The sequence below is a fragment of the Rhizobium sp. H4 genome (genome assembly GCF_003013335.1).
Lineage (GTDB): Bacteria > Pseudomonadota > Alphaproteobacteria > Rhizobiales > Rhizobiaceae > Rhizobium > Rhizobium sophoriradicis.
Window position 1 is genome coordinate 113940 of the sequence record NZ_PSOW01000004.1, and the last position, 55734, is coordinate 169673.

Genomic DNA, 55734 nt, shown 5'->3' on the forward strand with positions numbered 1-55734 from the left:
GACGATCAGCGCCACCCAGGTCATGTTGTCCTTCAGCACGAAATAGAAAAGGATCAGCAGCGGAAATTGCGGGATGACCATGACGCTGTCGTTGATCGCCATCAGCACCCGGTCGACCGCCCCGCCGGCATAACCGGCGACCAGGCCGACAACGAGCGAGATGATGCGCGAGAGAAAGGCGACGCCGATGCCGAAATAGAGCGTGTTGCGCAGCCCCGTCGTCAGCTGCCAGAACACATCCTGGCCGCGGGATGTGGTCCCCAGCCAATATTCGCCGTCCGGCGGCATATCGGGCGGCAGCAGATAGATGTCGGTCGCGCCGTAGGGCGAGAAATAAGACAGGATCACCAGGCCGACGATGACGGCGAAGAGCAGCAGGCCACAGAGGAATTCCATGTTGTGGCGCGAGAGGTCACGGATGATGGTAAACATGGCTATTCCACCTTGATGCGCGGATCGATCAGCGGGCTCAGCACGTCGATGATGAAGACCGCGGCGGCGACGCCGACGATCGAGAGCGCGCTGAGGCCGAGCACCAGGCTGTAGTCGCCGGCATGCACCGCTTCGATCAGCAGGTTGCCGATGCCGGGATAGCCGAAGACGATTTCGGTGATGACGGTGCCGTTGAAAATCGCGCCGAGCGACATGGCAAGGCCGGTGAATTGCGGCACCATGGCGTTGCGGGCGATGTAGGAGCGCAGGATCTTGCCCTTCGGCACGCCGCCGAGCTCGGCGAAGACGACATAATCGTCGGTAATGATGTTGGAAACCAGCGCCCGCATGCCGATCAGCCAGCTGCCGGCGCCGACCAGGATCAGCGACAGGGCCGGCAGGATCGAATGTTTGAGGATATCGAGGACGAGCGCGAAGGAGAGGTCCAGATTGGCGTTCATCTCGTAGCCGCCATTGATCGGCAGCACCGGCCAGATGAAGCCGAAGACGATGAGAAGCACGAAGGCGAGGATATAATAGGGAATGGGAAGCAGCGCGATGAAGACGAGGCTGACGGCCTTCAGCACCATGTTCTTGCGGTAATAGCCGGCAAGGGCGCCGATCGCGTTGCCGAGCACGAAGGTGATCAGCGTCGAGACCGTCATCAGCCCGATCGTCCAGGGGAGCGAGCGCAGGATGATGGTCGAGACGGGGGTCGGAAAGGCCGAGAGCGAGGGGCCGAGATCGCCGGTTGCAAGCCGCAGCCAGAAATTCAGATATTGCTGCCAGATCGAACCCTGCATTCCATATAGCTCGCGCAGCGACTGGCGCATCAGCTCGATCGCGTTCGGGTCGGACTGACCCATCTGCGTGATGGCGCCTATGCTTTCTTCGACCGGATCGATCGGGGTCAGGTGGGTGACGAAGAAGGTGATCGTCACGCCGAGAAAGACGACGAGCAGGAACTGACCAAACCGCTTCAGCACAAAGATCAGATAGGGCGTCATAAGGCGGAGCTTCCTCTCTGCTTCCTTTCTTGAAAGGATCGACGAGCATGGCAGCTGGGGCGCATGCCCGCCGATGAGGGGGCCGGCGCGATGGCTTCCGCGCCGGCGTTGGGAGGGTTATTGCGATTGAGCCGGCTTCAGCTTGACCATCATCAGCCTCGAATTGGCCCAGTTCGGCACCGGATCCGTATAGGGGTCCTTGATCGTCGGATAGCCGGTCCAATAGGTCGTATCCATCGAGGTGAAGACGTTATAGGACATCAGCGGGATCGTCGGCATTTCCCGGGCGACCAGCTTCAGATAATCCTTGCCGAGCTCGATGCCCTTCGGATCGTCGGCGCTGATGCCGCGGATGCTCTCGATGATCTTGTCGAGCTCCGGATTGGACCAGCGCTGCCAGTTGCGCGGCGGCTGGACGTCACCCTTCTTCGCCACGAACTGCGAGTGCCAGCTGTCGAGGAAGAAGGAGAGGTCGGGATCGCCGCCCCAGGTTTCGACGCTCCAGGCGATCGCCACCTGGAAATCGCCGGGCTGCAGCGCCGTCTGCCAAAGTTTCGCGGCGGGCACGGCTTTGGCGTCGATGCCGAAGGCCGCCCATTGCTGGGCAATCAGCGTGCCGGCGCGGGTGAAGACCGAGCGTGTGTCGCCTTCGACCGTCATCCGGATCTTGAAGGGTTGTCCATCAGGGGTCAGCCATTTGCCGCCGGATTTCTTGAAGCCGGCCTTCTCGAGCAGCTCGCCAGCCGCTTTCGGATCCGGTTTCCACCAGCCGTAGCCGAAGGCACCGGTGATCGCCTCCGGATCGGTCGGGATCTGGTCCTTGAACTTAGGCTGCTTGCGCAGGAGATCGGCGATCTGCTGCCCGACCGTCGGGTCATAGGGCTTGATCTTGCTCTTGCCGGTATCGATCTCGAAATTCTTCAGCCAATCCTGCATCGGCGCCTGATAGTCTTTCATCGTGGCCGCCGTCGGCGGCACGCCGAGTGCCGAAAGCGTCGCCGCACCGCGGTAGCTCGCCATGTCGACGGCCTTGATGTCGATCAGGAGCGCCAGCGCCCAGCGCACGTCGGCATTGTCGAACGGCGCTTCCTGGGTGTTGAAGATGACAGCCGGCAACGTCGGATCCGGATGGGCGAAGGGGAAGCCCGGGAACCAGGTTTCGATGGTCTTCGACTTCTCCTTGAGGGTGAACATGCCCTCCGGCGTGTTGTCGTGAATGATATCGAGATTGTGCTCGAGCTGGGCGATCGTGCGTTTATCCGGCGGGCCCGGATCGGTGTAGGTCACGTATTTCGGAGCCGGCTCGCCGAAGCGGGCAAGCGAGGTCCGCTGCCAGTCGTCGCGCTTCTCCCAGGTGTACCATTTGCCCTGCGGGTCATAGGCCTTCAGCTTGTAGGCGCCGAGCGAGACGGGGTTGGCGAAATCATAGCGAAGCGGATCCTCCACCTTCTCGAACACATGCTTCGGCATGATCCAGGCGCCGTTCCAGCGCACGGTGAAGATGGCGTGGAAGCGCGAATTCGGCTTCTTCAGCTTGAACACCACCGTCTGGGGGTCGGTCGCCTCGACGCTTGCCACCTGCACCGAGAAGGCCGCACTCCAGACCATGCCGGGATGATCCATCTGCGTCTTGACGGTATAGACGACGTCATCGGCGGTGAATTCCACGCCGTCGCTCCAGAAGAGCCCCTTGCGCAGTTTCACGGTCATTTCGGTGAAGTCGGCATTATATTGCGGCTTGTCGGCGGCGAGCGAATTGTCCCAGGCCGCGCCGCCAAGCCCCTGTTCGGGGTCGATATACCAGAGCGTATCCATGGTCAGCTGCTGCAGGCCGGTCGAAACCCCGCCGCCGCCATTGACCCAGATGTTGAACCAGCCGGGATTCTTGATCGTCCCTTCCGGATTTTCGACGATGAGCGTCTCCTTGCGCGGCAAGGAGGTGTATTCCTGAGCTCCGGCCACCGCGGTCAGGCCGAGCGTGGCCAGCACGAAGCCGAATGCAAACCTCTTCCACTTTTGCATGAACTCCTCCCTTGAAAGCGACGATGCGGCGGCCGCGAAGGCACGCATGGGCAAGTCGCGGTTGTCGGTTCGCAGAAGCCGGGCTTGCGAGCCCTTGAGCTTCGGCGAACCATCCCTCCGGCCACCTGCCTCCTCGCAGGGAACCGAACTCTCTCGGCCGGGCCGATCTGCCCGGCGGCGGCTGTCACACCGACAGCCGGATCACATTATAGGACAGCGGCTTCAGCGGCGCCCGCACCCGTCCGTCCTCGATTTTCGCGCTCTCGACCTTGACGGGCACCACCGTCTCCGGCCGCCGCGCCGTGTTGACGGCTTCGAGATCGCCATGGGTCATTTCCACCTGCTCGATCAGCCGGGCGGCGCCGAAACCTTCCAGCCGCACGTCGAGATCGAGCGTCGTGTCCGGATGGCGGTTGACGGCAAAGAAGGTCAGCGTCCTGCCATCCTCGGAATGCACGGCCGAGACATCGAGATAGGGAACCTCGTTCTCCTCGTCGCTGTCATAGGTCGGGCCGTCGACGACGAGCTGCAGGGCCGCGCCGCGGCCATAGCGCGAGGCGTAATAAAAGGGATAATAGATCGTCTGGCGCCAGGCCGCACCGCCATCCTCGGTCATAATTGGGGCGATGACGTTGACGAGCTGGGCGATGCAGGCGATGCGCACCCGGTCGGAGCGGCGGATGAAGGTGTTGAGAATGCCGCCGACCTGCAGCACGTCCTCGAAATTGTAGATATCTTCCAGCAGATGCGGCGCATCCGGCCACTCGTCGCGCGCCAGGATCTCCTTGTCCTGCTGGTTGGAATGATACCAGACGTTCCATTCGTCGAAGGAAATGCCGATCGTCTTCTTCGAGCGCTTCTTCGCCTTGATGTAGTCGATCACGCCGCCGATCGTGGTGATGTAACGGTCGAGCTTCGTCGCCCGGGCGAGATAGTTCAGCGTGTTCTTCTCGCGGTTGGCGAAATACATATGCAGCGAGATGTAATCGGCGCTGTCATAGCACTGCTCGAGAACCTCGGCCTCCCACTGCGGATAGGTCTTCATGTCGGAATTGGAGGAGCCGCAGACGACGAGTTCGAGCGACTTGTCGAAGCCGCGCATCGCCTTCGCCGTCTCATCCGCCAGCCGGCCATATTCATAGGCCGATTTATGGCCGACCTGCCAGGGGCCGTCCATCTCGTTGCCGAGGCACCACAATTTCACGTCGTGCGGGTTTGACCAGCCATGCTTGCGGCGCAGGTCCGACCAGTAGGTGCCGCCCGGATGATTGCAATATTCGAGGAAATTGCGGGCGGCATCGAGGCCGCGCGAGCCGAGATTGACCGCGAGCATCGGCTTGGTATTGGCCTTCTTGCACCAGTCGACGAATTCGTTGACGCCGATCTGGTTGGCTTCGCGGGTGCGCCAGGCAAGATCGAGGCGAACCGGGCGTTCCGACCGCGGGCCGACGCCGTCTTCCCAATTATAGGCCGAGACGAAATTGCCGCCGGGATAGCGGCAGTAGGGCGTGTCGAGCTCGCGCACCAGCTCGAGCACGTCGCGGCGGAAGCCGTCTTCGTCGGCTGTCGGATGTCCGGGCTCGTAGATGCCGCCGTAGATCGCTCTGCCGAGGTGCTCGAGAAACGAGCTGTAGAGCCTGGCGTCAATGGTCGAGATGCGAAAATCGCGGTGGGCAACGACACTCGTCTTCAACGGATCCTCCCTTTATGTATCAAGAATTTTGTTTTCTTGCCCCTAACTTGATATCAGGAATGTCGTTCTGTCAACCGAGTCCCGTGTTTAATCATACTAATGAATCACTGCAGGAAAGTTGTGTGATAACAAAGCTTTGGATGAGATCGTTGATCGTCGAAATCGGAAATAAATGAGCTTTTCAAATCAAGATTTCCGATATCATTTATTCAGACATGCAGCCGCATGACGATGTCGCGGCCATGATTCCCGAAGCCTCGGCCGAAAATGTTGACGCCGCCGGTGTGGCCGGCATTCTCGGCGATGCCGACCCTCAGCCGAATGGACGAATGCTGGCCGAGCGCCAGATCGCTGAGCGTGACGTTCGATGCGGCGACGCCGTCGATGAAGGTGCCGCGCGTCGAGATCCGCCAGGTCTTCATCATCCCATATTGCGACCCCTCGAGCTTCCACCAGGCCGGCGTGAAGGCGCCGCGCTTGTCGCCGTAGTCACCCGGCGACGTCCAGGTGCCGATCGCCATGCCGTTGACCCAGAGCGTGATGTCCGAGGGCCAGTCGGGATTGGTGCCCGGCACCTCCGACGACAGCTCAAGCGAAAACTCGATGGCCCGAATGTCCTTGTTCAACACTTTGGCATTGTTGGGGAATTTATACTCCACATAGCCCCGGCCGAACCAGACGAGCCCGGCCTGCATGCGCTGCGGATCGAGGAAATAGTCGGGCACATCGAGCGGCCCGATGACGCTCTCGCTGGAACAAAGCCCGCAAGGCGCATGCACGTCGCAGCTCGTATAGAGCCCCACGGGCATCTCGACTTCGATGATATTATTGGCTCGCTGGGCCGCACTTTCCTCGAAGCTGATCAGGATTTCGCTGTAGATCGCCGAGCAGATCTTCTGGTTCCCCTTCCGCGCTTTTGCCAGCTGCGAGTCGACAAGCCGTGCGTCTTCCAAAATCTGAATGCCGGTTGCGACCGTGGACTGGGGGAGGGACAAAGCCCGCGCGATATCGTTGATATTCATCGGCCCCTTGGCGCAGAGCAGCTTGAGAATCTCGATCCGCGCCGGGGCAGAAAGTGCGCGGATCGCCTCACTGTTCTCGCCGGCGGCAATCGTCAAAAACGAACGTTCCATCATTTCCCCAATGATTCCGATGAAATGATGTATATCGGAAATTATGATACATCAAGAGGGGGCGCTGCAGGATTTGTGCGCTTTCGTAGCGTTATCCATCCGCTATCAACGATTAGCTCGCAAATCTCAGAGATATGTCGATATGGTAGAGCTACACCGGTCTCCGATCACAGGGCGGCTCAAATGACAGAAGATGAACGTGAACTGATCACGCGGCTCGTTGCGCTGCCTTACACCAAGTTCGCCGGGCAATGCATATCCAAACAGGAATTTTTAGAACAATTTATACGCCCTGACGGCGTAGTAGATCGGAGGGCAGATCGCTATGGATTCGATTTCAAGGCTGTGCGCCTGGTTCGAGCGCAAATCCGTAGGCCAATGGCATGAGGACCGTGGAATCAAAATCGATACCATCGACAATCCTGGTTGGTCGATGAAAGCCGATCTCGCGGGAACGGGCCTTCAGGACAAGGAATTTCCGGAGATCCGAGTTGAAAGATCGCAGCATGACTGGTTTGTTGCTCGCAGAAATGATCAAGCTTTCGAAGCATTCGGCGGGCCAATGAACCTCAATGAGATGATTGAATGTTTCCTCGCTTGGACGGAATAGTCGCCGCTGAGAGCATGAGGGCGGCTTTGCAAGGAATTGAATGTCAATGCCGACTGGAACAAAAATAACCCTCGTGCCGCGCAGCCTTACCTCGGCCGACTTGCCTGGTCCATTCTGGGAAATCGATCTTCTCAAGGAGCAGGGTTATGAAGCTCCGGATCCCGCCAGGGTGAAGTTTCAACTATCGTTAGAGATTGGACTAGCCGGCTCTGCGGCGGCAGATGCCTTTTAATGTATAGTTATTACAGAGGGGCTGAAGAACACTCTGGGGGGAAATACGAAGACGATTTTGATGGACACATATAAGCTACGGCAAATTCAAGGAGAATATTCTCTCAATAATTGCCAATTGCGACGCCGATACCTGGTATGGCTGCAAAATAAATCTTCGAAGATATTTCTCATGGGAATACGAAGGCATGTATAGCGAAGCAGAAATTCGAAGGCTTAACGATTGATCGTTTCATGTGCCAGGAGGTGTAATGGCAAGGACTGGGGCCAACGATGAACAGCGACGATTTGTCTCGGCGATCAACTCTCGAACTTCTGAGCCTCATCCAGCAGAGGAATTCCAGTCATGAAAATAAGTATGAGGCCACCCAATCTCTTCTCAAAAGGTGGCGGCAAGGAATTGACTTAGAGCCTCTCATCAACCTTCTTCTTTCAGAGAATTCGCATGACCGTCTCCGCGGCGCAAACTATATCAGTGAATTGGGGCGAGAGGTTGAGGGCTTGAATGTAGCTGCAACAATGCTCGCTGATGACGCCCTCCCAGCCTGTCGCCGGGCGTTCGTCGAATATGTCGAAAATTCAGCCTACTATGAACAAGCGGTGGCGAAGGCGCTAACCAAGTGCCTGTTAGACACAGATCTCTACGTGAGGTCGGCCGTCATTGGATGGGCCACCCGTACATCCGATGAGACGTTTGAGGACTTTTCCCGGATGGTCGCGACTGGAGCCGGTCGCCGCGAGCCTCGGTTCGCCAACCCCCTCAGCAATGATTTTTGGAACGAATCTAGCCTAAGACGTGCCGTTCGAGGCCTCGATATCATTCGTCGCCTCCGCGAAGGTAAGCAGATCCATCAGATCAGGACAGACTTTCCCGGAGAGGACAGCTTTATATTCGATATCGTTGAATTTTCGCTGACGCTGCGTGATCGCCTCGCCAGATGGCAAGAAAGATGAGCTTATCCTCTGATATTTCGGCAAATTTTCCGGTAACCTTGCCATTCAGCGATTGCTTCAATGCCCACTCACCTCCGGCTGCAGATCGGCATCGGTCAGCGTCCCAAGAAAGGCGACGATGTCGTCGATTTCGGGGTCGGTCAGCGCAGGCGCGTCGCCCGGTTTCCTGCCGAAGGGCGGATCCTGGTTGAGGTTGGCCCAATAGGCCTGCGGCAAGTCGTCATACTTGCGGATCGTGCCGCCGGCATTTTTGGGATACCAGCGGCCGGGGTCGCTGTCGCGGGTGGCGTAGAAGGAGACGACGTCGCGCAGTGTGTGAAAATAGCCGTTGTGGAAGAAGCTCTTCTTCAGCGCGACATTGCGCAGCGTCGGCGTGCGGAACAGGCCGCAATATTCGCTGTGTCCGGCAAGATCGGTACGCTGCGGGCCGCAGAGGCCGAGATCGTAATAGCTGGGGTCTGTATTGGCCGGGATCGCCATGTTGCGAGGGACGGCGAGGCCGAAAAATCCGAAGTCGGAAAATTGCGGCGGCTCGCCGTCATTGGCGGGTTCGCTGAGATGGCAGCTCGAACAGTTGCCCTTTGCAGGATCCTCGAACAGCTGGCGGCCGCGCAGTTCCTGCGCGCTCAACGTCGTCTTGCCGGCGAGAAAGGCGTCGTAGGGGCTGGAATAGGGATAGAAGTCCGGGCCGCTTTGCTCGAAGGTGGCTAGCGCCTCGGCGGCGGCGTCGAAAGTGTCATCGGGATTGTCGAACACCGTTTCGCCGAACGCCGCCCTGATGTCGCCGGCGTAGGGCGCCTTGCGCAGCTTGGCCGCCACATCGGCTGCATCCTTGTTGCCCATCTCGAAGGGCGAGAGCAGCGGGATCTTCGCTTGGTCAGCGCCGTGATCGACCCGGCCGTCCCAGGTCAGCCCGCCGGTCGGGCCGTTGTCGACGCTTTCGTCGCCCTCGTCCTCGGAATCGTAAAAGTGCTCGCTGAAGGACGGCACCGCCTGCAGATAACGCAGCGCCGGCACGGCGCGCAGCCCGGGCTGCTTCATATCCTTGCCGCCCGTTTGAACCGGCGCGGCCGATGCCGGGCCGAAGGCGTGCGCCGGGTCGTGGCAGGAGGAGCATGCCTGCGACCCTGAGGTCGACAGCGACGGGTCGAAGAATATCTTGCGGCCGAGCGCGGCCAGCGTTTCGGCTCGGGCAAAGGCTTCGGCGCGCGACATCGGGCCGGGATGCACACCGGCCGCCGCGCTGCTTTGCCGCAGCGGCAGAATGGCCAGACAGAGTGCTGCCGCACCGATGCCGATCGCCAGACCGGGGCGCAGGAGCCTGAACGTCTTTGTTGTCATGATGGGGATTCCAATAGCTTAGCGCTGGTTCCCACTATGATCGAACCTCGTTGCAACAAATTGATGACGGAGCCTCTCCTGCGACATCGCGGCAAGCCCGACGTCACAAAGTTGATAGACGGCGGGACTAGCGTCGATGCGCCCGAGCGGTCTCCGCTCCCTCTAGCCAACGCCCCCTAGCCATGAGGCCATAGCCGTGAAAAGACTGAAGCTCCTCAAATCAATCTGTCTCGCCGGATCGGCGATCGTGCCGCTCGCCATGGCGACGGCGGCCCTTGCGGCGCCTGCCGGTTACGACAAGATCGACAATATCGTCGTCATCTATGCCGAAAACCGCAGCTTCGATAATCTCTATGGCGGCTTTCCCGGCGCCGATGGTCTTACCAATGTCAGCGCCGAGCAGGCCCGCCAGCTCGATCGCGACGGCAAGCCGCTTGCCGAATTGCCGCCGGCCTGGGGCGGGCTGACCGCCAAGGGTGTAACGCCTGCCATCACCGAGGCGCAATCGGCCCATCTCGCAAATGCCGCTTTCGCGATCGACGATCCCCAGGGTTTCGCGCAGGCACCGTCGGTCATCACCCGCGATCTCTGGCACCGCTTCTATCAGGAGCAGATGCAGATCGACGGCGGCAAGAACGACAAGTTCGTCGCCTGGGCCGATGCCGGCAGCCTGGTCATGGGCCATTATGACGGGTCCATCTTGCCGATGTGGCAGGTAGCGAAGAAATACGTGCTTGCCGACAATTTCTTCCAAGGCGCCTTCGGCGGCTCCTTCTTCAACCACTTCGCCCTGGTCTGCGCCTGCGCGCCCTATTATCCGGATGCCGACAAGAGCCCGGCCAGGCCTGTGATCGCCAAGGTCGATGCCGATGGCGTTTCCTTGACCGTGGCGGAGAACGCTCCGAAATCGGCGCTGGACGGCGCCCCGAAATTCGTTTCCGATGGCACGCTGACGCCGGACTTCTACGCCGTCAACACCATGCAGCCGCCCTACCAGCCGAGCGCCAATCCGCCGGCCAAGGACGGTGACCCGGCCTATGCCGATCCGGCGGCGGCGACAACGCTGCCGCCGCAGCATGCGGTGACCATCGGCGACCTGCTGTCGCAGAAAGGCATCAGCTGGGCCTGGTATAGCGGCGCCTGGCAGGCAGCCCTTGACGGCAAGAACGCCACCCCGGTGCCGAATTTCCAGTTCCACCATCAGCCCTTCAACTATTTCGCCAATTTCGCGCCCGGCACGCCGGCACGCGCCGAGCATCTGAAGGATGGCGGCCTTGCCGGCGAGGCCTTCCTCAGGGATATCGACGCAGGCAAGCTGCCGGCGGTTTCCTTCTATAAGCCGCAAGGCAACCTCAATGAACATGGCGGTTACGCCGACGTCTCGAGCGGTGACCAGCATCTTGCCGATATCGTCTCGCATCTGGAGAAGAGCCCGCAATGGGGCCATATGCTCGTCATCGTCACCTATGACGAGAATGGCGGCTTCTGGGATCACGTCGCGCCGCCGAAGGCCGATCGCTGGGGGCCGGGCAACCGCATTCCGGCCTTCATCATCTCGCCCTTCGCCAAAGGCGGCACGGTCGATCATACCCAGTACGACACGACGTCGATCATCCGCCTGATCACCGCGCGCTACGATCTGCCGGTGCTGCCGGGCATCGTCGCTCGCGACAAGGCGCTGGCCGACAATGGCCGTCCCGCGATGGGGGACCTCACTGCCGCGCTCGACCTGACGCATTGACGACCGGAAGCGGCCCCCGGCGCCGAACGGGGCCGCTACCTCGCCCGCACCCTCACCGATGCAGGAGCAGCCGCAATGCGGCCTGCGTTTCCTTCAGCAATGGCAGATAGCGCGCCTTCATCTCCGCCGCCGGGACGAGGGCGGCCGGCGCGCCGATATTGATCGCCGCGACGGTTTCGCCGCGATCGTTTTCAACGGGAACGGCGATCGAGCAGAGACCGATTTCCAGCTCCTGATCGATGATGGCGTAACCTTCGGCGCGCACGCGGCGGAACTCGGCGATGAGCTCCTCTGGGTCGGTCTTGGTCTTCGCAGTGTTCTGCTTCAATTCGCTGCGGGCGAGAACGGCGCGAGCCTCGCTTTCGGGAAGGGCAGCCAGCAGCACCCGGCCCATCGAGGCGCAATATGCCGGCAGGCGGCTGCCCGGGGTGAGATTGATCGACATGACCCGGCGCTGCGAGGCCCGGGCGACATAAACGATTTCGATGCCGTCGAGCACGGAGGCCGAAGCGCTCTGGCCGGCGCGTTCCGAGAGATGATCGAGATGCGGCTGCAACAGCGCCGGCAACGGCGTCGCTGAGAGATAGGCATGGCCGAGCCGCAGGATCTTCGGCGTCAGCGTGAAGAACTTGCCGTCGTAATCGGCATAACCGAGTTCGGCGAGCGTCAGCAGCGAACGGCGCACGGTGGCGCGGTCGAGCGCCGTCAGCTTCGAGGCCTCGGCGATCGACAGCCGCTGCCGCGTCTCGCCGAAGGCTTCGATGACTTTCAGGCCGCGGGCAAAGCCGCTGACAAAATCCGTTTCGCGCATCCAATCTCCAATCCATCCTTCCATTATGTGCGATATATGAACAAATGTCAAATAGCGCACAAATGTTCTTGCGATATGACCCTGCTGCGCTTTATCTGAGCAAGAGGATCGGACAGGCAGGTGTCTGGGCGATCGAGCCAAGGAGATCCGGCATGGACAAGACAGTCGGGAGCACGGCGCAGGCCGTCTCCGAGATCGGTGACGGCGCGACGGTGATGATTGGTGGTTTCGGCGGCTCGGGCGCGCCGATCGAATTGATCCATGCCCTGATCGACAAGGGCTCCAAGAACCTTACCGTCATCAACAACAATGCCGGCAACGGCCGCATCGGCATCGCGGCGATGATCGATGCCGGTATGGTCAGGAAGATGATCTGCTCGTTCCCGCGTTCGTCGGATCCGCGCGCTTTCACCGACAAATATCTGGCCGGCGAAATTGAGCTCGAGCTGGTGCCGCAGGGGACGCTGGCCGAGCGCATCCGCGCTGGCGGGGCCGGCATTCCGGCTTTTTACACGCCGACGGCCTATGGCACTGAACTGGCGGACGGCAAGGTCATCGCCGAATTCGACGGCCGTCATTACGTGCAGGAACGCTGGCTGAAGGCGGATTTCGCCATCGTCAAAGGTGAGATCGGTGACGTCCACGGCAACCTCACCTACAAAAAGGCTGGCCGCAACTTCAATCCGCTGATGTGCATGGCGGCGCAAAAGACCATCGCCCAGGTCTCGTCGATCGTGCCGGCCGGCGGCATCGATCCCGAGCATGTGGTGACCCCCGGCATCTTCGTCGACCGCGTCGTCGCCGTTGCCAATCCGCAGCAGGAAGAAGAGCTCATTCGAGCCGGAGTGGCCTACGTATGACCGTCGATACCAGAGAAGACATCAAGCTTTCCAACGCGCAGATCGCCTGGCGCGCCGCCCAGGATATCGCCGACGGCGCCTATGTGAACCTCGGCATCGGGTTTCCCGAAATGGTCGCCCGCTATCAGCCGCCCGGCCGCCAGGCGATCTTTCATACCGAAAACGGCATCCTGAATTTCGGCGAGCCGCCGGCCGAGGGCGAGGAAGACTGGGACCTCATCAACGCCGGCAAGAAGGCGGTGACGCTGAAGCCGGGTGCTGCCTTCTTCCATCACGCCGACAGCTTCGCCATGGTGCGCGGCGGCCATCTCGACGTTGCCATCCTCGGCGCCTATCAGGTTGCCGAGAACGGCGACCTCGCCAACTGGCGGGTGGGCAGCAAGGGCGTGCCTGCGGTCGGCGGCGCCATGGATCTGGTGCACGGCGCCAAGCAGGTCTGCGTCATCACCGAGCACGTCACCAAGACGGGCGAGCCGAAGCTGGTGGAAAAGTGCAGCTTTCCACTGACCGGTGTGGCCTGCATCACCCGCGTTTACACCAGCCACGCCGTCATCGACATCGTCGACGGACGTTTCGTCCTGCGTGAGAAGCTGGCTGCGATGTCTGAGGAGGAATTGCAGGCGATGACCGGCGCGCGGCTGCATATCGAGGGGCCGGTTGCCGACCTCATCGTTCCGAAGCTCTGAAGGGAAAGCCATGACCGAAGCTTTTATCTGCGACTATGTCAGAACGCCGATCGGCCGTTTCGCCGGCGCGCTTTCGCAGGTGCGCGCCGATGATCTCGGCGCCGTCCCGCTGAAGGCGCTGATGGAGCGCAACGGCGCGGTCGACTGGGAAGCCGTCGACGACGTGATTTTCGGCTGCGCCAACCAGGCGGGCGAGGACAACCGCAATGTGTCGCGCATGTCGGCGCTGCTCGCTGGTCTGCCGATTGCCGTTCCGGGCACGACGATCAACCGGCTCTGCGGCTCCGGCATGGATGCGGTGATCACTGCGGCCCGCGCCATCCGCGCCGGCGAGGCGGAGCTGATGATAGCTGGCGGGGTCGAAAGCATGTCACGGGCGCCCTTCGTCATGCCGAAGGCCGAGACGGCCTTTTCCCGGGCCGCCGAGATCCACGACACCACGATCGGCTGGCGTTTCGTCAACCCGCTGATGAAGAAGCAATATGGCGTCGATTCCATGCCGGAGACCGGTGAGAACGTCGCCGAGGACTATCATGTCAGCCGCGAGGACCAGGATGCCTTTGCGGTGCGCAGCCAGGCGAAGGCAGCGGCGGCGCAGGCAAGCGGAAGGCTGGCGAAGGAGATCACCTCGGTGACCATCCCGCAACGCAAGGGCGATCCGGTTGTCGTCGACAAGGATGAGCATCCGCGCGCGACGACGATGGAAGCGCTGGCGAAACTCGCCACACCTTTCAAGAGGGAAGGCGGCACGGTGACGGCAGGCAATGCCTCCGGCGTCAACGATGGCGCGGCCGCACTGATCGTCGCTTCGGAAGCCGCGGCGCGAAAATACCGCCTGACGCCGATCGCCCGCATCCTCGGCGGCGCCTCGGCCGCCGTTCCGCCACGGGTGATGGGCGTCGGGCCGATTCCCGCCTCGCGCAAGCTGATGGCCCGGCTCGGCATGACCCAGGAAAAGTTCGATGTCATCGAGCTCAACGAGGCCTTTGCCAGCCAGGGGCTGGCGGTGCTGCGCGCGCTCGGCATTGCCGATGACGACGAGCGGGTCAACCGCAATGGCGGCGCCATCGCGCTCGGCCATCCCTTGGGCATGTCAGGCGCTCGCATCACCGGCACGGCGGCGCTCGAGCTTCAAGAGACCGGCGGTCGATATTCGCTGTCGACCATGTGCATCGGTGTCGGGCAAGGGATCGCGATCGCGCTCGAAAGGGTTTGAGCGCGCCGTTGCGCGCCGCGGCCAGCTTCGATAGAAACCTGGCATGCTGATCCGACCTGCAAACAGCGACGACCGAAGTGCCATCTGGAGGATCATCGGCCCGACGATCCGTGCCGGCGAGACCTATGCGCTCGACCGCGATCTCTCGGAAGCCGATGCGCTCGCCTACTGGATGGGGCCGGACCGCGAGACCTTCGTCGCGGAAGAGGGCGGCGGCATCCTCGGCACCTATTACATCAAGGCCAATCAGGCCGGCGGCGGGCGCCATGTCTGCAATTGCGGCTATATGACCGATCCCGCAGCCGGCGGCCGTGGCGTCGCCCGCCGCATGCATGAACATTCGCTGGAGCATGCCCGCACCAGGGGCTTCCGGGCTATGCAGTTCAACTTCGTCGTCAGCAGCAATCGCCGCGCCGTTGAGCTCTGGCAATCGCTCGGCTTCGACATCGTCGGCCGGCTTCCCGGCGTCTTCCTCCATCCCACGCAAGGTTATGTCGACGCACTGGTGATGTTTCGAACTCTGTAGGACCGTACGGAAAAAGATCTGAGGGCGGTGTCGAAATCGCAGCGCTCCAAACGTCATTGATCGTAGGCGAGATGCGGCAAGCCGGCCGCATCGTCGCGATCACTGTCGGCATGGAGGTTGGAAGCCATGAGAGTTCCCTATCGTTGGGTCATCGTCGCCGTCGGCGCTTTGATGTCCTGCGTGGCAATCGGCGCAATGTTCTCGCTGGCGATTTTCCAGGAGCCGATCGCGAGCGCCACCGGCTGGTCGCATGTCGGCATTGCCAGCGCGATGACGCTGAACTTCATCGTCATGGGTTTCGGCGGCTTCCTCTGGGGTGCAGCCAGCGACCGCTTTGGTCCGCGGATCGTGGTGATGATCGGATCCGTGCTGCTCGGTCTGGCGCTGGTGCTGGCGAGCCGTGCCGAGACGCTCACGCAGTTCCAGCTGACCTACGGCATGCTCGTCGGATTGGCCGCCAGCGCCTTTTTCGCGCCGATGATCGCGGCGACGACCGCCTGGTTCGACGTCAATCGCGGGCTTGCCGTGTCGCTCGTTTCCGCCGGCATGGGCGTCGCGCCGATGACGATCTCGCCATTCGCGCGCTGGCTGATTTCCGCCTATGAATGGCGGCCCGCGATGTTGATCATCGGCGTTGCCGTATGGGTGCTGCTGCTGCCGGCTGCCCTGCTGGTCCGGCGCGCGCCTGCCGAGACCGCCGATGCCGGCACCGAGTTTGCCGTGGAAGGCGCCCGGCCTCAGCTGTCGAAGGTCTTCCGATCGCCGCAATTCATCGTACTCGGCCTGACCTTCTTTGCCTGTTGTGCGGCCCATTCCGGGCCGATCTTCCACATGGTGAACTATGCGACGATCTGCGGCGTCGCTCCGATGGCCGCCGTCAGCATCTACAGCGTCGAGGGCCTGGCGGGGCTAGGCGGCCGGCTGCTTTATGGCAGCCTTGCCGACCGGATCGGCGTGAAGCCGGTGCTCGTCGCCGGCTTGCTGGTGCAGGCGGCGGCACTCGCGACCTACCTGTTCGTCAGCCAACTCGGCGAATTCTACGCACTCGCCATCATTTTCGGCAGTGCCTATGGCGGCGTGATGCCGCTCTATGCGGTCCTGGCGCGGGAATATTTCGGCCAGCGCATCATCGGCACCGTGCTCGGTGCGGCGACGATGCTCTCCAGCCTTGCCGCAGCCGGCGTTCGGAGTGTCTTCGTGAGTTGGCGAATCCTGGGAGCATAGGTCGCCCGAGGATCGATCATTAGGAGAAATCCGACACGAAGCCTTGCATCGTCGTGTTCAGCCGCCCGAGGATCGTCAGCAGGATCTGCTGCTTGCGGGCGCGCCGGGCGGCCGCGGACGTCATGTCGACGTCGAAGATCGCCGAGAACGTTGCGCGGTTTGAAACGTTGAAGAAGCAGAGGCCGCTCAGCGTCATATGGATTTCCATCGGCGTAACGACCTGATGGAAAAGTTCCTTCTGATATCCGAGACGCAGGCATTGATCGATGCGTTGCAGAATCGGCCGGTGCAGTTCGCCGACCAGCGAAGAAGCCGTCAGGTACTTTGCTTCGTTGAGATTTTCACTGACGATCAATTTGACATATGTGGGATGATCGAAGTGAAAATCGAAGCAGAAGTCCACGAGGTTCTTCAGCGACTGGCGGGGATCGTCCTCCCCGAGATTGACCTTCGCCTCGGCGACGCGGATGCGCGCATAGGCATTTTCGAGCACGGCGACATAGAGCTTCGCCTTCGAATTGAAATAGTAATAGATCATTCGCTTGCTGCGACGGGTCTTCTGCGCGATGCTGTCGATCGTCGTGCCGGCGAAACCGCGCCGGGCGAACTGGTCCTCCGCCGCCTCGAGAATATCGGCGCGGGTCTGATCGGGATCGTTGGAGCGCTGCTGCCGTTGATATTTTTGCGTCGCTTGCGACTTGGCGGATTTACCCCCACTTTCAGCCATGGTTCCTCACTGACCAGCCAAATGTAATCGCCCTTATCGCGACCTTTGGCCCGCTTTGCAAGTATGGTCGTCCCCGAACATTCCGAAAGCTCTCCTCCGATCCAATTCCTTTGAGTGCTGGATTCTCCTGCAGCATCTTTCGCAATTTTGAACCAGTTCGAACATTTTAGGAGTGACAAAACTATCGCTGCCGGTCCAAAAAAATGTACAAAACAAAACTCAAAATTAGCAAGACACGCGCATAAATCCCTGAATTAAATCGGATTATAGGGCAAGTCAGTTAACCTGGTCGAGGAGTTGACAGATATTCGATCATCTGACTATCTTTGTACCAAGATGAACATTTGGACGCAGGCGCCTGGGATGGAGAAGGCGCTTGCGGCTCGGGAGGGGCTCACGGTGAGCTATCAATTCGACTTCAGCGTCATTTTCGACGCGTGGCCTCGGCTTCTCTATGGATGCTGGCTGACGCTTGCGATCTCGACCAAGGCAATGGCGATGGGCTTTGCCATCGGCCTTCTCTGTGTTGCCCTGCGCCGGACCGGGTTCGGGCCGTTTGTCTGGCTCGTGAAAGGTTTCATCGAGATCATCCGCAATACCCCCTTTCCGGTTCAGGCCTTTTTCATCTATCTCGGCCTGCCGTCGATCGGCGTCAGACTGGCGCCCGATACGGCCGCTGTCGTGGCACTCGGTCTTAACGGCGGCGCTTATGCCGCCGAGATCATCCGCGGCGGGGTGGAATCGATCCACCAGGGCCAGGTCGAGGCAGGCCGCGCGCTCGGCCTGAACGGTTTCCAGGTGTTCCGCTACATCATCCTGCGCCCGGCGTTGCGCGTCAGCTTTCCCGCACTCGCAAGCCAGTTCATCCTGTTGATGCTGACCTCCAGCGTGGTCGCCTCGATATCGGCAATGGAGCTGGCCAGCATTGGTCAGGAGCTGGAATCGACGACCTTTCGCAGCTTTGAGGTCTACCTGACCCTGACCGGACTTTACCTCGGAATGTCCGCCATGCTGACGGGCCTCTTCGCCGCAATCGAGCGCGGCCTTCTCTCCTATCCGACACGGTGACGGCAATGGTTCAGACACTCGGCCTCAACCAGATCATCATCCTGCTCGAAGCTTTCCGCTGGACGATCCTGCTCGCAGCCATCGCCTTTGTCTGCGGCGCCGGCGGCGGGCTCTGCATCGCCCTGATCCGCACCGCGCCATTGCAGGCGCTGCGAGGCGCTGCGGCAGCCTTCATCATCGTCTTTCAGGGCACGCCGCTGCTGATGCAGCTCTTTGTGATTTATTACGGCCTGCCGCTGATCGGCATCACGGTCAATGCCTGGATCGCGGTGGCCGCCGGCCTGACGCTGCATGCGAGCGCCTATCTCGGCGAAATCTGGCGCAGCACCATCATGGCGCTGCCGAAGGGGCAGGATGAGGCGGCCAGGGCGCTCGGGCTCGGATACCGGAGCCGTATCGTCTACGTCATCCTGCCGCAGGCGCTGCGGATTTCGCTGCCGAGCACCGTCGGCTTCCTTGTGCAACTGGTCAAGGGCACGTCGCTTGCCGCAATCATCGGCTTCACCGAGCTGACGCGCGCAGGCCAGATCGTGTCCAACGCGACCTATCAACCGCTTATCGTCTTCGGCCTCGTCGGCGCGCTTTACTTCGCGCTGTGCTGGCCGCTGTCGCACTTCAGTTTCCAGCTGGAAAAACGCTTTGCGAGCGCCCGCTAACGCGCGCAGGGGATCACGCTAAAGGGCAAGGAGGAAGCCTAATGATCAAGAATACCACTATGTTGAGGAAAGCCTGGGGGGCTGTGGGGGCAATCGGCCTTGGCCTTTTCGTCGCATTCGGCGCCGGCCAGGCCGATGCGCAGAGCTTTGCGGAGCTGAAGGCGAACGGCAAGATCGTGATCGGCATTCAGGGCGAGAATCCGCCATGGGGGTTCGTCGACGAAAGCAATCAGAGCGCCGGCTTCGATGCCGATTTCGCCAAGCTTCTCGGCGAGGAGATCGGGGTGCCGGTCGAGTTCAACCGCGTTGCCGTCGCCAACCGTATACCGACCTTGATGACCAACAAGGTCGATGCGCTGATTGCCGTGATGGGCATGTATCCCGACCGCGCCAAGGTGGTGCAGTTCACCAAGCCCTATTCGGCGATCGACATCATACTGCTCGCCAAGCCGGAGACAAACATCAAGGCGCCGGAAGACCTCAAGGGCCTGCGGATTGCAGTTGCCCGCTCCTCGGCACAGGATACGCAGGTGACCAAGAATGCTCCGCAAGGGGCGACGATCCAGCGCTTCGATGACGATGCCACCGCCATCCAGGCCTTTCTTTCCGGTCAGGTCGACGCACTCGGTGCCAACAACACTTACTTCCTCAGCATCGCCAAGATCGCGCCCGACTTCAAATTCGAAAAGAAACTGCAGTTCAACCGGCAATATAACGGCATTTCCGTGCGCCCGGGCCAAAAGCAGTTCGTCGAAGAGTTGAACGCCTTCATCGACAAGGTTCGCGCCGACGGCCGCCTCGAGAAGATCTACCAGAAATGGCTTGGCCAGGACACGCCCGACTTCCCGGATTCGCTGCCTGACATCCCGTTCGCCGTTCAATAACCAAGCAGATGAGGAAGACGCCGTGAATACGATGGCGAAAATTACGGACAATGCCACTGCCGATCCAATGATCGTCATGGAAGCCGTGGACAAGTATTACGGCGCCTTCCATGCTCTGAAGAGCATCAACCTGACGGTGAGGCAGGGCGAGAAGGTCGTTCTCTGCGGTCCGTCCGGCTCAGGGAAATCTACACTTATCCGCTGCATCAACTATCTCGAGAACTTTGCCGGCGGCCGGGTTGTCGTCGATGGCATCGAGTTGAAATCCGGCGCCTCGATCGACGCTATCCGGCGTGAGGTCGGTATGGTCTTCCAGCAGTTCAATCTCTTCCCACACATGACGGTTCTGAGGAACTGCATGCTCGCGCCGATGAAGGTTCGGGGGATGAAAGCGACGCAGGCGGAAGAGGTCGCGCGCGCCTATCTCGAGCGTGTGCGCATCTCCGATCAGATGCATAAATATCCGGCGCAGCTTTCCGGCGGCCAGCAGCAGCGCGTGGCGATTGCCCGCGCGCTCTGCATGGATCCCAAGGTGATGCTCTTCGACGAGCCGACTTCCGCCCTCGATCCCGAAATGGTCAAGGAGGTGCTCGACACCATGGTCTCGCTCGCCGGCGAAAGGCGAACGATGATCTGCGTGACTCACGAAATGGGCTTTGCACGCGCTGTGGCCGATCGCGTGATCTTCATGGCGAACGGCGAAATCATCGAGGAGGCGCCTCCCGAGGAATTCTTCACCGCACCCCGGAACGAGCGCACCCGCGCCTTTCTCGGACAGATTCTCGGGCACTGAGCGGGACGAGGCCTTTGCTTCGACGGCGACACGCCGCTCGAAAAATCTCGAAAAGCCATTGGCAGGCAGTCGCCTCGCGCGTGCCCGCAGACTTCATGTGACTGAAACGGAATGGTTGAAAGCATGGCAAATATTTCCATCGGCGTCATCGGTGCGGGCCTGATCGGCCGCAAGCACATCAAGAAGGCCATCGAGCATCCCGATTTCGAGCTGGCCGGCATCGCCGACCTCGATCGCGATGCCGTCTCGGCTCAATATCCCGGCATCGCGGTCTTCGGGGATTACAGATCATTGCTCGACCAGGCGCGGCCGCAGGCGGTCATCATTGCTTCGCCCAATCAGAGCCATGCGTCGATCGGCATAGAATGCGCACGTCTCGGGATCGATATGCTGATCGAAAAGCCGGTCACAGATACGCTCGAAAGTGCTGCCGAGCTGCTTCTGGAGGTGCGCGCAAACAAGGTCCGGACACTTGTCGGCCACCACCGCCGCCATCACGATCAGGTCAAGACGCTGAGGCGCCTGCTCGGGGACGGATTGATCGGCAATCTTGTCGGGGTCTCCGCCATCTGGGCGGCCTACAAGCCGGATGATTATTTCCGTATCGCGCCGTGGCGCACCCAGTCGGGCGGCGGTCCGATCCTGATCAACCTCATCCACGAGATCGATTTCCTGCGCTACACCGCCGGCGAGATCCGAGGCGTCAGCGCCATCTCCTCAAGCCGCCAGCGGCAATTTCCAGTCGAGGATACGGCCGGCGCCCTGCTCGAATTCGACGCAGGCTGCATCGGTACCGTCTTTGCGAGCGACAGTGCTGTTTCGCCCTGGACGACCGAACAGGGCGTCGGTGAAGCGGCCGAATTTCCGTTCAGCGGAGAAAGCAGCTACCGCTTCGTCGGCAGTCGCGGTTCGCTGGAATTCCCGAGCCTGGTCCATTGGGCGCAGGCGGATGGCGGCCAGAACTGGAACAGGCCGATCCAGTCGCAGCGGCTTTTTGCAAGCTCCATCGATCCTTACCGCGCCCAGCTCGACCATTTCCGCGATGTCGTCCTCGGCAAGGCGGAATCCTTGCTCACCGTCGAGGATGGCGCGCGAACGCTGATCGCGACGCTTGCCGTGGCCGAGGCTGCCGCATCGGGAAGGAGGGTCGATCTCGATGATCGTTACGAGGCGCTCGCCGCCGGGAAATACCCGCCGGCCTCCCAAGATACGAATCCAAGGAAAGCATCCTGACATGAAACCGATCTTCGTTCTCAATGGGTCCAACCTCAATCTGCTCGGCCAGCGGGAGCCGCATATTTATGGCAGAACGACGCTCGCCGATATCGAAACCATGTGTCATGGGAGCCCTGCAGGGCGAAAGCATGGGGTCGTCTTCCGGCAGTCCAATCACGAGGGTGAATTGATCGACTGGATCCATGAGGCCCGCCACGCCGCCGACGCCATCGTCATCAATGCCGGCGCCTATACCCACACATCGCTCGCGATCCATGATGCGCTGAAGACCTTCGAGGGCCCGATCATCGAGCTGCACATCACCAACGTGCATCGGCGCGAGAGTTTTCGCCATCACTCCTACATTTCCTTTGCGGCGACCGGTGTGATCTGCGGCCTCGGGCCGGATGGCTATGAGCTCGCACTCGAGGCGGCCGCGCGGCTCGTCGCCAAGACGATGACGACTTGACGCGTATCGGAAGGATCACGCCGATGAAGACATCGATAGCGACCGTCTCGCTGAGCGGCGACCTCAGCGACAAGCTGGAGGCAATCGCCAAGGCCGGTTTCGACGGGGTGGAGATTTTCGAGAATGATTTGCTGATCTTCGACGAGAGCCCGAAGGAGGTCGGCCGCATGGTGCGCGATCTCGGCATGGAGATCACGCTGTTTCAGCCGTTCCGCGACTTCGAAGGCATGCCGGAGCCGCTGCGCAGCCGTACCTTCGACCGGGCCGAACGCAAGTTCGACCTGATGCAGGAGATGGGCACCGACCTGGTGCTGGTCTGTTCGAACGTCTCGCCGGCCGCACTCGGTGGCCTCGACCGGGCGGCGGCCGATTTTCACGAACTCGGTGAGCGCGCCGCCAGGCGCGGCCTGCGCGTCGGCTACGAGGCACTTGCCTGGGGCCGTCACATCAACGATCACCGCGATGCCTGGGAGATCGTCCGGCGGGCCGATCATCCGAATATCGGCCTGATCCTCGACAGCTTTCATACGCTGTCGCGCAAGATCGACGTCAATTCGATCCGCTCGATCCCGAAGGAGAAGATCTTCATCATCCAGCTCGCCGATGCGCCGCTGATCGACATGGATCTGCTCTACTGGAGCCGGCACTTCCGCAACATGCCCGGTGAAGGTGACCTGCCGGTGCTCGACTTCATGAAGGCGGTCGCCGCCACCGGTTATGACGGCTATCTGTCGCTGGAGATCTTCAACGACCAGTTTCGCGGCGGATCTGCCAATGCGATCGCGGTCGATGGCCGCCGCTCGCTGATCTATCTCAGCGATCAGGTGAAGCGCCAGCAGCCGGAGAGCGCGCTGCCGGTGCCGGCGATGCCGCCGCGCGCCAAGGTCGAGGGCATCGCCTTCATCGAGTTCACGGCCGACGAGGACGAGGCGGCGGCGCTCGAGGCGCTGTTTGCAAGCCTCGGTTTCCGCAAGGCGGCCAGGCATAAGAGCAAGCAGGTGACGGTCTTTCGCCAGGGCGCGATCAATCTCGTCGTCAACACCGAACGCAAGGGTTTTGCCAGCGCCTCCTATGCCGTGCACGGCACCTCGGCCTATGCCGCCGGCCTGATGGTCGACGATGCCAAGGCGGCGCTGCAGCGCGCCGTCGCACTCGGGGCGGAACGCTTCGAGCAAGCGCTCGATGCCGGCGAGATCGAGATGCCGGCGGTGCGTGGCGTTGGTGGCGGTGTCCTCTATTTCCTCGACCGACAGAGCGAGCTTGCCCGCATCTGGGAGATCGAATTCGATGCGATCGACGACGATGCCGCGCTGCAGCCGGCCGGGCTGCAATCGATCGACCATATGGCGCAGACGATGAAGTACGAGGAACTGCTGACCTGGCTGCTCTTCTACACCTCGCTCGTCGAGGCCGAGAAGACGCCGATGGTCGATATCGTCGATCCCTCCGGCATCGTCCGTAGCCAGGTGGTGGAGAATGTAGAAGGCTCGCTGCGCATCACCATGAACGGGGCGGAAAACCGCAACACGCTCGCCGGCCGCTTCATCGCCGAGACCTTCGGCTCCGGCATCCAGCATCTCGCCTTCAGGACCGACGACATCTTCGCGACCGCCGCCGCCCTTGCCGCCAACGGCTTCGTCTCGCTTTCGATCTCGCCGAACTATTATGACGATCTCGAAGCCCGCTTCGGCCTCGATGCCGAATTCGCCGAACGCCTCAAGGCCAACAACATCCTCTATGACCGCGACGAGGCCGGCGAATATTTCCAGCTCTACAGCCCGACCCATGGCGAGGGACTGTTCTTCGAGATCGTCGAGCGGCGCGGTTACCGCGGTTATGGCGCCGCCAATGCCATCTTCAGGATTGCCGCGCTGAGGAAACATTTAAGGCCGCCGGGACTGCCGGCGGTCGCGAAGGTTCGCCGTGACTTGCACCCCTGAATTTCCCACCGGCAATGCATGCGGTGTCGGTCGGACCTCTCATGCAATTCTCGCCTTTTCGTGCGTTGCTCTTCGCCGATTTCGGCTGATAGACTTCCCGTGCCTGTTTCATCACCTATGTCCTTGGTTTCTCGGGAGGCTTCATAGCCATGACAGAACTTGCTCAATTGCTCGCATCGATCAAACTGCCGGATCTATCTGGGAAAGCCGTGCTGATCACCGGCGCCTCGACCGGCATCGGTGCGGCGCTCGCCCGCGCCTTTGCGGCACAAGGCGCCAAGGTCGGCGTGCATTACAACGCCAGCCGTGAACCGGCGGAGACGCTCGCCGAGGAGATCCGCGCGGTCGGCGGTACCGTGCATCTGATCCAGGGCGACGTGTCGCGGGAAGGCGAGACGGAGCGGGTCGTCGAGGAGACGGCGAAGACCTTCGGCCATCTCGACGGGTTGATCAACAATGCCGGCGGCATGCTGGGGCGCAAGCCGACTTCGGAATATACCGATGCGCATTATGCGGCTGTCATGGATCTCAACGCCCGCTCGGTGCTGGCTGCGACGCGTGCGGCCCATCCCTGGCTGAAAAAGCAGGGCGGCTTCATCATCAACACCACCTCGATCGCGGCGCGCAACGGCGGCGGCAATGGCGCGATCCTCTATGCGGCGTCGAAGGGTTTCGTCTCGACGATCACGCGCGGCCATGCCAAGGAATTCGTCGCCGACCGGATCCGTGTGAACGCCGTGGCGCCGGGCGTCATCGCGACACCTTTCCACGAGCGTTATACCAATGACGAGCAGATGGAGCTGCAGCGCAAGTCGATCCCGATGGGTTTCGTCGGCACCTCCGAGGATTGCGTCGGCGCCTATCTGTTTCTCGCCTCGCCGACGCTGTCCGGCTACATCACGGGCCAGATCATCGAGGTCAATGGCGGCCAGCTGATGCCCTAGCCATACTCTCCGGAGGGGCCTCTTTCCTTTTGCCCCGCCGCAGGGAACTTTCGAACCGCCGTCACGTTTCCCGCTTGGCCATATTTTCAAGCGGGGCACCATGAGCTTTTCATTTTCGGAACTCGACTTCCTCAAACCGGAGCTCGGGGCGGAATATATTGGTTCAGGCACCCACTTCGCCGTCTTCTCAGCCCATGCGGAACAGATCGAGCTTTGCCTCTTCTCCCCCGACGGAAAGAACGAGATCGCGCGGCTGCCGCTGCCCAAACGCGAGGGCGATATCTGGTCGGGCTATATTGCCGGCCTCGGCCCCGGCACGGTCTACGGTTATCGCGCCCACGGGCCCTACGACCCGCAGGCCGGCCATCGCTTCAATCCGAACAAGCTGCTGCTCGATCCCTATGCCAAGCAGGTAACGGGGGACCTGAAATGGGACGACGCGCTGTTCGGCTACCGGATCGGCGAGGACGATCTTTCCTTCGATGAGCGCGACAGCGCACCCTTCATGGTCAAGAGCGTGGTGCAGGATCCTGATTTCGACTGGGCGGGTGAAGAGGCGATCCGCCGCCCCTGGCCCGACACCATCATCTACGAGGCGCATGTGCGCGGCCTGACGATGACGCATCCGAAGGTGCCCGACCGGTTGCGCGGCACCTTTCTCGGCATGTGCAGCGATCCGATCGTCGACCATCTCGTCAAGCTCGGCATTTCGGCAATCGAGCTCTTGCCGATCCAGTACTTCCTCGACGATCGTTATCTGCTGGAAAAAAAGCTGAGGAACTACTGGGGCTACCAGACGCTCGGCTTTTTTGCGCCGCAGACGCGTTATCTCTCCAATGACAGGATCACCGAAATCAAGACCATGGTGAAGCGGTTCCATGCCGCGGGCATCGAGGTCATCATGGATGTGGTCTACAACCACACAGCCGAGGGCAGCGAGAAGGGGCCGACGCTGTCCTTCCGCGGGCTCGACAATGCGAGCTACTACATCCTCTCTCCAGACGACCCGCGCCATACCTTCGACACGACGGGCACCGGCAATACGTTGAACGTTGCCAATCCCATGGTGATGCGCATGGTGCTCGATAGCCTGCGCTATTGGGTGGGGGTCATGCACATCGACGGCTTCCGCTTCGATCTCGCCAGCACGCTCGGCCGTCAGGACCTGGAGTTCGATCGACAGGGTCTGTTCTTCGGCGCTATCCGTCAGGATCCAATCCTGTCGGGCGTCAAGCTGATCGCCGAACCCTGGGATATCGGCGAAGGCGGGTATCAGGTCGGCGGTTTCCCGCACCCTTTTCGCGAATGGAACGACAAGTTCCGCGACGATGTGCGCCGGTTCTGGAAAGGCGACGGCGGCATGGTGTCGGAACTGGCGGCGCGCATCACCGGCTCGGCGCTGCAATTCAACCATTCGGACCGGGGGGCAACCTCCTCGATCAATCTTCTGTCTGCCCACGACGGCTTCACCCTGATGGATACCGTCTCCTTCGACGGCAAGCATAACGAGGCGAACGGCGAGGACGGCCGCGACGGCCATTCGGACAATCATTCCGACAATATGGGTGTGGAGGGCGCCACCGATAATGCCGATATCAATGCGGCCCGGGCACGCCGTCGCCGCAACATGATGGCGACGCTGATGCTGTCCCAGGGCGTGCCGATGATCCTGGCCGGCGACGAGCTCGGTAACAGCCAGGGCGGCAACAACAACGCCTATTGCCAGGACAATGAGATCGGCTGGACGGGTTGGGACGGGCTCGAGGATCCCTTCCTCGATTTCTGCCGGCAGGCCGTCGCCTTCCGCAAAGCCCATCCCGTGCTCCGGCAGGAGCGGTTCCTGACCGGAGATACGAGTGAGGATGGGCGCATCGAAATCGCCTGGTACAAGCCGGACGGTGGTTTCATGGATGATGTGGCCTGGAACGACGACGGATTGCAGGTGCTCGGCGTGTACCTCTCGAAAAGCGCGCATGCGCCGGATACCGAGACGATGGACGATCTTTTCCTCGTCTTCAACGCTGGCGGTGATTGCCAAGTGCATCTGCCGGAGGTGAACGGGTTGACTGAGTGGTCACGGGTTCTAGACACCGGCGCGGAGACCGGGGCCTTCGACGTGCACGATCAGGACAATCCGGTCATGGTCTACACCCAGAGCCTGGCCGTCTTTGCGCCGAAAGGCCAGACCCAGCCGCCAGAGGGGGCGAGTAAAGCCCAGCGCCGCCGGTGGTTCCAGTTCGGCCGTCGCGGCAAATAGCAGGTCGTCAACAGCATGAATGCCGAAGTCATCACCGAACTTGGCCTCATCTATGTCAGCGATGCCGAACCGGGCATCCGCAGACGAAGGAAAGGCAAGGGCTTCAGCTATGTCATGCCGGACGGTACGACGCTTTCCGATGAGTTGCAGCGGGCGCGCATCGGCGCGCTCGGCCTGCCGCCGGCCTATGAGAATGTCTGGATCTGTCTCTACGAGAACGGCCACCTCCAGGCGACCGGCATCGATGCGCGCGGGCGCAAGCAATATCGCTATCACAAGGACTGGCAATCCTTCCGCAGTGCCGGAAAATTCCACCAGCTGATCGAATTCGGCCGGGCATTGCCGAAGATCCGCCGCACCGTGCTGCGCCATCTCGACACCGGTACGGAAGATGTCAACGGCGTGCTGGCGGCACTGACGACGCTGCTCGACGAGGCGCATCTGCGGGTCGGCAACCAGGCCTATGTCAGGGAGAACGGCACCTATGGTGCAACGACGCTATTGAAGCGGCACCTGAAGATCGTCGACGGGCGGATCGAGCTGAAATTCCGCGCCAAGGGCGGCAAGCGCGTCCAGCGCAGCCTCAAGCATCCCAGGCTGCAGAAGATCCTGGAAGAGATCGCCGACCTGCCCGGCCGTCAGCTTTTCGTCTGGAAGGATGAAAGCGGCGCGCTGAAACCGGTCGATTCCGGCCGGCTGAATGCCTATCTGACCGAGATATCGGGCATTCCGATTTCCGCTAAGACATTCCGCACTTGGGCCGGATCGTTGGCGGCCTTCGGTGCGGCCCGCGAAAAAATTGTCGCCGGTGGCCGGCCGACGGTGAAGGACATGTCGGAGGCTGCGGCCGAAGCGCTGCACAATACGCCGGCAATCTCACGCTCGAGCTATATCCATCCGGCAATCATCGCGCTTGCCGGCAATGACCATCCTTTGATCGAGGGTGGCAACGAGCCGCTGCGGGGCTTGCGGGCGGAAGAAAACAGGCTACTTGATTTCCTGACACGCGAGATCGAGGAATGAACCCCGCAAACCCGCCGGCATCGGACGTATCCCTGACCCATCCCGACCGGCTTTACTGGCCGGACGAGGGCGTGACTAAGCGGAATCTGTCGGAATATTACGCCGCCGTCTGGCCCTTCATGGCGCCCTATCTCGTCAATCGGCCACTGGCACTTTTGCGCCTGCCGGCTGGAATAAAAAGCCACCAGCGGTTTTTCCAGAAACATGGCTGGAAAGGCATGAATCCCCATATCGAGGAGATCGCCGATCCACAGGACGCGGACGGCGAGAAACTGCTGCGCATTTCCGGTTTCGACGGGCTTGTCGCCCTTGTGCAATCGGCGGCGCTTGAAATTCACCCCTGGGGCACGACGACCGACCATTGGGAAACACCCGATATGATCATCATGGATCTCGACCCCGGCGAGGACGTGGTCTGGAGCGCGGTGATATCGGCAGCACTTGACGTGAAGGCGCGGCTGGAAGCCCGAGGCCTTGCAGCCTTCGTCAAGACATCAGGCGGCAAGGGGCTGCATGTGGTAACACCGCTTGCGCCGAAGGCCGGCTGGGCCGAGGTCAAGGATTTCGCCCATTCGCTTGCCGAAAGCATGTCGGCCGATGCGCCGGAGAAATATCTGGCAACGGCGACGAAGGCAAAACGCGGCGGGCATATCTATATCGATTATCTCCGCAACGGCCGCGGCAGCACGGCGGTCGCACCCTATTCGACCAGGGCGCGGCCGGGTGCCCCGGTGTCGATGCCGCTCGATTGGTCCGATCTGAAGGAACTCAGCGGTCCGGCCGCCTTCACCCTCGCCAATGTGCCGCAGCGGCTGGCGACCCGGCCGCGCGATCCCTGGGGCGATTTCTTCGATGCGGCCGTGCCGCTGCAATGAATGGCCCGCTCATTCCGTGCTGTCGAGCTCGGGATAATGCCTGAAAATACCCTCCTCATTGAAGGGCAGGCGGCGAGGGGAGGCAAGATAGCGGGCGATGTTCGGCCGTTTTGCCACCGCGGCATGCAGGGTCAAAAGGGCGGGGTAATCGGCCTTGCGTTTGTCCATGGCCTTCGGAAAGGCATAGGTCAGGCCCTCTATCACCTGGAAAAGCGAAAGGTCGACATAGGTCAGCGCGTCGCCGACGATATGGCCGGAACCATCAGGGTTTTGCCGCAGCACACGCTCGAAATAGCCAAGGTACTTCGGAATGCGCTGGCCGATAAAGGCTGCCGAGCGGGCCTTCGCCTCCTGCTTCTGCTCTTCGTAATATCGTGACATGTCGATCGGGTGATGCGTGTCGTGCACCTCGGCGATGAGATCGGTAATGGTGAGCTGCAGGCCGTTGGCGACATGACGAAGGCCCTCATTCCCGGGGGCAAGCCCCAGTCTCGGGCCGAGATAAAACAGGATGTTGGCGACATGCGGGATAATCAGATCGCCATCCTTCAGGAAGGGCGGCGCGAAGGGAATATGCGCTTCGCTTTCGCTTTGCATGATGTCGAACATGGCGCCGCTGCCGCGGCCGGGCTCACGGGTGATGTCGACGTAGTCGGCGCCGGCTTCCTCCAGCGCAAGCCGGACGAATTCACCGCGACCCTGGATGCCGTCCCAATAATAAAGCTCATACGCCATCTCAGCTTAATCCTTCGGTTTACGACCGAAGTCTTTTCGCAGTTCGTCCTTGGCCTTTTCAAGGGTGCCGCGCCGTTTTTTCGATAACTGATCGCCGGCGCGGTTGATGTAGAAGGTCAGCATCGACATGGCCGCGCGGAAGGGGCTGGACTTGCGGCGATCACTCTCCTCGGCTGAATGCTTGACCGAGCGAGCGATCTTCTTCGGATCGTCCGATTTGAACACGCCTTCCTTCAGGTCCATCGCGTTGCTGTTTTCGGTGACGCTCTGCGACCATTTCTTCTTCGATTTGGCCATGTCGAAATCCCTTTGCGGCTGCAGCCGGCGGCAGGGCCGCCGCGCCCATCGTCAGTGGTGGCTGTGGTGTTCGTTGCGCTTGCGTGTCGCAGCCGCCTTCTTGGCCGAGGCGGACCGTTCCTCTTTCGAGCGGGCTGCCGATGCAGCGCCGCCGGCGCGGCCGCCCTTTTCGGAGGATTCATGCGTGTCCTTCTTGCCGCGGCCGGACCCGGACTTGTTGCCGCCGCCGCTTTCCTTGTTGACCGTCGCCCAGGCACGCCGTTCGGCTTCCTTCTCGGAAACGCCGCGATCCTCATAGCTTTCCTCGATATGCTCGGCCTTGCGCTTCTGCTTGTCGGTATAGTCGGATTTGTCTCCTCGCGGCATCTTCGCCTCCCTGTTTTTGCAAAGCGATGCAGTGCGTTTGTGAGGAGAATCCAACCGGCGCGGAGTGCAAAAGTTCCCTGAGGGCAGGCTCCGGATTTCGGAACAAAAGCCGTTTTTGCCCGGTTTTCGAAGGGAAAGCCTGCATAAGCCATATATAGCAAGGAGCCGAGAACATGGAAAAACACCTCGTCCAAGCCGACGGAAACGGCGTAATCGACGTGAACGGCCAGGTATCGCCGGTCACCTATACCGTCAGCCTCAAGGAAGGGAAGGGACAATCCTACGAGGTTGACATCCGCCTGATGGCGCCGCGCGACTGGCTGCTGCAGAGGGGGTTCAACCGTGATGCCGTGCTGGTCAGCCAGAGCGGCGCGCGCATTCCCGTTTATCACGATGGTGCAAACCATCACAATGGTACCAACCAGGATGGTGCCAACCATCACGATGAAGGCAGCCGCCATGACGGTGGCCGCCTCGATTCCGCCACCGCGATTTCGATCGAATTGACGGCGCGCGACGACAGCTGCACCAGCGAGGCTGATGTGCTGGGCAAATATCCGGAGTTCGACAGCTTCAGGGCCGCTGCTGCAGGGCGGTTTTGACCGCCCGCTCAAGCGCGGCGCTGTTGAAAGGTTTCGTCAGCAGCACCGAGCCGGAGAGACGATTGGCGACAGGCAGGTCGCTGTCGCCCGTGGCAAAGACCAGCCCGACCGAGGGAAGAGCCTCCCGAGCCCTGGCGGCAAAGGCCGATCCCGGCATGCCGGGTAGCCCGAGATCGACGACGACGATGTCGACGACGGTATGGCCAAGGATATCCGCCCCCGCTTCGCCGCTTTCGGCCTCAATGACGTCATAGCCGAGATCTTGCAGGATCTCGGCGGTATCGATGCGGATGAAGGCATCGTCTTCTACGAGCAGCAGCTTCAGCTTTCCGGCAGTCTCGGCATGTCTTGGATCAGCGGGTTTTGAATTGGGCCGAGCTGCATCGGCTGCCGCTCGGCCGGCTTGCGGCCGGGCGGCGAGCACGTGGCGGATCTTGCGGGCCAGCTCCTCGCGCGTATAGGGCTTGGAGAGCAGTTCCAGCCCGGGATCGAGCCTGCCGCCATGGACGATCGAGTCTTCCGTATAGCCGGATGTGTAGAGCACGGCGATATCGGGCAGACGCGCGCGCGCCATACGCGCAAGCTCCGGGCTCTTCAACGGTCCGGGCATGACGACATCGGTAAAGAGCAGGTCGATATGGGCGCCACTCTCGACAACGGTCTGCGCGCTTTGCGCATCCTTTGCCTTTAAGACGTAATAGCCGAGATCCGAGAGCATCTCGACGACGGTTGGTGCGAACGCCCTCGTCATCCTCGGCAACAAGGATGGTTTCGGTCCCGCCGGTTGCCGGCACGGTGTCGGCGGCGGTGACGCGATCCTCGCTGCGGAACGAGCGGGCGAGGTAGAGCTTGACGGTCGTGCCCTGGCCGGCCTGGCTGTAAATCTTTACATGGCCGCCCGACTGCTTGACGAAGCCGTAGACCATCGACAGGCCGAGACCGGTGCCCTTGCCTTCGGGCTTCGTCGAGAAGAAGGGCTCGAAGGCCTGCTCCTTGACCGCCTCAGTCATGCCGGAGCCGGTATCGGTGACGGCCAGCACGACATATTGGCCGGCCTTCACTTCAGGATGGGTGCGGCTGTAGGAATCGTCGAGGAAGGCGTTACCGACCTCGATCGTCAACCTGCCGGCGCCATCCATCGCGTCGCGCGAGTTGATCGCCAGGTTGAGCAGGGCGTTCTCGATCTGAACCGGATCGGCGAAAGTATTCCAGAGGCCTCCGGAGACGACGGTCTCGACCTCGATCTCTTCGCCGAGCGCGCGGCGCAGCATATCGTCCATGCCGGTGACGAGGCGGCCGATATTGATCACCTTCGGTTCCAGAGGCTGGCGGCGGCCGAAGGCGAGCAGCTGGCTGGCCAGCCGCGAACCGCGTTCGACGGCGACAAGCGCATTGGCAATGCGCTCCTTGGCCCGGCCGTTTTCCGCTACGTCCTTGCCGAGAAGCTGCAGATTGCCCGAGATCACCTGCAGCAGATTGTTGAAGTCATGGGCGACGCCGCCGGTGAGCTTGCCGATCGATTCCATCTTCTGCGCTTGCTGAAGCGCCGCTTCGGCCTGCTGGCGTTCGGCGATCTCAGCCGCGACGCGGACCTCGAGCATTTCGTTGAGTTTGCGCAATTGATCTTCCATGTCGCGGCGCTGGTCGATTTCGACCTTGGCGGCACGGAAGAGCCGGATATTGTCGATCGCGACGGCCGATTGGCCGGCGAGGCTGACAAGGCTCGCCTCGGCGGCCTGCGAAAAACGCCCGGGTTCGGCGTGGCCGAAAAACAGGCCGCCGATGACGCTGCCGTCGCGCGATTTCACCGGCACGGCAAGATAGCTCCTGACCGGCAGATGCCCCTTCGGCATGCCAAAATGCGGCGCGCTCTGCCCGTAGCGCGGGTCGAGCAGGATATCGTCGGAGCGCACGATACCTTCGCCGTCGAAGGTCGGCGCGAAGACCTTGGTGTTGCGCGGCATCGGGAACTTTTCGAAATTCCTCCGGTCGACGCCGGAGAGTCGACATTGTAGAAGAACGCCCCGAATTCGGCGCCGGTGAGCGTCACGCCGGCATCGACGACAATCTGTGTCAGGCGTTCGACGTCCGGCTCGACGGTGATCGCCGCACCCGCCCGATTGACGACGGCAAGCGCCTCCGACTTGGCGCGCAGCTCTTCAAGCGCCAGCTTCTCGCCACGCTTGGCCGCCACCTGGTCGGTGACGTCGAGGGTCGCGCAGAGGATGCCGGCGATGGTGCCGTCATCATCGCGCAGCGGCGTATAGGAAAAGGTGAACCACGTGTCCTCGGTGCGGCCGTCGCGGCGCATCGGAATGCGCAGCTCTTTGAAGAGCTGCGGGCTGCCGCTGAGCGTGCTGGCAACGATCGGCGAGAATTGCTCCCAGATATCCGCCCAGACTTCGCGGAAGGGTCTCCCGAGTGCGGCGGGATGCCGCTCGGGGAACACAGGCACGTAGGCGTCATTGTAGAGGAAGGCGAGATCCGGACCCCAGGCGACGAATTTCGGCTGGCGCGAATTCAATACCATTTCGGCGATATGTTTGAGAGAAGCAGGCCAGCTTTCAGGCGGTCCGAGACCGACGGCTTCAAAGGCCGGATGCCGCAGCAATTCGCCGATTTCGCCGCCGCCTCTCGGCCAGCCCTTGCCGAAGCTTCGCATCCAAAACGCTTTCTTGTCGCCCGCCGCGCCGGTGTGGCCGCAGCAATTGAAAGTCCTGCAGCCGCCTTCGCCCTTCTGAAAGAGGTGCGGCTGCAGGGGTCCAGCTCGTCCAACCGTCAAGATAGCGGTTTGCTAAGGCAGGGAAAGGGGAGTGTCGAAATATCATTAACCGCTGCTAGTTCAATCTTTTGCAAGGTGACGTGGGCCGTCCCCGAGCGGTTATTTTCGGTAGAATTTTTGCGACGCCGCGAGGGCGCGGCCAATGTCGAAGGAGGGCAGTTGCATCGGCCTGCGGGGGTCGCGGAAAACCAGTCCGACGAGCTTGTCGACGACAAGGATCAATCCAAGCGCCAGACCGAGATAGAGCAGCGCGGCGACGAGCAGGAGCGACATCTCCATACCTCACCCGACCACGGTGAAGGCGCGGCCGCAGGCTGCGAAAAAGACAAAGGAGAGAATCCCGGCCACGCCGTCGTTCATGGCGTTCTCCCCGGTTTCGCCATCAACAGTCTCGGTCTGGTTTTGCTCCCGGCGATCGGGCGAGGGATCAACTTTTTTGGGAAGCCTCAAAGCTTGCAGCGTCATCCGGCTTCTATTCACCCCCGCATGGAAAAGCCCACCTCTGAACTTCCATAAAACACAACTAATTCAGGCGTATGACAAAGAAACCCCGAAGGGCGCCGCAACGACGCCCCCTTTCATCGATGTGATCGGTATTCCTGTGTTCAGGATGCCGTCTTGCGGCTCGCAGTCCGCTTGGGCGCCGGCGTGACGACGCCGTTCGTCTTGGCGCCTGTTGCGGCAAGCTTCGTGGTCGTCACGGTGCGCTTGGCCTTGGGCTTGGCCTCTTTGCCATTGGAAGAGGCAGCAGAGCCTTCGAGCGCTTCGCGTTCGTGGCGTGCCTGTTCCCAATGAATGGAATCTCGCCCTGTCGGATAGCCCTCTTCTTCCCAGAGGGCGTATGCACGTTTTTTGATCCACTCTTCCCGAGTTTCTGCCATCGCTGATCTCCAGTCACATAATGCCGTCGTTCGAACGCGATACTGCCTGGATGGTTCCAGACGAGGGCCGCTGTTTCAAGCGAAATCGGCCTGCAACCGTAAATATTTCGCGTTGCAGCATATCAGGGTTGAGAATCCGCGTTCATCGCAGCTGAAATTCCGTCGCCTTGTGCAGATCTGATACGAACGCCTCGCGCTGTCGGTGCCTCTCCGTTTCGTCACGGATGCGCAGGAGAAAGGAAGGATGGATGGTGACGAGAACGGGCGGATGGTTCCTCGGCTGCAGGATATGGCCGCGCTCCGGCGTCAGTTTTGCCTTCGGTCCAAGCAGCGCGTAAAGCGCGCTTGCGCCCAGCGCCACGACGAGCTTCGGCTGCAGGATGTTGAGTTCGGCGCCGAGCCACCAAGCGCAACGCCGGATCTCGCCGGCATTGGGTTTGGCATGCAGGCGCCGTTTGCCGCGCGGCGTGAACTTGAAGTGCTTGACCGCATTGGTGACGTAGCATTGCTCGCGATTGAGACCGGCTTCTTCGAGACAGTGGTCGAGGAGATGGCCGGCTGGGCCGACAAACGGCCTGCCGGCGATATCTTCCCGGTCACCCGGTTGTTCCCCGACAAGAACGATCTCGGCCTTGTCAGGACCTTCGCCGAAGACGGTCTGGGTGGCATTCCTGTAGAGATCGCAGCGGGTGCAGCCTTCGGCCTGATGGCGGAGCTCGGCAATGCTGTCCGCATCGGCGACTTCGAGCGTCAAGGCCGGGCCGACGTTTGCGGCGATGTTCATGATCGCGATCCTCATCTCCTGGGGATCAATCGCTCGCAACGGGGATTGTTCCCCGGCCGCCGAGCCGCCGCCGGCGGCGAAGAATGGCGGCGGGCGAAAAATTTCGCGCCATAGGAGAGAGCAGGCGCAATTGAACGCTGCCGTTTCGCGGTTATATTGGCCTGCGATGTTCTATCTCCTGTCGACCTACTGGCCGCATATCCTCTTTGTCGTTTCGATCGCCATGGGAGCCGCGGCGGCGATCCATGCCGCCATGACCAAGGAGGAGGTGCGCGCCGCGATCGGCTGGGTCGGTGTCATCATCCTGTCTCCGATCGTCGGCGCGCTGCTCTATGCAATTGCCGGCATCAACCGCATCCGCCGCAAATCGCTGAGCATTCGCCGCGATGCCCTGCTGCTTGCGCCCGGTGTCGACGAGCTGGAAACGTTTGACGCCGAGGCCGAGACGGTGATCAGCCAGTTCGGCCGCCGTTTTGCGGCGCTGCAGACGCTGGGCGACCGGGTGACCCGCAACCCGCTGACCTCGGGCAATGCGATCGACATGCTGGAGACCGGCGATGAGGCCTATGCGGCGATGAAATCAGCCGTCGACGGGGCGAGCCGCAGCATCCTGCTCGAAACCTATATTTTCGACCGCGACGCCATCGGGCTGCGCATCGCCGACGCGCTGATTGCGGCGGTCAAGCGCGGCGTGGCGGTGCGGGTGCTGATCGATGCCGTTGGGGCACGCTATTCAGTGCCGAGCATTCTCGGCTATCTCAAGGATGGCGGCGTCACCGTCGCCGTCTTCAACGGCAACGTCATCATGGGCTTGCGGCTGCCCTATGCCAATCTGCGCACCCACCGCAAGATCCTGATCGTCGACGGCCGTATTGCGCTGACGGGCGGGATGAATATCAGGGCGGGCTTCAGCGAGGAGGCAACGGGCGAGAGCTTCGCCCACGATACGCATTTCAGCGTCACCGGCCCTGTCGTCGCCGACCTCTTCGACCTTGCCGCCGAAGACTGGCGCTTCACCACTGGGGAGTTGTTGAACGGCGAAGCCTGGCGCATCGAACCGCCGCAGCGCAACCCCGGCGATCCCATCCTGATGCGCGTCGTCGCTTCCGGGCCGGATCGCAGCGTCGAAACCAACCACAAGATGCTGATGGGCGCTTTTTCCATCGCGCGCCAATCGATCCGCATCATGTCGCCCTATTTCCTGCCGGACCGCGAACTGATCAGTGCCCTGGTGACGGCGGCGCGCCGCGGCGTCGAAGTCGATATCATCGTGCCTGACGTCAATAACCTCATGCTGGTCGACCGGGCGATGACGGCGCAATTCGATCAGATCCTCAAGAACTACTGCCGCATCTGGCGCTCGACCGGCAGCTTCAGCCATTCAAAATTGCTGACGATCGACGGCACCTGGGCCTATGTCGGCTCTTCCAATCTCGACCCGCGCTCGCTCAGGCTGAATTTCGAGGTCGATCTCGAGGTGCTGAACGAGGGCTTTGCCGCCGAGATCGACGAGCATATCGAGGAAACCCTGAAAGGGGCGACGCTGGTGACGCTCGAGGGGTTGCGCGCGCGACCCTTCCCGGTGCGACTCATCGAGAAGGTGCTATGGCTCGGTTCGCCCTATCTCTGACGGATTTTTTGCGTTGTAACGTGGCAAGTTCGGCTCGGCCGACTATACTGCGGAATGAGTAGCCCTTTGATCAACGGAACAAATGCGCCGCCCGATGCACGCCAGGAAAGACAGTCTTCCCGCCAGTATTCTCGCCTCGATCAGGAGCAGGAAAAAGCGGCTTGATCCGGCCTATACCGAGACACGGCCGCGCAGCGCGGGAACGCTGATCGCCTCCTACAATGTTCACAAATGCGTCGGCACCGACCGCCGCTTCGATCCCGAACGCACGAGCCGGGTGATTCACGAAATCGGTGCCGATGTCATCGCGCTGCAGGAGGCCGACACGCGTTTTGGCGAGCGCACGGGTATTCTCGACCTCGGCCGGCTGGAGCGGGAGACGGGACTGATCCCGGTGCCCGTCGCCGGCATGGCCAAGGCGCATGGCTGGCACGGCAATGTCGTGCTCTTCAAGAAAGGGCTGGTGCACGACGTGCACCAAGTCAAGCTGCCGGGGCTGGAGCCGCGCGGCGCCCTCGTCGCCGAGATCGAGCTCGAAGCGGGTGGGGTGCTGCGCATCATCGCCGCGCATTTCGGCCTGCTGCGCCACAACAGAGCCCAGCAGGCCCACACACTGGTCGAGCTGATCAAGGACAGGCACGAAATGCCGACCATCCTGCTCGGCGACCTCAACGAATGGCGGCTCGGCGACCGCTCCTCGCTCAACACCTTCCAATCCGCCTTCGGAGAGCTGCCGCCCGCAGTCCCCAGCTTTCCCGCCGGCTTGCCGCTGCTCGCCCTCGACCGCATCATCGCCAACCGCAAGGGGATCATCACCGAGGTGGAAGCGCATGACACACCGCTGGCGCGCATCGCCTCGGACCATTTGCCGATCAAGGCGCTGGTGGATCTGAAGCCGGTGGCCGGTTAGAAAAACCTGTCGCGTCCGCGGTGTCTATTCGGATGAAGGGGCAGCCGCACGGGACGGAGCGCGGTCGTTGATCGGTGGAGGCATTTGTTCGGCCGCGTGAGACGGGGTGTGAACGTCGGGGCATATCGCTTATTTCGAGCGAAAAAAACCGACGAGTCCGCGAAACCGCTGAGCCCATAGCAACGGATCGGTCATTTCAGGCGAGGATGGCACGACCAGCCGGTCGAGGCGCGGCAGGAGAAAGGCAGCCCAATCGTCGAGATCGGTTTTGCTGAAGTAAGGCAGCCAGACGTCTAAGGGGCCATCCCATTGTCTGGGGTTTGCCTTCGCCAGATCGCCGAGTTTTACCGATACGGTTTGGCCGTGGTCGCCGACGACATCTACGTCTGGATCGGGATCCGGCCTGGGAAGGCGCGCGAAGATGCGCTCTTCCACAGCTTTGCCAGCGGCTCGATCCGCGTCGGTCAGGTGACGCAATATCCGGGTGTCGCTGGCGGCGCCGGAGCCCTCGGTCATGTTGATGGTAAATTTGGCGCCGATCAGGCTGTTCGAATATTGGGATACCTGTAACGAGAAAACCCTTCTGCCACGGACAAAACTGCACCTGCCGGCCGCTTGCGATTCCCAGCCGAGTTCCTGAAATCGCGAGGCCAGCAGCGACCGCATATGCCGGTGAAAGTCCTTGCTTTTCACATAGTCGCGCATGCTTCTGTCCGGGGATCATTTCTCGCGCCGGAACATCTCATGGCACGCTGAAAGGCACAAGCGAAGCCAGCCATGCGGAAACTTGAGCGCGCGAATCTGAACTCTTGTTGAGGCGGGGCTTCGAGGCGGACTGGCTCGCCCTCTGCAGGTCAACCCTTGCCGGGGCGGACTTCCATGAACACGTAACTTTCGCCGGCCCCTGAGGGGATCGCATGGACGTCATATGACGCCTGCGGGTCCTCGCCCATTCCCAATGAGCCGGGCGGCATCCCCGGCACGGCCAGCCCGCTTAGCGGCGGCCGCTCCCGCAACAGTCGCTGGACGGCCGCGAGCGGCACGTGTCCCTCGAGGTAGTATTTCTCGACAACGGCGGTGTGGCAGCCCTCCAAATCGGCGGGCACAGCCAGCCGCGCCTTGACCGCTGCGAGGTCGTCGGTGTCGCGGGCGTCGACAGAAAAGCCTGCCGCCGCCATCGCCTTCGACCATTCATGGCAGCAGCCACAGTTCGGATCCTTGTAGACCGTCATCTTCGCCGGGCCGGCGCTGGCCCGTCTGCCGGGGAGCGCGAGCACGGACGCCGCCATCGCGATAAAGCTTCTTCTGTGCATGGCCTCCACTCCTTGAAGTGCTGCCGCCCGGCTGGGTCCGGGCGGCAGCCGCACATTATTTTACTTCGGTGACGGTCAGCTTGCCATTCACGCGTTCGGCAACGAAATCGATGTTCGATCCTTCCTTCAGCTTTTCGAGCAGAGCCGGGTCTTCGACGCGGAAGACCATCGTCATCGCGGGCATGTCGAGGTTCTTCAGGTCTTCATGCTTGATGGTGACCTTCTTCGCCTTGGCATCCACCTTGTTGACGACGCCCTTGGTGAATTCCTGGGCGAAAGCCCCGAAGGCCGCGCTGGCGGAGAGCAGGGCGGCGACACCGATTTTTATCATTGCAGTTTTCATCTTCGTGGCTCCTTGGTTTCGATTACTTTCCGGCGACACTGACGTCGCCGTGCATCCCGGCTTCGTAGTGGCCGGGAATCAGGCAGGCGAACTTGAATTCACCATCCGTGGTGAACTTCCAGACGATCTCGCCCGACTGGCCGGCCGGAAGGCGGATCGAATTGGCGTCGGCATGTTCCATTTCCGGGAACTTCTCCATGACCTTCTTGTGCTCGAGGATCTTGTCCTCCTGGTCGAGCACGAATTCATGGTCGATGGTTCCGGCGTTCTTGATCTCGATCTTGACCGTCTGCCCCTTGCGGACTTTGAAGGCCGCGGGCGTGAACAACATCTTCCCGTCATCGGTTTCCTTCATCGTGACGCGGATCGTCTGGGTCGCCTTTGCCTTGTCGCCTGGTTCTCCGACCGCCATTTTTTCACCGTGGCCGCCCGCATGGTTCCCGGAGGCGAGGGCTGGCGTTGCGAAGGCCGCGAGCGCGGCTGCGATTAGGAGTTTATTCATTTTCGGTTCCTTTGCAGTTGGGAGGTATGGGCCGTCATCCTTTGACGGGCTTCGGGGTGATTTGCGTTTTCGCGTCATTGGCCTTGGTCGCGTCCGGCAGGTCGCCGGTCCACTCCCAGGCTTGCGTTCCGGGCGGGTTTTCGTACCAGCCCGGATCGGCGTAATCGTCCGCCGAGATGCCCTCGCGGACCTTCACGACCGAGAACATGCCGCCCATTTCGATGGGGCCGTACTTGCCCCAGCCGGTCATCATCGGAACAGTGTTCTCGGGGATGGGCATTTCCATTTCGCCCATGTCGGCCATGCCCTTGGTGCCCATTGGCATGTATTCCGGCTGCAACTTCCTGATCTTCTCGGCGACCTTCGACTTGTCAGCGCCAATGAAGGTCGGGATGTCGTGACCCATGGCGTTCATCGTGTGATGCGACTTGTGGCAGTGGATCGCCCAGTCGCCGAGGTACTTGGCGTCGAACTCATAGGCCCTCATCGCACCGACCGGGATATCGATGCTGACCTCCGGCCATCGCGCCTCCGGGCGCACCCATCCGCCATCCGTGCATGTCACCTCGAAGTCGTAGCCATGCATGTGGACGGGATGGTTGGTCATCGTCAGATTGCCGACGCGGACCCGCACCCTGTCGTTCTTCGAGACGACCAGCGGGCTGATGCCCGGAAACACGCGGCTGTTCCAGCACCACATGTTGAAGTCGGTCATCTCCATGACGCGCGGCACGTAGGAGCCCGGGTCAATGTCGTAGGCGTTGAGCAGGAAGACGAAGTCGCGGTCGACGGGCATGAACGTCGGATCCTTCGGATGGACAACGAAGAAACCCATCATGCCCATCGCCATCTGCACCATCTCGTCGGAATGCGGGTGGTACATGAAGGTGCCTGATTTCACGAGGTCGAACTCGTAGACGTAGGTCTTCCCAACCGGGATGTGCGGCTGCGTCAGGCCGCCGACGCCATCCATGCCGGACGGCAAGATCATGCCGTGCCAGTGGATCGTCGTGTGCTCCGGCAACTTGTTCGTCACGAATATGCGGACGCGGTCGCCTTCGACGGCCTCGATTGTCGGTCCCGGCGATTGACCATTGTAGCCCCAGAGATAGGCCGTCATGCCCTCGGCCATCTCTCGTTCGACCGGCTCGGCGACGAGATGGAACTCCTTGACGCCGTTGTTCATCCGGTGGGGCAGGGTCCAGCCGTTGAGGGTGACCACCGGCTGATAGTCCGGTCCCGAGCTCGGATGGAGCGGCGGCTGCATGTCTGCCGAGTCCATTGTCGGCGCGTCGGGCAGGCCCATGGCCGACGTCTTGGTCCAGGCGCCTGCCGCCAGCAGGGCAGCGCTGGCACCGAACAGTTGTCGTCTGTTGAACATGGTGAGTTTCCTTTCTCAATGGCCGCCGCCACCGCCGCCTTCGGAGGCAGCGGCCACTTCGGTCTCTGCCGATGCGGTCGCCGCGCCGCCGCCATAGATCGCTGGCGCGAGGTTGGCTTCGGCGAGCCAGAAGTCGCGCTTTGCGTTGACGGAGAGCAGGATGGAGTTGATCTTGTCGCGCGTGTCGGTCAGCAGCTCGAAAGTGTTCGAGATCATGCCGTTGTAGGTCAGTAGGGATTCCTCCTCGACCTTGGTACGCAGCGGCACCACGCTGTTGCGGTAATGCCGGGCGATGTCGTAATTCGAGCGATAGGCCTCGTAGGCGGACCTCGCCTCCGAGCGGACGTTGACGGCCTTTTCCGCAAGCAGGTTCGCAGCCCGCATGTATGCCAGCTCGGCCTTACGCATCCGGGCCTTGCCGGTGTCGAAGATCGGAATGGCGAATTCCAGTTCGACCTGGGCTGTCGTTTCCGTCTTCTTCTCGTCGTCCTCAATTTCCCGTTCCGTTTCAAAGCCGGTCAGGATTTCGAGGTCGGTGACATAGCGTGTCGCCTCGGTGAGGCCGTACGATCTGGCGGTGGCTTCGAGTTCGAGCTTCGCGACCTGAAGGTCGATGCGGTTCTTAAGAGCCTCGGCCTCGATAGTGTCCCGTTTGACAACGGATTTCGGTAGCGGCGGCAGACCGTTCGGAACCTGGTATTCAAGATCCGAGCCCCACAGCCCCATGAGCCGGGTCAGTTCCTCTTTGGCAAGCCGCGCCGCCAGTCGGGCCTTCGCCGTCTCTCCGGCGAGTTCGGCGACGAAGACGTGCTCGCGGGCCTGGGCGCCCTTGGCCATCGCGCCTGTCTCGCCCAGCTTCTCCGCGAGTTCTGAAGCGGCGTCTGCCGCAGTCTGGGCTCGCTGGAGCTGGCCGACGTTCTCCCAGGCCGCCACCGCACCGATCCAGGCACGCCGCGCGTCGGCGGCGACCTGCAGTGTTTTCACGGCCGCTGTCAACTGAGCCTGGCGGAAGCGGGTGTCGGCGATCGCGATGTCCCGGTTTCTCGTCGCGAGCGCCAGGATGTTCGTCGTGATCATCCCCTCGATGGTCTTGAAGGCCTCAAGTTCCGGGGTGCCTATTCCCGTCGTGCCGATGGAAACGGTCGGGTTGATGGACATTGTCGACTGCCAGGCGTCGGCGGCGCTGTCGCCGAGATCGGCGTAGGCGGCCTGCAGGCCCTTGTTGTTCAAGAGGGCGATCTGGACCGCCGTCTCGACGCCGAGCGGCTTCTTTTGTGCGAGCAGGCTTTTGACCTGCGCCGCCGCCGAGCGGGCCTGGCTCTGGTTCTGTATCCAGACCGTCTGCTTCGTGGTCACCATCGCGGTCTTGTCGGCAACGGAAGCAAAACCTGCTTGCTTGCTTGAATATTCGGCGCTCGTGACGCAGCCGCTCAGGATCAGCGGGAACACCAGCACCGTGACGATTTTTCCGAGGCCGATCATGAGGCGTCTCCCTTCGCTGGAGACTGCAGATCGTTCTGTCTGCGCCATGGCTTTGGATCGACCGCCTGTCTCACGACGTAGCCCGAGATCGGCGACCGGTATGCGACCGGTCGGGGAGACGGCTCTTCGACCGCGGCGGGGAAAGCCACCACGTCGGGAGGAAGCGTGGATGCGCAGCCGCCGACAACAAGCGGCAGCCCCACCACAAAAAGCGAGGGTTTCATTATGAGTTTTCCGAATAAGAGATAGCCTACGGCGCCCGCCCAGATGCAGGCAGGCGGCCGACATGGACCCGATCAGGCGGGCGCGTCTCTATTCAGATATTTGGGGGACGGTGCAGGGGCGGCAGTTCGCCAAGGGTCGCACGGTCGTCGGCGAACTGCCGGATCGAGGTCACGACGGGTCCGCCGACGCCGGGACCTTCACATATGATGCCAAGCCCGCCACAGAAGTCCTTGCAGCATTCCTGCTTGACGAGTTTCGATGAACCATCGTCATTATGGGATACTTTGCCATGAGAGCGGCCGTGATGGTCCGCCTTCGTCATGTCATGGCCTTCGTGGAGCGGTGTTGCGTCAGCGACGACGGCTTTGATCTCGGGGAACGAGGCTCCGTGCATCCCGGCATGGGCGTTCGAAAGCGAGTACCCAGCCAGCGATACGATGATCACCAGCCGCAGCATCACGAGCAGTCTGCTCAATGTGATTCGGTACATCTTGCCCATTCCCAACGAGGTACATGCAAAACAGCGCGATTTCAATTAGGACCTACTTCTCGTCGATGTTCGAGTCCTTTATGTGGCGCGAACATCGCGTTGTGCACAGGTAGGGCTTCCAGCTGTGGCAAGGTCAACAGGGACCGTTCTCTTTTGATGATGATCAATCTCGCATCCTACACGGGCCTGTTCACTGCCGCCTTCGGTGCGGCGACGATACTGCCGATGCAGTCGGAGCCCGTGCTGGTCGGCCTTCTTCTCACAGGCAAGTTCTCCGTTCCGGCTCTGCTTGCCGTCGCCAGCGTCGGAAACACGCTTGGAAGCATCGTCAATTGGTTCCTCGGCCGCGGCCTCGCAAGGTTTCGGGAGCGGCGCTGGTTTCCAGTGGGGGAGGAGGCGCTCGAACGTTCGTCGCGCTGGTACAGGAAATATGGGAAGTGGACGCTGCTTCTTTCCTGGATGCCGGTGTTTGGAGACGCTCTCACGGTTGTCGCCGGCGTGCTCAAGGAGCCGCTGCTACCCTTCACGATCTTGGTATTCGTCGCGAAAACGGGCCGCTACGTCGTGCTGACACTAGCGACTCTACAGATTGCCAGCTGACTTCCGGAGCGGCAGCAGCATCCGATCGATCGTATCGTCTCGGGCAACCGGCGTGTGCCAGGCCAGGGGCAGACCAGCCGGCGCCGGTTAATGCTTCCTCATCCGCCATTCCAAAACGCGATCATCGAGCGGCTGGAACATTTCTCCTGCTCTGCAGTTCTACCGCGGAAGGGAAACCCAGCCGGATGAGACTTGGGAGCATAATCCGCTACGCGCAGGTCGTAGTCGTCACCTTGTTGGTGGCGACTAGTCCCTTCGCCGTGGCCGCCGCGTGGGTCGTTGTCGAAGTCCAGCATTGTCCAGCGGCGACGGAGCATCATCCCCAATGCGGACATGCGTCCGGGCAGCAGAACGCGTGCTGTTCGACGACGCACTGCTGTCCGATCCTGCCGGAACTCGGGGAGATCGCCCAGCCGCGGTTCGAGCCTATGCGACATGAACGGATGCCGGCCGACTATCGGCCGCTGCTGCTGATCCGCGCGATCGATCCACCGCCCCGAAGCTCCGCTGCTTGAGACCTACCATCCTCAATCAGTTATCGGAGCACGATCATGAAGAAGCTCACTATCCTTGCCATTTCCGCGGCTGCGTCCTTTGCGCTCCTTCCCGCGAGCGCTTCCGCCCAGTCGACAATGGCTTATCCCGAGAAGTGCAAGTCTCAAGGTATGGACACGTCAAAGATGGACATGCCCTCGGACGGCATGCCGATGGGCGAAATGACCGACTACCAGAAGGCGTCGATGGAAGGCATGAAGGACATGCGCATGAACATGATGCAGGGGATGATGAAGAAGGACGCCGACCTCTCTTTCGTCTGCGGCATGATCGCCCACCACATGGGCGCGATCAGCATGTCGGAGGTTGAACTCAAGTACGGCGACAACGACGAGGCCAAGCAAATGGCCCGGAAGGTAATCGAAGCGCAGAAAAAGGAGATCGAGGAGATGTCCAGGTGGGTCGACAAGGAAGCCAAATAGGAGATTGCGCCATGCATCACATGCCGACTGAGATGAAGGCCTGCATCGACAACTGCCTGGCCTGTTACAGCGAATGCCTGTCGATGGCGATGGGCCATTGCCTGGAACTAGGCGGCGAGCACACGAAGCCCCCGCACTTCAAGCTGATGATGGCCTGTGCGGAGATCTGCCGGACCTCGGCGCATTTCATGCTGATCGGCTCGGAGCACCACAAGCATGTCTGCCGGGAATGCGCTGAAATTTGCGTGCAGTGCGCCGAGGACTGCGAACGCATAGGCGACATGCGGAGCTGCGTCGAGGCGTGCCGTCGCTGCGCCGAGAGTTGCCGCAAGATGGCGGCGTAACCGGGGTTGGCGTTCGCCCTCTTCCTGCCCAGATGACAACCGATACCCGTCGCACGCATTCTGGCATTGGATACTGGACGGCGGGTCGATGAGGCAGGCTAATCACTGGAAAGGGCTCGGACTGCTCTCCTTCGCGGGAGCAGTCCTGACGACTGCCTTCTCGTCGGCGGCTGCGGAGAACGTCGTCGCCGTCCGGCAGGCGGACATGAAGGCCATGGCGGCCGCAGCGAAAACGATTTCCGGCATGTTCAAAGATCCGACGAGCTACAAGTCTGCCGAATTCAAACTGGCAGCCGATACCATCCGCGACAAATCCGGCGTCGTTCTCTCCGGACATTTCGCCTCCGTGGGCGCCGGCGCGCAGTCAAAGGCCAGGCCGAACATCCTCGAGGAACGAGAGCGGTTCGACCGCATCGCGAACGACCTGCGCGATTACGCCGTCGCGCTCGACGCCGCCGCGGAAAAAAATCCCGGACCGATGACGGCCGACATGCGGATGAAGCCGGGCGAGGCGATGGGCGGCGGGCCGCTCGGCACTCACGTCCGCAACGAGCAGTTACTCTCGGCAATGCCGGCGGAACACGCGTTCCACCTCATGCTCCAGACCTGCACGACCTGCCACGCCAGATTCAGGGTGGAATGAGCGGCGAACGCTCGGAACCGGGAATTTGCGTGCCTTCTTCAAGCTTCCGCCCAGGCTGGCTTGACGTCGGATGCGTGCGGCAGCGCTTTATGCTCCGCCTGCCGTCCATTAGTCCGAAGCGGGCGTTGATCGCGGGGGGCACCGCCTTGCGCTTGGGTTCCTCGATGTGATGGGGAAGGTCAAGAGCCGTCTGCTTTCCGCATTGCCGCTCTGATGTTGAGTTCGATCCCGATATCTTCGATAATCGGTGGGACGGTTTTCGTAGCTTCCGGAGAGCCTTGGTTCGAGCGCTTTGATGGAGCCAACAAGCGTCAATAGGAGCGGTGATGCAGAGCCATGCAAGGCAGCGAGAGGATGCGGCGAAAACGCCGGCCACCGTTGCGTTCATAGATATCGCCGGATTCAGTGCGATTGCGGATGTTTATGGTGACGCGGCGGCGCTCGATGTGCTTGAGGTGTTCGAGAGCATGGTGCGCGACGCCCTCAGCGGCTATGCACCTCCGATCAAATGGATCGGCGACGAGGCAATGCTCTCGTTTCCTGAGCCGGAAACAGCGATCCAGGTGCTCGGAACGTTGTTGCAGGCATGCCGCAAGGAACCGCGTCTCCCGCTCACTCGGGCAGGGCTGAACCATGGGCCTGTGATTTGCAGAGCAGGCGATCTCTTTGGATCGACAGTCAATATCGCGGCGCGAATCGCTGCGCTCGCGTCGCCGGGTCAGTTGCTTGCCACCCAACCCATTGCTGAGGCGGCCGCCGCCCGTGGCATCCTGGTACGCGATCTCGGAATGGTGGCGCTGAGATCGGTAGCCGATGAAGTCCCTCTCTTCGAGATCGAGCTCGCTCCGTCGGCCGACCCGGCCTGGATCGATCCGGTGTGCAAGATGCATGCACCCTATTCATCCTACAGGCGCGCCGCCCCCGATGGGCCGTGGTTCTGTTCGCCGCAGTGTGAAGAAGCGTATCGACGTTCACCGCAGACCTATGAGTTGCCGCGGTGACGCCTAGGCCTTCGGCGGAGGAGCTGTTTTGCCCGGTGCTCCGCGCTGGAACAGTCGTCTAAAACTGGAGGGGTAACCGGCATTTCGAATGGCAGCATTGATCGCGGCTGGATCGTTCTTCGTTTGAACCTTGGCCGCAAGGTCGATGCTGGCGAACGCCTCAGGATCGGCCGTCTTGATCGCCTTCGCCACGTACATCATGGTTTCCAAACGTTTGACCTCCCCGATATGGGGCTTCCAACCATGGGAAGGTCAAGCCCGGTCCTGCACAAAGGAACGGCGCCGTTTCGACAGTTCCCGATAGAGCGCTTCCGGCGATACGCCGATATCCTCTGCCAGCGCCTTCCATTCGCCCTTCGACGGCAGCACACCGTCGTTCCATGCAAGCCAGGATTCGAGGCGAGCGGCAACGGTTTTCAGATTGGCGATTTCCGCGCGCTTGCGTGTCTGCTGGAGCTGGTGGGAAAGATAAGAGGCCCAGTCCTCGGCGAAGTCGGGGTTGCTGCGAAGTGCACGTCTGATCAAGGGAGTAGGAACCGAGGTCGCCTCAAGTTCGGTGATGGCGACGGCGTCACAATGATAGACGCTGGAGAAGAGCGAGGCTTCCGCGAGGACCAGTCCTGAAGAAGTACGCTGCAGCACGGCGACGTTGCCGCCGGGCTGATGCCGAACAAGATGGACGATGCCGGACTCCACGAGATACAGGCTTCCGACCTCGTCGCCCTGATTGAAGAGGTGCTGGCCGGCTCCGAATGTTCTTCTTCCGGTCGAGAGGCTGCGAATGTGATCCATGAGAGTGGCAGACATGATTCGGATCATGTTCTACGGCGCGACGGCAGGCAATGGTGACGGTCGATCGTCAACCGGAACACTCTCGATGAAGTCCCTTCTTCTCAGCTTTACGTTCGCCATTCTGTCGACTCAGGCGCTGGCCGACGGGCAGCACCACGCCACTTCCCGATACGTTGAGGAGGCGGGAAGGGAGGTCAAGTCGTTATCGGAGGCGGATGTCGACGAACTGACCAGCGGTGGCGGCTGGGGCTTGGCGAAGCCCGCCGAACTCAACGGCTATCCGGGTCCTTCACACGTGCTGGAATTGAAAAATCAAATCGGCCTCACGGACGGCCAGCTGCAGAAGGTGCAGCAGGTTTTCGACCTGATGCAGGCCCGAGCGTCTGCGGAAGGCAGGATCTTCGTTGACGCCGAGCGGAAACTCGATGCCGCGTTCAGGAGCAGGACCATTACGGAAACGTCACTTGGAGACCTTGTCGCCAAGGCCGAGGCGAGCCGATCGCGGCTGAGGTTCATCCACCTCGCGGCGCATCTGGAGGCGACACAGGTTCTCGACCCCGGCCAGATCGCGATCTATGAAGAGCACCGCGGATATTCGAAATGACAGCGAGATCAAGTTGAGTAGACTGCGCGCATGACGGCTGCTTCCTGCCCGCGATGCCAGCCGGGGTTACTTCTAGCCATCTAGGAGCGTGCGAAGCACGATAGCCGCGATTTCGAGACAGCGAATATCTGGCCGCATTTGGGGGACAGATCGCGCTTGTCCCAATTCGCATCTCTATGATCTATGGGTATTCCAGGATTTGCACTGGAATCCGGGCGAGCATGAAAGCTGAAATGAGCGAAATCGCAGTACGACTGGAAAATGTTACCCGACGCTTCGGCATCACTCCAGCCGTGCGCGATCTTTCCCTTCATATTCAGCGCGGAGACGCGGTTTCGCTCGTCGGCCATTCCGGTTGCGGCAAGTCCACGCTCCTGCGCATGATTGCCGGTGTCGAGATACCGGAATCCGGTCGCATCTTCCTCGAAGGTCGCGAGGTGGCAGGTTCGGCCGCTTTCATCGAACCGGAGGCACGTGGCGTCGGCTTCGTCTTCCAGGACTATGCTCTCTTCCCGCATCTGACCGTACGGGACAATATCCTCTTTGGTCTCAAGCGGCATCCGAAGGGTGAAGCAGCTGCGCGGGCAGAGGAGATGATCAGCAAGGTCGGAATAGAACATCTGACGCATCGCTATCCGCACACCCTTTCCGGCGGCGAACAGCAGCGTGTCGCGCTCGCCCGCGCCCTGGCGCCCCGGCCGAGTATCGTGCTGATGGACGAGCCCTTTTCCAATCTGGATCAGGGTCTGCGCGGGAAGGTACGCAGCGACACCTTGAGCCTGTTGAGGGCACTTGGCACGACCGTGATCATCGTGACGCATGATCCGCAGGAAGCACTTTCCGTCGGCGACCAGGTGGTCCTGATGCGCGCAGGTGAAATCGTCCAGTCCGGCTCCGCCTATGATCTGCACGACCGTCCAACGAATGCCTATGCGGCAGAGTTTTTTTGCGCGTCCAGCAAAGTTCCCGGCGTTTACCGTGGCGGATGGATCGAGACCGCGATAGGTAACTTTGCCTATGCGCTCGATCGCCCGCCGGCAAGCGCGGTGACCGTTTATGTCAGGCCACATGCTATTGCGCTGTCCCCCGGCTCGGGGATTCCCGCTCGGATCGAAAATCGTGTTTTGCACGGCGAATTCGAGCAGCTCACATTGAAGGTCGATGGCCTCGACGTGCCGCTTAGGGCGATGGCCTTGGAGCGGCTGCCCGTTGATGCGGAGAATATTGAGATCTCTATTCTCCCCGAGCGGCTGCTGGCCTTTTGACAGCTCATTGCGAGCGCACTCTCCTGACCTCCTCATCAAGTTTCCGTGATATGCGGTTTCAAGTTTCAGGGAAAACTTGACTTTCGGGGTCATGAACTGCTGCAAGCAATACGCATTCATTCGCGGAGGGACATAATGAAATCGCGCTCTATCCTCACATCCATGCTGCTTGCTGCTTCGGCGCTGATGTCGCCTTGCATGGCTGCCGCCGCAGAAATCAACCTTTACACGACGAGAGAACCGGCTCTGATCGCACCTCTCCTGGAGGCGTTCACCAAATCGACCGGTACGAAGGTGAATACCATTTTCCTGAAGGATGGCCTCGCAGAGCGCGTCGCCTCCGAGGGCGCCAGCTCGCCGGCTGACATCCTGATGGCCGTCGATGCCGGCAACCTTGTCGATCTGGTCGATAAAGGCGTAACGCAGCCGGTGGAATCATCTGTTCTGACCTCTGCTATCCCGGAACAGCTGCGTGATGCCAAGGGCAATTGGTTTGCGCTTTCGATGCGCGCCCGCGTGCTCTACGCGGCCAAGGATCTTGACATCAGTACATTCAACTACGAGGAGCTTGCCGATCCCAAGTGGAAGGGCAAGATCTGCATACGCTCGGGCCAACACCCCTATAATACGGCGCTGTTTGCCGACTACATCGCCCATTACGGTGCGCAGGAAGCCGAGAAATGGCTGAAGGGTGTCAAGGACAACCTCGCCCGCAAGGCAGCCGGCGGCGATCGCGATGCGGCTAAGGATATCCTCGGCGGCATTTGCGATATCGGTATCGCCAACTCCTATTATGTCGGCCTGATGCGGTCCGGCAAGGGTGGTGAAGAGCAGGTCAAATGGGGCGATGCCATCAAGGTCGTCCTGCCGACCTTCAAGAACGGCGGGACGCAAGTGAATATCAGCGGCGCGGCCATCGCCAAGCATTCGCCGAACAAGGCTGAAGCCGTCAAACTTCTCGAATATCTCGTCTCTGACGAAGCCCAGAAGATCTATGCCGAGGCCAATTACGAATATCCCGTGAAGGCGGGCGTCGCGGCCGATCCGATCATCGCATCCTTTGGCGAACTGAAGATCGACAGCAAGCCCTTGTCCGAGATCGTCAGCCATCGCAAGCAGGCGAGCGAACTCGTGGACAAGGTCGGCTTCGACAACTAAGGAACAAGGAAGGCGCCGCTGAGAGGCGCCTTCCTCCCCGAGAATGGATCGCGTGATGTTTCCCAGCCAGGCGCCCGCCCGCTCTGCAAAGCGCACTGGCAGCGCATGGCTGGCAATTGCCGCTGCTATCGCCCTCATTGCCATTCTGCCGATCGGGGGATTGCTTCTCGAAGCCTCGAAGGGCTCGGCCGGTCTTTGGGGACATCTTTTCTCCACCGTCCTTCCGGTCGCGCTTCTCGACACCGTCATCCTCCTTGCGGGCGTCGGGGTCATCACTGCCGTGGTCGGCACGACGACGGCATGGCTGGTGACGGCCTATGATTTTCCCGGCAGGCGTGCTCTGGAATGGATGCTGCTTCTGCCGCTTGCCGTTCCGACCTACATTGTCGCCTATGCCTATCTGGATATACTCCATCCGATCGGTCCGGTGCAGGATGCTGTGCGCTGGCTGCTCGGCTACGAGAGCCCGCGCCAGTTTCGCCTTCCGGACGTCCGTTCGATGGCCGGCTGCATCCTGCTTCTCGGAATCGTGCTCTACCCCTATGTCTACATCCCGACCCGCGCGATGTTTCTCACCCAATCCGGTAATCTCGTCGATGCGGCGCGCACGCTCGGCACATCGCGCCGGGCGGTCTTCTGGCAGGTCGCCCTGCCGCTCGCGCGCCCGGCTGTCGCCGTGGGTATCAGCCTTGCTCTGATGGAAACGTTGAACGATATCGGCGCCGCCGAATTCCTCGGTGTCCGGACGATCACCGTTTCCATCTACACGACCTGGATCACCCGCTCGGATTTGTCGGGGGCGTCGCAGATCGCCCTTGCCCTTCTTCTTATCGTCGTCGCGCTTGTTGCGGTCGAGCGATGGGCGCGACGCAAGCAGCGCTACTCGATCGATGTACGCCGGATGCGGCGTTTCCAACCGCGGCGGGTATCCTTGGGAAAGGGCATGCTGCTGTTTCTCGGCGGTCTTCTGCCGGTCATCCTCGGCTTCGCCGCGCCCGCGCTCTATCTCTTGATCGAAGCGGCAAAACGCTATCGGTTCGCCGGCATATCGCCTCGCATCATCGATGAGGCGGTGAATACGCTTGTTATCGCCACCCTGGCGACGACGGCGACCGTCATCCTTGGGCTTCTCGCTGCCTACACGACCCGCCTGCGCACCGGCCAGGCGTCTTCCTGGCTCCTGCGCTGTTCCACAATGGGCTATGCTGCTCCCGGCACCGTGGTCGCCATCGGTGTGCTGATCGCCCTTGCCGGTCTCGAGCAGTTTATCGACCGCGCCGCGCTTTCCTTGTTTGGAGTGTCGACTGGCCTGCTCCTGATGGGATCGGGTGCTGCCGTCTTATATGCGCTAATCGTGCGGTTTCTGGCAATATCCGCCGGCGGCATAGAAGCCGGTCTCTCGCGCATTTCCCTGTCGCTTGATCATGCTTCGCGTTCGTTGGGCCAATCGACCGCAGGCACGCTACGATACGTGCACTTGCCGCTCTCGAAGGCGGCAATCTCGGCTGCCGCCCTGCTGGTCTTCGTCGATTGCGTGAAGGAGCTGCCGGCGACGCTCCTCCTGCGGCCACTGAATGTCGAGACTTTCGCAACGCATCTTTATGGGGAGGCTGCGAGAGGCACTTACGAGGAAGCCTCGATTGCCGCGCTCGCCATTGTGCTGATCGGCATTCTGCCTGCCATTCTGCTGTCGCGGATCGGACGTATCCGCTAACCGGCCGCCGACCTCGACCGTCAGGCAAGCTCAGACGGAAAATTGCACACCCGCTCCAGCGATCATTGTCGCGCCGATATCATGTGACGGCTGAGCCAAACGGCATTTCGGAACCGACAGTCGGTTCCGGGATTGAAGATACGTGCGCGTTTCAGACAGACGAAGCAGACATTGTGAAGGGACGGAATCAAAAATCGACGTCGCCGACTTGACGGCTCCCGCCGTTTGAGAAATGCTAAGATGTCAGACCAATTTCATAACTGACTGCCTGATAAGAAAATGGGGAACCATGAAGGCAAACAGTAGCGACAGGCCGGTCATCCGGCCGCTTCCCGCGATCGACCGCGCGCGTCAGGTGACCGATGCGCTGGCGGATTATGTCGCGCAAGCAAGCTTGCAGGCGGGGGACCGGCTGCCGGCCGAGCGGGAGCTGATGGCCGCACTTGCCGTCGGGCGTTCGACCATTCGCGAGGCGATCCGCCATTTTCAGGCGCTTGGCGTCATCGAGACGCGCAAGGGCAGCGGCACCTATCTTTTGAAGCCGGTTTCCAGGGCGACGATCCATATGCCGCTGTCGTTCGATGCGGTGCATCTGCGCGACGCGCTGCTGCAGACGCTCGAAGTGCGCCGCGGCATCGAATGCGAAGCGGGCATGGTCGCGGCCAGGCGGCGGACCGAGAAGGATCTTGCCGTCATCGAGGAGAAACTCAACGCGATGGAGAGGGTGCATCTGGAGAAGGGCACCTCGGGGCCGGAGGATCTGGCTTTCCACCTCGCCGTCTACGACGCCACCCACAATCCGCTGTTTCGCCAGCTGCTCGAGCAGATGCGCGAGACCTTCGAGCGTTTCTGGGAGCATCCCTTCGACCGGCAGGACTTCGCCCGCCGGTCCTTTCCGTTTCACCGCACCCTTTTCAATGCGATTGCCGCCGGAGATCCGGAGGCGGCACGCGCGGAAACATTGAAAATCCTCGACATCGTCGAGGAAGACATCAAGGAAATGTCCAAATGAGCAACGGCGCGGATCCGTTCGATCTTGCCTCCATCATCACCGCCCATGACGACGGCAACTTCGCCGACGCCGTCGTACCGCCGATCTTCCAGACCTCGCTTTTCACCTTTTCCGATTATGACGAGATGATCACCGTCTATCGCGGCGAGAAGGTGCGGCCGACCTATACGCGCGGGCTCAATCCGACGGTGCGCGCCTTCGAGGAAATGCTGGCCAAGCTCGAAGGCGCGGAGGATGCGCTGGGTTTTGCAAGCGGCATGGCGGCGATCTCGTCATCCGTCTTGAGCTTTGTCGAACCGGGCGACCGCATCGTCGCGGTCAAACATGTCTATCCCGACGCCTTCCGCCTGTTCGGCACCATCCTGAAGCGGATGAAGATCGAAGTGACCTATGTCGACGGGCGCGACGAGGAGGCGGTCGCCAAAGCGCTGCCCGGCGCCAAGCTCCTCTACCTGGAAAGCCCGACCAGCTGGGTGATGGAGGCGCATGACGTCGGCGCGCTTGCCACTCTTGCCAAGCGGCACGGTGTCGTCTCGATGATCGACAACAGCTGGGCGAGCCCGTTCTTCCAGCGGCCGCTGACGCTCGGCGTCGACCTCGTCATCCATTCGGCCTCGAAATATCTCGGCGGCCACAGCGATGTGGTGGCGGGCGTGGTCGCCGGCTCCAGGGAAGTGATCGCGCGCATCAAGGCCGAGGCCTATCCCTATCTCGGCGGCAAGCTTTCGCCCTTCGACGCCTGGCTGCTGATCCGCGGCCTGCGCACCTTGCCGCTGCGCATGAAGGCGCATGAGGCATCGGCACTCGAAATCGCCAGGCGCCTGCAGCGGCTCGAGGTGGTGGAGGCGGTCTGCCACCCGGGCCTCGCCAACCGTCTGCCTGCCGGCCTCAACGGCACCTCGGGCCTGTTTTCCTTCATCTTCCGCGATGGCGTCGATATCCGCGCCTTCGCCGACCATCTCAAGCTCTTCAAATTGGGAGTAAGCTGGGGTGGGCATGAAAGCCTGATCGTACCGGGCGAGGTGGTGCTGCAGCAGAAGGCACAGCCGAATTCCGCGCAGACCTTCGGCATCCATGCGCGATCCGTACGTCTCCATGTCGGCCTCGAAGGAACCGAGGCCCTGTGGAGAGACATCGAGGAGGCGCTCGCCGCCGCCTCGCAATCCTGAAACCCGAGAGAAACCGAAAAGGGGGAACTGAGCATGAAAAAACTAATAATCTCGACGCTCTTTGCTTCGATGATGGCAGGTACGGCGCTTGCCGATACGACGCTGAAGCTCGTCGAAGTCATCACCAGTCCGGAGCGGACCGAAACGCTGAAATCGATCGTCGGCAAGTTCGAGGCCGCCAATCCCGGCACCAAGGTCGATATCATCTCGCTGCCGTGGAACGAAGCCTTCCAGAAGTTCGCGACCATGGTGTCGGCCGGCGACGTGCCCGATGTGATGGAGATGCCCGATACCTGGCTGTCGCTCTATGCCAATAACGGCATGCTCGAAAGCCTCGAGCCCTACCTCGAAAAGTGGGAGCACACCAAGGAACTGACGCCGCGCGCGCTCGAAC

General features: G+C 61.3%; 58 protein-coding genes and 2 pseudogenes (2 of these 60 running past the window's edge). 34 read left to right on the forward strand and 26 right to left on the reverse strand.

The genetic code is table 11. The features are described from left to right. The 5 genes from C4N04_RS07435 to C4N04_RS07455 form a co-directional block, all read right to left on the reverse strand. On the reverse strand, positions 1 to 432 hold the 5' portion of the coding sequence (locus C4N04_RS07435; protein ID WP_106795718.1) for an ABC transporter permease. 426 nt of this gene lie to the left of the window's left edge; the window shows 432 of its 858 coding nt (coding positions 1–432); it begins with the start codon at positions 430 to 432; its stop codon lies beyond the left edge, outside the window. A 2-nt stretch (positions 433 to 434) separates the two neighbouring features. Then, on the reverse strand, positions 435 to 1439 hold the full coding sequence (locus C4N04_RS07440; protein ID WP_040111397.1) for an ABC transporter permease: 1005 nt from the start codon (positions 1437 to 1439) through the stop codon (positions 435 to 437). A gap of 117 nt (positions 1440 to 1556) precedes the next feature. Continuing rightward, positions 1557 to 3461: an ABC transporter substrate-binding protein gene (locus tag C4N04_RS07445; protein WP_106795719.1), complete on the reverse strand. Its 1905-nt coding sequence runs from the start codon at positions 3459 to 3461 to the stop codon at positions 1557 to 1559. Positions 3462 to 3645: 184 nt separating this feature from the next. Then, positions 3646 to 5154 (reverse strand): alpha-N-arabinofuranosidase, encoded by a 1509-nt coding sequence (locus C4N04_RS07450; RefSeq protein ID WP_106795720.1) that lies wholly within the window; start codon positions 5152 to 5154, stop codon positions 3646 to 3648. Between the two features lie 209 nt (positions 5155 to 5363). After that, positions 5364 to 6290 carry an ArsR family transcriptional regulator gene (locus tag C4N04_RS07455; protein WP_199852448.1) on the reverse strand — a complete coding sequence of 309 codons (927 nt, stop codon included), beginning with the start codon at positions 6288 to 6290 and terminating at the stop codon, positions 5364 to 5366. A 322-nt stretch (positions 6291 to 6612) separates the two neighbouring features. Between C4N04_RS07455 and C4N04_RS07460 the strand changes: the two genes are divergently transcribed. Together C4N04_RS07460 and C4N04_RS07470 are read left to right on the forward strand one after the other, a co-directional pair. Beyond that, positions 6613 to 6897, forward strand: a complete 285-nt coding sequence (locus C4N04_RS07460; RefSeq protein ID WP_077989722.1) for an immunity 53 family protein — start codon at positions 6613 to 6615, stop codon at positions 6895 to 6897. A 504-nt stretch (positions 6898 to 7401) separates the two neighbouring features. Then, positions 7402 to 8082, forward strand: a complete 681-nt coding sequence (locus C4N04_RS07470) for a hypothetical protein (RefSeq protein WP_009991298.1) — start codon at positions 7402 to 7404, stop codon at positions 8080 to 8082. A 57-nt stretch (positions 8083 to 8139) separates the two neighbouring features. On the opposite strand, the gene C4N04_RS07475 is transcribed toward C4N04_RS07470, so the two are convergent. Beyond that, positions 8140 to 9423: a cytochrome-c peroxidase gene (locus C4N04_RS07475; RefSeq protein ID WP_096762930.1), complete on the reverse strand. Its 1284-nt coding sequence runs from the start codon at positions 9421 to 9423 to the stop codon at positions 8140 to 8142. 196 nt (positions 9424 to 9619) lie between these two features. On the opposite strand from C4N04_RS07475, the gene C4N04_RS07480 reads away from it, so the two are divergent. Next, positions 9620 to 11164: an acid phosphatase gene (locus C4N04_RS07480; RefSeq protein WP_106795722.1), complete on the forward strand. Its 1545-nt coding sequence runs from the start codon at positions 9620 to 9622 to the stop codon at positions 11162 to 11164. 52 nt (positions 11165 to 11216) lie between these two features. Here C4N04_RS07480 and C4N04_RS07485 read toward each other — a convergent pair whose 3' ends face one another. Then, positions 11217 to 11975, reverse strand: a complete 759-nt coding sequence (locus C4N04_RS07485; RefSeq protein WP_096762932.1) for an IclR family transcriptional regulator C-terminal domain-containing protein — start codon at positions 11973 to 11975, stop codon at positions 11217 to 11219. A 152-nt stretch (positions 11976 to 12127) separates the two neighbouring features. On the opposite strand from C4N04_RS07485, the gene C4N04_RS07490 reads away from it, so the two are divergent. From C4N04_RS07490 to C4N04_RS07510, 5 genes and pseudogenes are all read left to right on the forward strand, one after another. Further along, positions 12128 to 12835 carry a 3-oxoacid CoA-transferase subunit A gene (locus C4N04_RS07490; RefSeq protein ID WP_096762933.1) on the forward strand — a complete coding sequence of 236 codons (708 nt, stop codon included), beginning with the start codon at positions 12128 to 12130 and terminating at the stop codon, positions 12833 to 12835. Further along, a complete protein-coding gene (locus C4N04_RS07495) occupies positions 12832 to 13521 on the forward strand; it encodes a CoA transferase subunit B (protein ID WP_040141038.1) in 690 nt (229 codons plus the stop codon). The genes C4N04_RS07490 and C4N04_RS07495 overlap by 4 nt, the downstream gene beginning before the upstream one ends. Positions 13522 to 13531: 10 nt before the next feature. Then, positions 13532 to 14737 carry a 3-oxoadipyl-CoA thiolase gene (pcaF, locus tag C4N04_RS07500; RefSeq protein WP_096762934.1) on the forward strand — a complete coding sequence of 402 codons (1206 nt, stop codon included), beginning with the start codon at positions 13532 to 13534 and terminating at the stop codon, positions 14735 to 14737. 43 nt (positions 14738 to 14780) lie between these two features. Beyond that, on the forward strand, positions 14781 to 15263 hold the full coding sequence (locus C4N04_RS07505; protein ID WP_077989715.1) for an N-acetyltransferase: 483 nt from the start codon (positions 14781 to 14783) through the stop codon (positions 15261 to 15263). Positions 15264 to 15389: 126 nt separating this feature from the next. Next, positions 15390 to 16484 (forward strand): annotated as a pseudogene (locus C4N04_RS07510) (MFS transporter); the annotation flags it as partial. A 22-nt stretch (positions 16485 to 16506) separates the two neighbouring features. Here C4N04_RS07510 and C4N04_RS07515 read toward each other — a convergent pair. Continuing rightward, positions 16507 to 17214, reverse strand: coding sequence for a TetR/AcrR family transcriptional regulator (locus tag C4N04_RS07515; RefSeq protein WP_051649946.1), 708 nt, complete (start codon positions 17212 to 17214; stop codon positions 16507 to 16509). Between the two features lie 399 nt (positions 17215 to 17613). Here C4N04_RS07515 and C4N04_RS07520 point away from each other — a divergent pair, with 399 nt between their 5' ends. The 11 genes from C4N04_RS07520 to ligD all read left to right on the forward strand — a co-directional run bounded on the left by C4N04_RS07520 (position 17614) and on the right by ligD (position 29338). After that, positions 17614 to 18282 (forward strand): amino acid ABC transporter permease, encoded by a 669-nt coding sequence (locus C4N04_RS07520; protein WP_040111647.1) that lies wholly within the window; start codon positions 17614 to 17616, stop codon positions 18280 to 18282. 5 nt (positions 18283 to 18287) lie between these two features. Next, complete coding sequence (locus tag C4N04_RS07525) at positions 18288 to 18938, forward strand: amino acid ABC transporter permease (protein WP_040141044.1); 651 nt, start codon at positions 18288 to 18290, stop codon at positions 18936 to 18938. A 41-nt stretch (positions 18939 to 18979) separates the two neighbouring features. Further along, positions 18980 to 19822: a transporter substrate-binding domain-containing protein gene (locus tag C4N04_RS07530; RefSeq protein ID WP_106795723.1), complete on the forward strand. Its 843-nt coding sequence runs from the start codon at positions 18980 to 18982 to the stop codon at positions 19820 to 19822. A 31-nt stretch (positions 19823 to 19853) separates the two neighbouring features. Beyond that, positions 19854 to 20615 carry an amino acid ABC transporter ATP-binding protein gene (locus C4N04_RS07535; protein WP_179363834.1) on the forward strand — a complete coding sequence of 254 codons (762 nt, stop codon included), beginning with the start codon at positions 19854 to 19856 and terminating at the stop codon, positions 20613 to 20615. Positions 20616 to 20738: 123 nt separating this feature from the next. Continuing rightward, positions 20739 to 21848, forward strand: a complete 1110-nt coding sequence (locus C4N04_RS07540; RefSeq protein WP_106795863.1) for a Gfo/Idh/MocA family oxidoreductase — start codon at positions 20739 to 20741, stop codon at positions 21846 to 21848. Position 21849: 1 nt separating this feature from the next. Beyond that, the gene (aroQ, locus tag C4N04_RS07545) at positions 21850 to 22299 is read left to right on the forward strand and encodes a type II 3-dehydroquinate dehydratase (protein WP_040111411.1); all 450 of its coding nucleotides are present in this window, start codon (positions 21850 to 21852) and stop codon (positions 22297 to 22299) included. A gap of 23 nt (positions 22300 to 22322) precedes the next feature. After that, the gene (locus C4N04_RS07550) at positions 22323 to 24239 is read left to right on the forward strand and encodes a sugar phosphate isomerase/epimerase and 4-hydroxyphenylpyruvate domain-containing protein (protein WP_106795724.1); all 1917 of its coding nucleotides are present in this window, start codon (positions 22323 to 22325) and stop codon (positions 24237 to 24239) included. A gap of 149 nt (positions 24240 to 24388) precedes the next feature. Further along, entirely contained in the window at positions 24389 to 25183 is a 795-nt protein-coding gene (locus C4N04_RS07560; protein ID WP_077989711.1) for an SDR family NAD(P)-dependent oxidoreductase, read from the forward strand. Between the two features lie 100 nt (positions 25184 to 25283). Further along, positions 25284 to 27440 (forward strand): glycogen debranching protein GlgX, encoded by a 2157-nt coding sequence (glgX, locus tag C4N04_RS07565; RefSeq protein WP_106795726.1) that lies wholly within the window; start codon positions 25284 to 25286, stop codon positions 27438 to 27440. Between the two features lie 15 nt (positions 27441 to 27455). Next, positions 27456 to 28463, forward strand: coding sequence for a DNA topoisomerase IB (locus C4N04_RS07570; protein WP_106795727.1), 1008 nt, complete (start codon positions 27456 to 27458; stop codon positions 28461 to 28463). Continuing rightward, positions 28460 to 29338, forward strand: a complete 879-nt coding sequence (gene ligD, locus C4N04_RS07575) for a non-homologous end-joining DNA ligase (protein WP_106795728.1) — start codon at positions 28460 to 28462, stop codon at positions 29336 to 29338. Before C4N04_RS07570 ends, ligD begins: the two co-directional genes overlap by 4 nt. Positions 29339 to 29347: 9 nt before the next feature. On the opposite strand, the gene C4N04_RS07580 is transcribed toward ligD, so the two are convergent. The 3 genes from C4N04_RS07580 to C4N04_RS07590 are packed head-to-tail and all read right to left on the reverse strand — an operon-like array spanning position 29348 to position 30736. Further along, the gene (locus C4N04_RS07580) at positions 29348 to 30073 is read right to left on the reverse strand and encodes a glutathione S-transferase (protein WP_096764991.1); all 726 of its coding nucleotides are present in this window, start codon (positions 30071 to 30073) and stop codon (positions 29348 to 29350) included. 6 nt (positions 30074 to 30079) lie between these two features. After that, positions 30080 to 30370 carry a DUF3175 domain-containing protein gene (locus C4N04_RS07585; protein ID WP_040141060.1) on the reverse strand — a complete coding sequence of 97 codons (291 nt, stop codon included), beginning with the start codon at positions 30368 to 30370 and terminating at the stop codon, positions 30080 to 30082. Between the two features lie 51 nt (positions 30371 to 30421). Further along, entirely contained in the window at positions 30422 to 30736 is a 315-nt protein-coding gene (locus tag C4N04_RS07590) for a hypothetical protein (protein WP_040111419.1), read from the reverse strand. A gap of 173 nt (positions 30737 to 30909) precedes the next feature. Between C4N04_RS07590 and C4N04_RS07595 the strand changes: the two genes are divergently transcribed. Continuing rightward, positions 30910 to 31338, forward strand: a complete 429-nt coding sequence (locus tag C4N04_RS07595) for a hypothetical protein (RefSeq protein WP_096764990.1) — start codon at positions 30910 to 30912, stop codon at positions 31336 to 31338. On the opposite strand, the pseudogene C4N04_RS07600 reads toward C4N04_RS07595, so the two are convergent. From C4N04_RS07600 to C4N04_RS07620, 5 genes and pseudogenes are all read right to left on the reverse strand, one after another. Beyond that, positions 31310 to 34000: pseudogene (locus C4N04_RS07600) on the reverse strand (response regulator). The gene C4N04_RS07595 and the pseudogene C4N04_RS07600 sit on opposite strands and share 29 nt — an antisense overlap. A 219-nt stretch (positions 34001 to 34219) precedes the next feature. Next, positions 34220 to 34393: a hypothetical protein gene (locus tag C4N04_RS07605; RefSeq protein WP_009993124.1), complete on the reverse strand. Its 174-nt coding sequence runs from the start codon at positions 34391 to 34393 to the stop codon at positions 34220 to 34222. Between the two features lie 9 nt (positions 34394 to 34402). Then, positions 34403 to 34585 carry a hypothetical protein gene (locus tag C4N04_RS07610; RefSeq protein ID WP_040141066.1) on the reverse strand — a complete coding sequence of 61 codons (183 nt, stop codon included), beginning with the start codon at positions 34583 to 34585 and terminating at the stop codon, positions 34403 to 34405. Between the two features lie 140 nt (positions 34586 to 34725). After that, positions 34726 to 35001 (reverse strand): DUF2934 domain-containing protein, encoded by a 276-nt coding sequence (locus tag C4N04_RS07615; RefSeq protein ID WP_009993120.1) that lies wholly within the window; start codon positions 34999 to 35001, stop codon positions 34726 to 34728. A 142-nt stretch (positions 35002 to 35143) separates the two neighbouring features. Further along, complete coding sequence (locus C4N04_RS07620; protein ID WP_040141068.1) at positions 35144 to 35785, reverse strand: UdgX family uracil-DNA binding protein; 642 nt, start codon at positions 35783 to 35785, stop codon at positions 35144 to 35146. Between the two features lie 166 nt (positions 35786 to 35951). On the opposite strand from C4N04_RS07620, the gene C4N04_RS07625 reads away from it, so the two are divergent. Then, positions 35952 to 37415 carry a phosphatidylserine/phosphatidylglycerophosphate/cardiolipin synthase family protein gene (locus C4N04_RS07625; RefSeq protein ID WP_040111651.1) on the forward strand — a complete coding sequence of 488 codons (1464 nt, stop codon included), beginning with the start codon at positions 35952 to 35954 and terminating at the stop codon, positions 37413 to 37415. A 94-nt stretch (positions 37416 to 37509) separates the two neighbouring features. Next, positions 37510 to 38325 carry an endonuclease/exonuclease/phosphatase family protein gene (locus C4N04_RS07630; protein WP_040141429.1) on the forward strand — a complete coding sequence of 272 codons (816 nt, stop codon included), beginning with the start codon at positions 37510 to 37512 and terminating at the stop codon, positions 38323 to 38325. A 129-nt stretch (positions 38326 to 38454) separates the two neighbouring features. Here C4N04_RS07630 and C4N04_RS07635 read toward each other — a convergent pair whose 3' ends face one another. From C4N04_RS07635 to C4N04_RS07670, 8 genes are all read right to left on the reverse strand, one after another. Then, positions 38455 to 39030, reverse strand: coding sequence for a hypothetical protein (locus C4N04_RS07635; RefSeq protein WP_106795729.1), 576 nt, complete (start codon positions 39028 to 39030; stop codon positions 38455 to 38457). 149 nt (positions 39031 to 39179) lie between these two features. Beyond that, positions 39180 to 39638, reverse strand: a complete 459-nt coding sequence (locus tag C4N04_RS07640) for a DUF411 domain-containing protein (protein WP_040111423.1) — start codon at positions 39636 to 39638, stop codon at positions 39180 to 39182. A 55-nt stretch (positions 39639 to 39693) separates the two neighbouring features. After that, a complete protein-coding gene (locus C4N04_RS07645) occupies positions 39694 to 39981 on the reverse strand; it encodes a copper-binding protein (RefSeq protein WP_106795730.1) in 288 nt (95 codons plus the stop codon). Between the two features lie 22 nt (positions 39982 to 40003). After that, positions 40004 to 40483, reverse strand: a complete 480-nt coding sequence (locus C4N04_RS07650; protein WP_040141073.1) for a plastocyanin/azurin family copper-binding protein — start codon at positions 40481 to 40483, stop codon at positions 40004 to 40006. Positions 40484 to 40517: 34 nt separating this feature from the next. Next, on the reverse strand, positions 40518 to 41864 hold the full coding sequence (locus C4N04_RS07655) for a copper oxidase (RefSeq protein ID WP_106795731.1): 1347 nt from the start codon (positions 41862 to 41864) through the stop codon (positions 40518 to 40520). A 15-nt stretch (positions 41865 to 41879) separates the two neighbouring features. Next, entirely contained in the window at positions 41880 to 43346 is a 1467-nt protein-coding gene (locus C4N04_RS07660; RefSeq protein WP_106795732.1) for a TolC family protein, read from the reverse strand. Beyond that, positions 43343 to 43570, reverse strand: coding sequence for a hypothetical protein (locus C4N04_RS32100; RefSeq protein ID WP_106795733.1), 228 nt, complete (start codon positions 43568 to 43570; stop codon positions 43343 to 43345). The genes C4N04_RS07660 and C4N04_RS32100 overlap by 4 nt, the downstream gene beginning before the upstream one ends. Before the next feature lie 92 nt (positions 43571 to 43662). Further along, positions 43663 to 44061 (reverse strand): hypothetical protein, encoded by a 399-nt coding sequence (locus C4N04_RS07670; RefSeq protein ID WP_106795864.1) that lies wholly within the window; start codon positions 44059 to 44061, stop codon positions 43663 to 43665. 159 nt (positions 44062 to 44220) lie between these two features. Between C4N04_RS07670 and C4N04_RS07675 the strand changes: the two genes are divergently transcribed. The 5 genes from C4N04_RS07675 (at position 44221) to C4N04_RS07700 (ending at position 47626) form a co-directional block, all read left to right on the forward strand. Then, the gene (locus C4N04_RS07675) at positions 44221 to 44661 is read left to right on the forward strand and encodes a YqaA family protein (RefSeq protein ID WP_106795865.1); all 441 of its coding nucleotides are present in this window, start codon (positions 44221 to 44223) and stop codon (positions 44659 to 44661) included. A gap of 551 nt (positions 44662 to 45212) precedes the next feature. Beyond that, positions 45213 to 45638, forward strand: coding sequence for a DUF305 domain-containing protein (locus C4N04_RS07685; RefSeq protein WP_106795735.1), 426 nt, complete (start codon positions 45213 to 45215; stop codon positions 45636 to 45638). 11 nt (positions 45639 to 45649) lie between these two features. Continuing rightward, entirely contained in the window at positions 45650 to 45982 is a 333-nt protein-coding gene (locus C4N04_RS07690) for a four-helix bundle copper-binding protein (protein ID WP_106795736.1), read from the forward strand. An 88-nt stretch (positions 45983 to 46070) separates the two neighbouring features. Continuing rightward, on the forward strand, positions 46071 to 46625 hold the full coding sequence (locus tag C4N04_RS07695; protein WP_106795737.1) for a cytochrome c: 555 nt from the start codon (positions 46071 to 46073) through the stop codon (positions 46623 to 46625). Positions 46626 to 46951: 326 nt separating this feature from the next. After that, entirely contained in the window at positions 46952 to 47626 is a 675-nt protein-coding gene (locus C4N04_RS07700; protein WP_106795738.1) for an adenylate/guanylate cyclase domain-containing protein, read from the forward strand. A gap of 3 nt (positions 47627 to 47629) precedes the next feature. On the opposite strand, the gene C4N04_RS07705 is transcribed toward C4N04_RS07700, so the two are convergent. Together C4N04_RS07705 and C4N04_RS07710 are read right to left on the reverse strand one after the other, a co-directional pair. Further along, entirely contained in the window at positions 47630 to 47836 is a 207-nt protein-coding gene (locus C4N04_RS07705) for a hypothetical protein (protein WP_245425547.1), read from the reverse strand. A 42-nt stretch (positions 47837 to 47878) separates the two neighbouring features. Further along, a complete protein-coding gene (locus tag C4N04_RS07710; protein ID WP_106795739.1) occupies positions 47879 to 48433 on the reverse strand; it encodes a Crp/Fnr family transcriptional regulator in 555 nt (184 codons plus the stop codon). Here C4N04_RS07710 and C4N04_RS07715 point away from each other — a divergent pair. The 7 genes from C4N04_RS07715 to C4N04_RS07745 all read left to right on the forward strand — a co-directional run. Then, positions 48432 to 49022, forward strand: coding sequence for a hypothetical protein (locus C4N04_RS07715; protein WP_245425549.1), 591 nt, complete (start codon positions 48432 to 48434; stop codon positions 49020 to 49022). The genes C4N04_RS07710 and C4N04_RS07715 overlap by 2 nt on opposite strands. 233 nt (positions 49023 to 49255) lie before the next feature. Next, a complete protein-coding gene (locus C4N04_RS07720; protein ID WP_106795740.1) occupies positions 49256 to 50287 on the forward strand; it encodes an ABC transporter ATP-binding protein in 1032 nt (343 codons plus the stop codon). Between the two features lie 162 nt (positions 50288 to 50449). Continuing rightward, complete coding sequence (locus tag C4N04_RS07725; protein WP_106795868.1) at positions 50450 to 51445, forward strand: Fe(3+) ABC transporter substrate-binding protein; 996 nt, start codon at positions 50450 to 50452, stop codon at positions 51443 to 51445. A 55-nt stretch (positions 51446 to 51500) separates the two neighbouring features. Next, positions 51501 to 53159: an iron ABC transporter permease gene (locus C4N04_RS07730; protein WP_106795869.1), complete on the forward strand. Its 1659-nt coding sequence runs from the start codon at positions 51501 to 51503 to the stop codon at positions 53157 to 53159. A gap of 289 nt (positions 53160 to 53448) precedes the next feature. Next, positions 53449 to 54171 (forward strand): FadR/GntR family transcriptional regulator, encoded by a 723-nt coding sequence (locus C4N04_RS07735; protein WP_106795741.1) that lies wholly within the window; start codon positions 53449 to 53451, stop codon positions 54169 to 54171. Then, complete coding sequence (locus C4N04_RS07740; RefSeq protein ID WP_106795742.1) at positions 54168 to 55340, forward strand: PLP-dependent transferase; 1173 nt, start codon at positions 54168 to 54170, stop codon at positions 55338 to 55340. The genes C4N04_RS07735 and C4N04_RS07740 overlap by 4 nt, the downstream gene beginning before the upstream one ends. Positions 55341 to 55373: 33 nt before the next feature. Next, positions 55374 to 55734 carry the start of a sugar ABC transporter substrate-binding protein gene (locus C4N04_RS07745; protein ID WP_106795743.1) on the forward strand. 899 nt of this gene lie beyond the right edge of the window, so 361 of the gene's 1260 nt are visible here — the first part of the coding sequence; it begins with the start codon at positions 55374 to 55376; its stop codon lies off the right edge, out of view.

Bases quoted from the DNA above. Each gene is read 5' to 3' on its own strand.
- C4N04_RS07440 (WP_040111397.1), bottom strand. From the start codon at position 1,439: ATGACGCCCTATCTGATCTTTGTGCTGAAGCGGTTTGGTCAGTTCCTG.
- C4N04_RS07445 (WP_106795719.1), bottom strand. From the start codon at position 3,461: ATGCAAAAGTGGAAGAGGTTTGCATTCGGCTTCGTGCTGGCCACGCTC.
- C4N04_RS07455 (WP_199852448.1), bottom strand. From the start codon at position 6,290: ATGATGGAACGTTCGTTTTTGACGATTGCCGCCGGCGAGAACAGTGAG.
- C4N04_RS07460 (WP_077989722.1), top strand. From the start codon at position 6,613: ATGGATTCGATTTCAAGGCTGTGCGCCTGGTTCGAGCGCAAATCCGTA.
- C4N04_RS07470 (WP_009991298.1), top strand. From the start codon at position 7,402: ATGAACAGCGACGATTTGTCTCGGCGATCAACTCTCGAACTTCTGAGC.
- C4N04_RS07475 (WP_096762930.1), bottom strand. From the start codon at position 9,423: ATGACAACAAAGACGTTCAGGCTCCTGCGCCCCGGTCTGGCGATCGGC.
- C4N04_RS07485 (WP_096762932.1), bottom strand. From the start codon at position 11,975: ATGCGCGAAACGGATTTTGTCAGCGGCTTTGCCCGCGGCCTGAAAGTC.
- C4N04_RS07490 (WP_096762933.1), top strand. From the start codon at position 12,128: ATGGACAAGACAGTCGGGAGCACGGCGCAGGCCGTCTCCGAGATCGGT.
- C4N04_RS07495 (WP_040141038.1), top strand. From the start codon at position 12,832: ATGACCGTCGATACCAGAGAAGACATCAAGCTTTCCAACGCGCAGATC.
- pcaF (WP_096762934.1), top strand. From the start codon at position 13,532: ATGACCGAAGCTTTTATCTGCGACTATGTCAGAACGCCGATCGGCCGT.
- C4N04_RS07505 (WP_077989715.1), top strand. From the start codon at position 14,781: ATGCTGATCCGACCTGCAAACAGCGACGACCGAAGTGCCATCTGGAGG.
- C4N04_RS07515 (WP_051649946.1), bottom strand. From the start codon at position 17,214: ATGGCTGAAAGTGGGGGTAAATCCGCCAAGTCGCAAGCGACGCAAAAA.
- C4N04_RS07525 (WP_040141044.1), top strand. From the start codon at position 18,288: ATGGTTCAGACACTCGGCCTCAACCAGATCATCATCCTGCTCGAAGCT.
- C4N04_RS07530 (WP_106795723.1), top strand. From the start codon at position 18,980: ATGATCAAGAATACCACTATGTTGAGGAAAGCCTGGGGGGCTGTGGGG.
- C4N04_RS07535 (WP_179363834.1), top strand. From the start codon at position 19,854: ATGGCGAAAATTACGGACAATGCCACTGCCGATCCAATGATCGTCATG.
- C4N04_RS07540 (WP_106795863.1), top strand. From the start codon at position 20,739: ATGGCAAATATTTCCATCGGCGTCATCGGTGCGGGCCTGATCGGCCGC.
- aroQ (WP_040111411.1), top strand. From the start codon at position 21,850: ATGAAACCGATCTTCGTTCTCAATGGGTCCAACCTCAATCTGCTCGGC.
- C4N04_RS07550 (WP_106795724.1), top strand. From the start codon at position 22,323: ATGAAGACATCGATAGCGACCGTCTCGCTGAGCGGCGACCTCAGCGAC.
- C4N04_RS07560 (WP_077989711.1), top strand. From the start codon at position 24,389: ATGACAGAACTTGCTCAATTGCTCGCATCGATCAAACTGCCGGATCTA.
- glgX (WP_106795726.1), top strand. From the start codon at position 25,284: ATGAGCTTTTCATTTTCGGAACTCGACTTCCTCAAACCGGAGCTCGGG.
- C4N04_RS07570 (WP_106795727.1), top strand. From the start codon at position 27,456: ATGAATGCCGAAGTCATCACCGAACTTGGCCTCATCTATGTCAGCGAT.
- ligD (WP_106795728.1), top strand. From the start codon at position 28,460: ATGAACCCCGCAAACCCGCCGGCATCGGACGTATCCCTGACCCATCCC.
- C4N04_RS07580 (WP_096764991.1), bottom strand. From the start codon at position 30,073: ATGGCGTATGAGCTTTATTATTGGGACGGCATCCAGGGTCGCGGTGAA.
- C4N04_RS07585 (WP_040141060.1), bottom strand. From the start codon at position 30,370: ATGGCCAAATCGAAGAAGAAATGGTCGCAGAGCGTCACCGAAAACAGC.
- C4N04_RS07590 (WP_040111419.1), bottom strand. From the start codon at position 30,736: ATGCCGCGAGGAGACAAATCCGACTATACCGACAAGCAGAAGCGCAAG.
- C4N04_RS07595 (WP_096764990.1), top strand. From the start codon at position 30,910: ATGGAAAAACACCTCGTCCAAGCCGACGGAAACGGCGTAATCGACGTG.
- C4N04_RS07605 (WP_009993124.1), bottom strand. From the start codon at position 34,393: ATGTCGCTCCTGCTCGTCGCCGCGCTGCTCTATCTCGGTCTGGCGCTT.
- C4N04_RS07610 (WP_040141066.1), bottom strand. From the start codon at position 34,585: ATGACGCTGCAAGCTTTGAGGCTTCCCAAAAAAGTTGATCCCTCGCCC.
- C4N04_RS07615 (WP_009993120.1), bottom strand. From the start codon at position 35,001: ATGGCAGAAACTCGGGAAGAGTGGATCAAAAAACGTGCATACGCCCTC.
- C4N04_RS07620 (WP_040141068.1), bottom strand. From the start codon at position 35,785: ATGAACATCGCCGCAAACGTCGGCCCGGCCTTGACGCTCGAAGTCGCC.
- C4N04_RS07625 (WP_040111651.1), top strand. From the start codon at position 35,952: ATGTTCTATCTCCTGTCGACCTACTGGCCGCATATCCTCTTTGTCGTT.
- C4N04_RS07630 (WP_040141429.1), top strand. From the start codon at position 37,510: ATGCACGCCAGGAAAGACAGTCTTCCCGCCAGTATTCTCGCCTCGATC.
- C4N04_RS07635 (WP_106795729.1), bottom strand. From the start codon at position 39,030: ATGCGCGACTATGTGAAAAGCAAGGACTTTCACCGGCATATGCGGTCG.
- C4N04_RS07640 (WP_040111423.1), bottom strand. From the start codon at position 39,638: ATGCACAGAAGAAGCTTTATCGCGATGGCGGCGTCCGTGCTCGCGCTC.
- C4N04_RS07645 (WP_106795730.1), bottom strand. From the start codon at position 39,981: ATGAAAACTGCAATGATAAAAATCGGTGTCGCCGCCCTGCTCTCCGCC.
- C4N04_RS07650 (WP_040141073.1), bottom strand. From the start codon at position 40,483: ATGAATAAACTCCTAATCGCAGCCGCGCTCGCGGCCTTCGCAACGCCA.
- C4N04_RS07655 (WP_106795731.1), bottom strand. From the start codon at position 41,864: ATGTTCAACAGACGACAACTGTTCGGTGCCAGCGCTGCCCTGCTGGCG.
- C4N04_RS07660 (WP_106795732.1), bottom strand. From the start codon at position 43,346: ATGATCGGCCTCGGAAAAATCGTCACGGTGCTGGTGTTCCCGCTGATC.
- C4N04_RS32100 (WP_106795733.1), bottom strand. From the start codon at position 43,570: ATGAAACCCTCGCTTTTTGTGGTGGGGCTGCCGCTTGTTGTCGGCGGC.
- C4N04_RS07670 (WP_106795864.1), bottom strand. From the start codon at position 44,061: ATGTACCGAATCACATTGAGCAGACTGCTCGTGATGCTGCGGCTGGTG.
- C4N04_RS07675 (WP_106795865.1), top strand. From the start codon at position 44,221: ATGATCAATCTCGCATCCTACACGGGCCTGTTCACTGCCGCCTTCGGT.
- C4N04_RS07685 (WP_106795735.1), top strand. From the start codon at position 45,213: ATGAAGAAGCTCACTATCCTTGCCATTTCCGCGGCTGCGTCCTTTGCG.
- C4N04_RS07690 (WP_106795736.1), top strand. From the start codon at position 45,650: ATGCATCACATGCCGACTGAGATGAAGGCCTGCATCGACAACTGCCTG.
- C4N04_RS07695 (WP_106795737.1), top strand. From the start codon at position 46,071: ATGAGGCAGGCTAATCACTGGAAAGGGCTCGGACTGCTCTCCTTCGCG.
- C4N04_RS07700 (WP_106795738.1), top strand. From the start codon at position 46,952: ATGCAGAGCCATGCAAGGCAGCGAGAGGATGCGGCGAAAACGCCGGCC.
- C4N04_RS07715 (WP_245425549.1), top strand. From the start codon at position 48,432: ATGATTCGGATCATGTTCTACGGCGCGACGGCAGGCAATGGTGACGGT.
- C4N04_RS07710 (WP_106795739.1), bottom strand. From the start codon at position 48,433: ATGTCTGCCACTCTCATGGATCACATTCGCAGCCTCTCGACCGGAAGA.
- C4N04_RS07720 (WP_106795740.1), top strand. From the start codon at position 49,256: ATGAGCGAAATCGCAGTACGACTGGAAAATGTTACCCGACGCTTCGGC.
- C4N04_RS07725 (WP_106795868.1), top strand. From the start codon at position 50,450: ATGCTGCTTGCTGCTTCGGCGCTGATGTCGCCTTGCATGGCTGCCGCC.
- C4N04_RS07730 (WP_106795869.1), top strand. From the start codon at position 51,501: ATGTTTCCCAGCCAGGCGCCCGCCCGCTCTGCAAAGCGCACTGGCAGC.
- C4N04_RS07735 (WP_106795741.1), top strand. From the start codon at position 53,449: ATGAAGGCAAACAGTAGCGACAGGCCGGTCATCCGGCCGCTTCCCGCG.
- C4N04_RS07740 (WP_106795742.1), top strand. From the start codon at position 54,168: ATGAGCAACGGCGCGGATCCGTTCGATCTTGCCTCCATCATCACCGCC.